Annotated in this window: 52 protein-coding genes and 4 tRNA genes (2 of these 56 running past the window's edge); 26 read left to right on the top strand and 30 right to left on the bottom strand. The window is 67.8% G+C overall.

From position 1 onward, the window contains the following. Nucleotides 1-2,160 carry the 5' portion of a BTAD domain-containing putative transcriptional regulator gene (locus ACGFJ2_RS22945; RefSeq protein WP_393471279.1) on the bottom strand. 909 nt of this gene lie to the left of the window's left edge, so 2,160 of the gene's 3,069 nt are visible here — the first part of the coding sequence; its start codon is at nucleotides 2,158-2,160; its stop codon lies beyond the left edge, outside the window. Nucleotides 2,161-2,319: 159 nt separating this feature from the next. Between ACGFJ2_RS22945 and ACGFJ2_RS22940 the strand changes: the two genes are divergently transcribed. After that, nucleotides 2,320-2,478 carry a hypothetical protein gene (locus tag ACGFJ2_RS22940; RefSeq protein WP_393471276.1) on the top strand — a complete coding sequence of 53 codons (159 nt, stop codon included), beginning with the start codon at nucleotides 2,320-2,322 and terminating at the stop codon, nucleotides 2,476-2,478. 699 nt (nucleotides 2,479-3,177) lie between these two features. Beyond that, nucleotides 3,178-4,137, top strand: a complete 960-nt coding sequence (locus ACGFJ2_RS22935; protein ID WP_393471273.1) for a hypothetical protein — start codon at nucleotides 3,178-3,180, stop codon at nucleotides 4,135-4,137. Between the two features lie 39 nt (nucleotides 4,138-4,176). Here the strand turns inward: ACGFJ2_RS22935 and ACGFJ2_RS22930 are convergent, their stop codons facing one another. From ACGFJ2_RS22930 to ACGFJ2_RS22905, 6 genes are all read right to left on the bottom strand, one after another. Beyond that, nucleotides 4,177-4,437, bottom strand: a complete 261-nt coding sequence (locus ACGFJ2_RS22930; RefSeq protein WP_393471270.1) for a Txe/YoeB family addiction module toxin — start codon at nucleotides 4,435-4,437, stop codon at nucleotides 4,177-4,179. After that, entirely contained in the window at nucleotides 4,434-4,700 is a 267-nt protein-coding gene (locus tag ACGFJ2_RS22925) for a type II toxin-antitoxin system Phd/YefM family antitoxin (protein ID WP_393471435.1), read from the bottom strand. Before ACGFJ2_RS22925 ends, ACGFJ2_RS22930 begins: the two co-directional genes overlap by 4 nt. A gap of 126 nt (nucleotides 4,701-4,826) precedes the next feature. Further along, nucleotides 4,827-4,900: transfer RNA gene (locus ACGFJ2_RS22920), tRNA-Phe, on the bottom strand. 4 nt (nucleotides 4,901-4,904) lie between these two features. Then, nucleotides 4,905-4,979 (bottom strand) — tRNA-Asp (locus ACGFJ2_RS22915). 87 nt (nucleotides 4,980-5,066) lie between these two features. Beyond that, nucleotides 5,067-5,139, bottom strand: a tRNA-Glu gene (locus ACGFJ2_RS22910). Continuing rightward, on the bottom strand, nucleotides 5,140-6,684 hold the full coding sequence (locus ACGFJ2_RS22905; protein WP_393471267.1) for a metallophosphoesterase: 1,545 nt from the start codon (nucleotides 6,682-6,684) through the stop codon (nucleotides 5,140-5,142). It lies immediately after the preceding tRNA gene. A 51-nt stretch (nucleotides 6,685-6,735) separates the two neighbouring features. Between ACGFJ2_RS22905 and ACGFJ2_RS22900 the strand changes: the two genes are divergently transcribed. Both ACGFJ2_RS22900 and ACGFJ2_RS22895 read left to right on the top strand, forming a co-directional pair. Beyond that, nucleotides 6,736-7,086: a metallopeptidase family protein gene (locus tag ACGFJ2_RS22900; RefSeq protein WP_393471264.1), complete on the top strand. Its 351-nt coding sequence runs from the start codon at nucleotides 6,736-6,738 to the stop codon at nucleotides 7,084-7,086. Nucleotides 7,087-7,195: 109 nt separating this feature from the next. Next, on the top strand, nucleotides 7,196-8,461 hold the full coding sequence (locus ACGFJ2_RS22895) for an MFS transporter (RefSeq protein ID WP_393471261.1): 1,266 nt from the start codon (nucleotides 7,196-7,198) through the stop codon (nucleotides 8,459-8,461). Here ACGFJ2_RS22895 and ACGFJ2_RS22890 read toward each other — a convergent pair whose 3' ends face one another. Then, entirely contained in the window at nucleotides 8,462-8,761 is a 300-nt protein-coding gene (locus ACGFJ2_RS22890; RefSeq protein ID WP_357939564.1) for a PspC domain-containing protein, read from the bottom strand. It abuts the gene before it with no gap. 91 nt (nucleotides 8,762-8,852) lie between these two features. Between ACGFJ2_RS22890 and ACGFJ2_RS22885 the strand changes: the two genes are divergently transcribed. Then, the gene (locus ACGFJ2_RS22885) at nucleotides 8,853-10,007 is read left to right on the top strand and encodes an acyl-CoA dehydrogenase family protein (protein WP_358192651.1); all 1,155 of its coding nucleotides are present in this window, start codon (nucleotides 8,853-8,855) and stop codon (nucleotides 10,005-10,007) included. 59 nt (nucleotides 10,008-10,066) lie between these two features. Further along, nucleotides 10,067-10,142 (top strand) — tRNA-Lys (locus tag ACGFJ2_RS22880). Between the two features lie 915 nt (nucleotides 10,143-11,057). Here the strand turns inward: ACGFJ2_RS22880 and ACGFJ2_RS22875 are convergent. Genes ACGFJ2_RS22875 through ACGFJ2_RS22860 form a run of 4 tightly spaced genes read right to left on the bottom strand, consistent with a single transcriptional unit; the run spans nucleotide 11,058 to nucleotide 14,401 of the window. Next, a complete protein-coding gene (locus ACGFJ2_RS22875) occupies nucleotides 11,058-12,113 on the bottom strand; it encodes an ATP-binding protein (protein WP_393471257.1) in 1,056 nt (351 codons plus the stop codon). After that, nucleotides 12,113-13,639, bottom strand: a complete 1,527-nt coding sequence (kaiC, locus tag ACGFJ2_RS22870) for a circadian clock protein KaiC (RefSeq protein WP_393471432.1) — start codon at nucleotides 13,637-13,639, stop codon at nucleotides 12,113-12,115. The genes ACGFJ2_RS22875 and kaiC overlap by 1 nt, the downstream gene beginning before the upstream one ends. Continuing rightward, on the bottom strand, nucleotides 13,639-13,944 hold the full coding sequence (locus ACGFJ2_RS22865; RefSeq protein WP_357653770.1) for a circadian clock KaiB family protein: 306 nt from the start codon (nucleotides 13,942-13,944) through the stop codon (nucleotides 13,639-13,641). The genes kaiC and ACGFJ2_RS22865 overlap by 1 nt, the downstream gene beginning before the upstream one ends. 58 nt (nucleotides 13,945-14,002) lie before the next feature. Further along, complete coding sequence (locus tag ACGFJ2_RS22860; RefSeq protein ID WP_393471254.1) at nucleotides 14,003-14,401, bottom strand: DUF5994 family protein; 399 nt, start codon at nucleotides 14,399-14,401, stop codon at nucleotides 14,003-14,005. Nucleotides 14,402-14,771: 370 nt separating this feature from the next. Here ACGFJ2_RS22860 and ACGFJ2_RS22855 point away from each other — a divergent pair, with 370 nt between their 5' ends. The 4 genes from ACGFJ2_RS22855 (at nucleotide 14,772) to ACGFJ2_RS22840 (ending at nucleotide 18,699) form a co-directional block, all read left to right on the top strand. Further along, the gene (locus ACGFJ2_RS22855) at nucleotides 14,772-14,972 is read left to right on the top strand and encodes a hypothetical protein (protein WP_357653769.1); all 201 of its coding nucleotides are present in this window, start codon (nucleotides 14,772-14,774) and stop codon (nucleotides 14,970-14,972) included. A 377-nt stretch (nucleotides 14,973-15,349) separates the two neighbouring features. Further along, nucleotides 15,350-15,526: a hypothetical protein gene (locus ACGFJ2_RS22850; RefSeq protein WP_357939546.1), complete on the top strand. Its 177-nt coding sequence runs from the start codon at nucleotides 15,350-15,352 to the stop codon at nucleotides 15,524-15,526. Between the two features lie 491 nt (nucleotides 15,527-16,017). Further along, a complete protein-coding gene (locus tag ACGFJ2_RS22845; RefSeq protein WP_393471250.1) occupies nucleotides 16,018-16,767 on the top strand; it encodes an RNA polymerase sigma factor in 750 nt (249 codons plus the stop codon). 339 nt (nucleotides 16,768-17,106) lie between these two features. Further along, a complete protein-coding gene (locus ACGFJ2_RS22840) occupies nucleotides 17,107-18,699 on the top strand; it encodes a sulfatase (RefSeq protein WP_393471247.1) in 1,593 nt (530 codons plus the stop codon). Nucleotides 18,700-18,847: 148 nt separating this feature from the next. On the opposite strand, the gene ACGFJ2_RS22835 is transcribed toward ACGFJ2_RS22840, so the two are convergent. Beyond that, the gene (locus ACGFJ2_RS22835) at nucleotides 18,848-19,519 is read right to left on the bottom strand and encodes a DNA alkylation repair protein (RefSeq protein WP_393471244.1); all 672 of its coding nucleotides are present in this window, start codon (nucleotides 19,517-19,519) and stop codon (nucleotides 18,848-18,850) included. A gap of 124 nt (nucleotides 19,520-19,643) precedes the next feature. Then, entirely contained in the window at nucleotides 19,644-20,303 is a 660-nt protein-coding gene (locus ACGFJ2_RS22830) for a DUF998 domain-containing protein (protein ID WP_358192773.1), read from the bottom strand. A 606-nt stretch (nucleotides 20,304-20,909) separates the two neighbouring features. Between ACGFJ2_RS22830 and ACGFJ2_RS22825 the strand changes: the two genes are divergently transcribed. Continuing rightward, nucleotides 20,910-21,143 (top strand): hypothetical protein, encoded by a 234-nt coding sequence (locus tag ACGFJ2_RS22825; RefSeq protein ID WP_358192782.1) that lies wholly within the window; start codon nucleotides 20,910-20,912, stop codon nucleotides 21,141-21,143. On the opposite strand, the gene ACGFJ2_RS22820 is transcribed toward ACGFJ2_RS22825, so the two are convergent. The 6 genes from ACGFJ2_RS22820 to ACGFJ2_RS22795 form a co-directional block, all read right to left on the bottom strand. Continuing rightward, entirely contained in the window at nucleotides 21,115-22,518 is a 1,404-nt protein-coding gene (locus ACGFJ2_RS22820) for a M1 family metallopeptidase (protein WP_393471240.1), read from the bottom strand. The two genes, ACGFJ2_RS22825 and ACGFJ2_RS22820, sit on opposite strands and share 29 nt — an antisense overlap. A gap of 120 nt (nucleotides 22,519-22,638) precedes the next feature. After that, nucleotides 22,639-25,167 carry an excinuclease ABC subunit UvrA gene (locus ACGFJ2_RS22815; RefSeq protein WP_393471237.1) on the bottom strand — a complete coding sequence of 843 codons (2,529 nt, stop codon included), beginning with the start codon at nucleotides 25,165-25,167 and terminating at the stop codon, nucleotides 22,639-22,641. Further along, on the bottom strand, nucleotides 25,164-25,697 hold the full coding sequence (locus ACGFJ2_RS22810) for a pyridoxamine 5'-phosphate oxidase family protein (RefSeq protein WP_393471233.1): 534 nt from the start codon (nucleotides 25,695-25,697) through the stop codon (nucleotides 25,164-25,166). The genes ACGFJ2_RS22815 and ACGFJ2_RS22810 overlap by 4 nt, the downstream gene beginning before the upstream one ends. A gap of 183 nt (nucleotides 25,698-25,880) precedes the next feature. Continuing rightward, nucleotides 25,881-26,786 (bottom strand): alpha/beta fold hydrolase, encoded by a 906-nt coding sequence (locus tag ACGFJ2_RS22805; protein WP_393471230.1) that lies wholly within the window; start codon nucleotides 26,784-26,786, stop codon nucleotides 25,881-25,883. 126 nt (nucleotides 26,787-26,912) lie between these two features. Next, the gene (locus ACGFJ2_RS22800) at nucleotides 26,913-28,226 is read right to left on the bottom strand and encodes a family 43 glycosylhydrolase (protein ID WP_393471227.1); all 1,314 of its coding nucleotides are present in this window, start codon (nucleotides 28,224-28,226) and stop codon (nucleotides 26,913-26,915) included. Between the two features lie 141 nt (nucleotides 28,227-28,367). Then, nucleotides 28,368-28,916, bottom strand: coding sequence for a hypothetical protein (locus tag ACGFJ2_RS22795; protein WP_393471224.1), 549 nt, complete (start codon nucleotides 28,914-28,916; stop codon nucleotides 28,368-28,370). Between the two features lie 241 nt (nucleotides 28,917-29,157). Here ACGFJ2_RS22795 and ACGFJ2_RS22790 point away from each other — a divergent pair, with 241 nt between their 5' ends. From ACGFJ2_RS22790 to ACGFJ2_RS22775, 4 genes are all read left to right on the top strand, one after another. Beyond that, nucleotides 29,158-29,769, top strand: a complete 612-nt coding sequence (locus tag ACGFJ2_RS22790; protein ID WP_357939520.1) for a PadR family transcriptional regulator — start codon at nucleotides 29,158-29,160, stop codon at nucleotides 29,767-29,769. Continuing rightward, nucleotides 29,766-31,529 carry a sulfatase gene (locus ACGFJ2_RS22785; protein ID WP_393471221.1) on the top strand — a complete coding sequence of 588 codons (1,764 nt, stop codon included), beginning with the start codon at nucleotides 29,766-29,768 and terminating at the stop codon, nucleotides 31,527-31,529. The genes ACGFJ2_RS22790 and ACGFJ2_RS22785 overlap by 4 nt, the downstream gene beginning before the upstream one ends. A 42-nt stretch (nucleotides 31,530-31,571) precedes the next feature. Continuing rightward, nucleotides 31,572-32,915, top strand: a complete 1,344-nt coding sequence (locus ACGFJ2_RS22780) for an MFS transporter (RefSeq protein ID WP_393471218.1) — start codon at nucleotides 31,572-31,574, stop codon at nucleotides 32,913-32,915. 65 nt (nucleotides 32,916-32,980) lie between these two features. Then, nucleotides 32,981-33,343: a fibronectin type III-like domain-contianing protein gene (locus ACGFJ2_RS22775; RefSeq protein ID WP_393471215.1), complete on the top strand. Its 363-nt coding sequence runs from the start codon at nucleotides 32,981-32,983 to the stop codon at nucleotides 33,341-33,343. A gap of 11 nt (nucleotides 33,344-33,354) precedes the next feature. Here the strand turns inward: ACGFJ2_RS22775 and mltG are convergent, their stop codons facing one another. From mltG to ACGFJ2_RS22760, 3 genes are all read right to left on the bottom strand, one after another. Continuing rightward, entirely contained in the window at nucleotides 33,355-34,299 is a 945-nt protein-coding gene (gene mltG / locus ACGFJ2_RS22770; RefSeq protein WP_357939512.1) for an endolytic transglycosylase MltG, read from the bottom strand. Continuing rightward, nucleotides 34,296-34,808 carry a SigE family RNA polymerase sigma factor gene (locus ACGFJ2_RS22765; protein ID WP_358532627.1) on the bottom strand — a complete coding sequence of 171 codons (513 nt, stop codon included), beginning with the start codon at nucleotides 34,806-34,808 and terminating at the stop codon, nucleotides 34,296-34,298. The genes mltG and ACGFJ2_RS22765 overlap by 4 nt, the downstream gene beginning before the upstream one ends. A gap of 132 nt (nucleotides 34,809-34,940) precedes the next feature. Then, on the bottom strand, nucleotides 34,941-38,063 hold the full coding sequence (locus tag ACGFJ2_RS22760) for a TIM-barrel domain-containing protein (protein ID WP_393471210.1): 3,123 nt from the start codon (nucleotides 38,061-38,063) through the stop codon (nucleotides 34,941-34,943). A 130-nt stretch (nucleotides 38,064-38,193) separates the two neighbouring features. Between ACGFJ2_RS22760 and ACGFJ2_RS22755 the strand changes: the two genes are divergently transcribed. From ACGFJ2_RS22755 to ACGFJ2_RS22740, 4 genes are all read left to right on the top strand, one after another. After that, complete coding sequence (locus ACGFJ2_RS22755) at nucleotides 38,194-38,406, top strand: hypothetical protein (protein WP_393471208.1); 213 nt, start codon at nucleotides 38,194-38,196, stop codon at nucleotides 38,404-38,406. A 287-nt stretch (nucleotides 38,407-38,693) separates the two neighbouring features. Continuing rightward, the gene (locus tag ACGFJ2_RS22750; protein ID WP_393471205.1) at nucleotides 38,694-39,539 is read left to right on the top strand and encodes a peptidoglycan-binding protein; all 846 of its coding nucleotides are present in this window, start codon (nucleotides 38,694-38,696) and stop codon (nucleotides 39,537-39,539) included. A gap of 67 nt (nucleotides 39,540-39,606) precedes the next feature. Beyond that, the gene (locus ACGFJ2_RS22745; RefSeq protein ID WP_357939504.1) at nucleotides 39,607-40,500 is read left to right on the top strand and encodes a peptidase inhibitor family I36 protein; all 894 of its coding nucleotides are present in this window, start codon (nucleotides 39,607-39,609) and stop codon (nucleotides 40,498-40,500) included. Between the two features lie 36 nt (nucleotides 40,501-40,536). After that, nucleotides 40,537-41,478 (top strand): SpoIID/LytB domain-containing protein, encoded by a 942-nt coding sequence (locus ACGFJ2_RS22740; RefSeq protein WP_357939502.1) that lies wholly within the window; start codon nucleotides 40,537-40,539, stop codon nucleotides 41,476-41,478. 47 nt (nucleotides 41,479-41,525) lie between these two features. Here the strand turns inward: ACGFJ2_RS22740 and ACGFJ2_RS22735 are convergent, their stop codons facing one another. The 6 genes from ACGFJ2_RS22735 to ACGFJ2_RS22710 form a co-directional block, all read right to left on the bottom strand. After that, nucleotides 41,526-42,497: an NBR1-Ig-like domain-containing protein gene (locus ACGFJ2_RS22735; RefSeq protein ID WP_357939500.1), complete on the bottom strand. Its 972-nt coding sequence runs from the start codon at nucleotides 42,495-42,497 to the stop codon at nucleotides 41,526-41,528. 586 nt (nucleotides 42,498-43,083) lie between these two features. Continuing rightward, nucleotides 43,084-45,009 (bottom strand): hypothetical protein, encoded by a 1,926-nt coding sequence (locus tag ACGFJ2_RS22730; RefSeq protein WP_393471202.1) that lies wholly within the window; start codon nucleotides 45,007-45,009, stop codon nucleotides 43,084-43,086. 90 nt (nucleotides 45,010-45,099) lie between these two features. Further along, nucleotides 45,100-45,696, bottom strand: coding sequence for a response regulator transcription factor (locus ACGFJ2_RS22725; RefSeq protein WP_357939496.1), 597 nt, complete (start codon nucleotides 45,694-45,696; stop codon nucleotides 45,100-45,102). Next, nucleotides 45,696-46,796: a sensor histidine kinase gene (locus tag ACGFJ2_RS22720; protein ID WP_393471199.1), complete on the bottom strand. Its 1,101-nt coding sequence runs from the start codon at nucleotides 46,794-46,796 to the stop codon at nucleotides 45,696-45,698. Before ACGFJ2_RS22720 ends, ACGFJ2_RS22725 begins: the two co-directional genes overlap by 1 nt. 4 nt (nucleotides 46,797-46,800) lie before the next feature. Next, the gene (locus ACGFJ2_RS22715; protein ID WP_357939492.1) at nucleotides 46,801-47,490 is read right to left on the bottom strand and encodes an ABC transporter permease; all 690 of its coding nucleotides are present in this window, start codon (nucleotides 47,488-47,490) and stop codon (nucleotides 46,801-46,803) included. Beyond that, nucleotides 47,487-48,200 (bottom strand): ABC transporter ATP-binding protein, encoded by a 714-nt coding sequence (locus ACGFJ2_RS22710; protein ID WP_393471195.1) that lies wholly within the window; start codon nucleotides 48,198-48,200, stop codon nucleotides 47,487-47,489. Before ACGFJ2_RS22710 ends, ACGFJ2_RS22715 begins: the two co-directional genes overlap by 4 nt. A gap of 130 nt (nucleotides 48,201-48,330) precedes the next feature. Between ACGFJ2_RS22710 and ACGFJ2_RS22705 the strand changes: the two genes are divergently transcribed. After that, nucleotides 48,331-49,041, top strand: coding sequence for an AraC family ligand binding domain-containing protein (locus tag ACGFJ2_RS22705; protein WP_393471192.1), 711 nt, complete (start codon nucleotides 48,331-48,333; stop codon nucleotides 49,039-49,041). Next, the gene (locus tag ACGFJ2_RS22700) at nucleotides 48,957-49,676 is read left to right on the top strand and encodes a pyridoxal phosphate-dependent decarboxylase family protein (RefSeq protein ID WP_393471429.1); all 720 of its coding nucleotides are present in this window, start codon (nucleotides 48,957-48,959) and stop codon (nucleotides 49,674-49,676) included. Before ACGFJ2_RS22705 ends, ACGFJ2_RS22700 begins: the two co-directional genes overlap by 85 nt. Here the strand turns inward: ACGFJ2_RS22700 and ACGFJ2_RS22695 are convergent. Further along, nucleotides 49,669-51,657 carry a zinc ribbon domain-containing protein gene (locus ACGFJ2_RS22695; protein ID WP_393471189.1) on the bottom strand — a complete coding sequence of 663 codons (1,989 nt, stop codon included), beginning with the start codon at nucleotides 51,655-51,657 and terminating at the stop codon, nucleotides 49,669-49,671. The genes ACGFJ2_RS22700 and ACGFJ2_RS22695 overlap by 8 nt on opposite strands. A gap of 281 nt (nucleotides 51,658-51,938) precedes the next feature. Between ACGFJ2_RS22695 and ACGFJ2_RS22690 the strand changes: the two genes are divergently transcribed. The 5 genes from ACGFJ2_RS22690 to ACGFJ2_RS22670 form a co-directional block, all read left to right on the top strand. After that, on the top strand, nucleotides 51,939-52,439 hold the full coding sequence (locus tag ACGFJ2_RS22690) for a pyridoxal-dependent decarboxylase (protein ID WP_393471426.1): 501 nt from the start codon (nucleotides 51,939-51,941) through the stop codon (nucleotides 52,437-52,439). 21 nt (nucleotides 52,440-52,460) lie between these two features. Next, nucleotides 52,461-52,658: a hypothetical protein gene (locus ACGFJ2_RS22685; protein WP_393471186.1), complete on the top strand. Its 198-nt coding sequence runs from the start codon at nucleotides 52,461-52,463 to the stop codon at nucleotides 52,656-52,658. Then, nucleotides 52,655-53,032 carry a helix-turn-helix domain-containing protein gene (locus ACGFJ2_RS22680; protein WP_357939483.1) on the top strand — a complete coding sequence of 126 codons (378 nt, stop codon included), beginning with the start codon at nucleotides 52,655-52,657 and terminating at the stop codon, nucleotides 53,030-53,032. Before ACGFJ2_RS22685 ends, ACGFJ2_RS22680 begins: the two co-directional genes overlap by 4 nt. 949 nt (nucleotides 53,033-53,981) lie before the next feature. Next, on the top strand, nucleotides 53,982-55,004 hold the full coding sequence (locus tag ACGFJ2_RS22675) for a LacI family DNA-binding transcriptional regulator (protein ID WP_393471183.1): 1,023 nt from the start codon (nucleotides 53,982-53,984) through the stop codon (nucleotides 55,002-55,004). A gap of 72 nt (nucleotides 55,005-55,076) precedes the next feature. Further along, on the top strand, nucleotides 55,077-56,327 hold the 5' portion of the coding sequence (locus ACGFJ2_RS22670; protein WP_393471180.1) for an FAD-dependent oxidoreductase. The gene runs 354 nt beyond the window's last position; only the first 1,251 of its 1,605 coding nucleotides appear in the window; the start codon lies at nucleotides 55,077-55,079; its stop codon lies off the right edge, out of view.

Genomic DNA, 56,327 nt, shown 5'->3' with positions numbered 1-56,327 from the left:
CTCCAGCCGGGTCGCGGCGGCGATGACGGCATCATGTACGCGGGTGGCCTGGTCGAAGAAGCCGTGGATCCGTAGGTAGGCCGTCAGATAGTAGGCCAGCTCACCCGCGAGGGCGGGTCTGTCCAGCGCGGCGGCGAGCTCGACCACCGCCACCATGTTCCCGCGCTCCTCCATCAGCCACCCGGAGTCGCACTCCCCTGCCGCCGGGCGGGACTCGCCGGCGTTCGGCGTGGGCGCGCAGGGCAGGGGAAGGTCGCCGACGGCCGCCGTCACCCGGTCGAGGCTCTCCCTGACGAGCCGGAGCAGGGCCGCGCGCCGCTGCGTCTCGCTGTCCTCCGCCTCGGCCTGTTCCCGTGCGAACGCCCGTAAGAGATCGTGCAGCCGATATCGCAGGCCGCCTGCGGCACAGGCTTCGGGCCCGTTCACCAGACCGGCGACCACCAGGGCTTCCAGCGCGCGATCCGCCACATCCCCGGACTCCCCGAGCAGCGCCGCCGCCGCCCACTCGGGCACGCTTTCCAGGCCGCACAGGCCGAGCAGCCGGAACGTCCGCCGCGCCACGTCGGTGAGGGCGTCGTAACTCACGGCGAAGTTGGCCCGCACCGTCTGCTGGCCCAGAGCCAGCTCGTCGAGGCGCCGGCGAGTGTCCTCCAGGCGGGCCGCGAAGTCGGACAACGGCCAGGCGGGCCGGGCGGACAGCCTCGCCCCCGCGATGCGGATGGCCAGTGGCAGGCGGCCGCAGGCCTGCAGAATCGACGCCGCCGCCTGCGGCTCCGCGCGCACGCGGGCCTGTCCGGCCGTACGTTCGAGCATCTCCACCGCTTCGTCCTCGCCGGGTACGTCCAGGGAGATCGCCTGAGCGCCGGGAAGGGCGAGCTGCGCGCGGGAGGTCACCAGGACCGCGCCCCGCGCCGTGCCCGGCAGCAGGGGCGACACCTGCGCCTCGTCCGCCGCGTCGTCGAGGATGATGAGGATCTCGCGGTCCGCGAGGCGGGACCGGTACAGGGTGGCGCGCTCTTCGAGCGTGTCGGGGAGCGCGCTCCCGTCCACTCCGAGCGCTCTCAACAGCTCCCCGAGGATGCGCCAGGGATCGCGTGGAGCGGGCGAGGCCGCGCCGAGGCGTACGTAGAGCTGGCCGTCGGGGAAGGCGGGCCGGAGCAGATGCGCGAGGCGGATCGCGAGGGTGCTCTTACCGAGTCCGGGGGCGCCGGACAGAGTCACGATCATGGGTGCGGAGGCTGCGGGGTTCCTGCCGCGCACAATCGAGGTAATCGTTTTCAACTCTGCGCTCCTGCCCACGAAATCAGCGAGGTCCGCGGGGAGCTGGCAGATGTGGTGCCACGTTGTGAGGTCGGGAACCGCTTTTGTCCCCGAAACAGGTGCGGCCGGTGCCTCATGGTCCTCCAGGAGGCTTGCGTGGAGCCGGCGTAACTCGGCGCCCGGCTCGACGCCCAGTTCCTCCACCAGGAGCGTCCGTACGCGCCGGTAGGCGTCCAACGCCTCACCCCGCCGCCCGGCCCGGTGCAGGGCGAGCATGAGCTGGCCCCAGAAACGCTCGCGCAGCGGCTGCGCGTCCGCGATCTTCCGCAGCTCACCGATCAGCTGGTCATGCTGCCCGAGGGCCAGCCGGACGTCGATCCAGTCGGAACGCGCCTGGTACAGCTCCTCCTCCAGCTCGGCGATCCGGGGCGTCACCACGTCACCGAGCACGAGGTCCTCGGCGGGCCGGCCCCGCCAGAGCGCCACCGCCCGCCCGAAGGCCCTCTCGGCGACGGCCAGCTCACCCCGCTGGACGGCCAGCCGCCCCTCGCGCGCCGCGTCAATGAAGATCAGCGCGTCGAGCTGATCGCGTTCGACGCGCAGCAGGTAGCCGGACCCTTCGGTCCTGACGATCTGGTCCCCACCGGGAATCGCCCGTCGTAGCTGCCATACGTGGGTCTGGATGTTGGCCACCGCCGTGGCCGGCGGCTCATCCCACAGAGCGGCCACCAGCCCGTCGCGGGAGATCACCGTGTTGGCGTTGAGCAGCAGCGTGGCCAGTACGGCCCGAGGCTTGCCACGAAGATGGATCGGGGTCTGCGGCGTCCCTTCCGGGTAGACCTGAACGGAGCCCAGAACGGCGAAGTGGTACACCATGAAGTGCCCAATCCCTAGCGACACCTAGGAAAGATCCCTAGCGTAAGAATCGTCCATTGATACCATGTGGATCAAGCTCGATCTCGCCGCCCAGACTGGCTCGAAAAGCCGCACTATGGGACAATTAGGACATTCAGCCGGTTTTAGCCTTCCCCCAGCAGTAGAACGATGGAGGGGATCGGCATGGAGATCAGGCCGCAGGCGGCTGTCATCCCGAAGGAGACCGACCACCTGGAGCAGGGTAAATACGGCCCTGTCTACCCGCGGACCCCGGCGTGCTACGGGTTCACCATCATCGCGAAGGTCAAACCCGGCCGGCTTACGAGGCCCTGCCCGGCGTGACGGCGATCTGGCGCCAGAACTGCCACGCACTGCCCACCGAGACCGAACCCTTCGGCTACCGCGACGGCATCAGCCATCCCGCCATCGAGGGCAGCGCTGGGAGCGCTGGCCGCCGTACTGCTGAGCGGCCTGGCGGCGGCGGTCCCCATCGCGGCGGTGCTGAGCCGTCGCCGGGCGCATAAAATCCCTAGCAGGTAAAGGCGCATCCCCCAGTGATCAGCGGGGAACGACTTGAGCCCGCACGCCGGGAAGATCATCGAAAGCGGCCGACGAGTCCATCGTGACGATGGTTCTCGCCGTGGTCGCGGCGATCAGCAGGTCATACGCTCCCCTCGCCTTCCCCTCCCCGCTCAGCCTCATCGAGAACCGCTGCGAAGCTTCGTGAAGCCTCAGTGGCAGTCATCACCTTCATGTAATCAGATTATCTGATCGCCACCTGGTTGGAAGGCGCGGCACCCTCTGAGGCGAAACCCCGTTGCGGTATGCCATGAAATTACCGATTGTCGGAAGTTTGCGCCTTGGGAGGCGGCAATGACACGAGCAAACGCGGGTGGCGATGCCAACAAGTTACAGTGGCGCAAATCGGAGATGCCTTAGCTCAGCAAAATTCGCTATTCAACAAGGAGAGCCGCGGGTCCGCTACCCTGACCCGGGTTGATCACTTTCGGAGGTGCCGTGATGCGGGAACCCACGGCCCTGGTGGCGGCGGCGCTGCGCTTAGGCGCGGTCCTGGCCGCGTCCGGCCCGGTGATCCTGACGGCCTTCGGGGTCGGCAGGCAGAGCGTCGGCTGGTTCTGTTCCGCGACGAGCTCGGCTCCCTTTCCGATGGAAGGTCCGTACACGCTGGAGTACGTACCGGGAGAGCTGCTGTTCTGGGGCGTTCTCCTGCTGCCGGTCATCGTGATCAGCCTTCTCTTGCGCGGGTCACGCCGGGCCGCCCTCACCGCCGTCGCCACGGTCGGCTTCGTCCTCGCGTTCGGGCTCATCATCGCGCTTCTGCTGCCGGGCCCCGACCCATGCACCGGGCAGGAACGTGCGGTCGTCCTGCCCTGGCCTTTGATCGTCTGTTATCCGGTGGCCGCTTGCGCGCTGCTCCTGGCGGCCCGGTCACCTCTGCCCCGGAGACAACAGGGGGTCATCCTGTGGGCGGGCGCCGTCGGCGCGGCGGCATGGGCGGCGATGTTCCACCGCTACATGGTCACATACGACATGTGGGGGCTTGACGTCATCTACCGCGCGATTCCGGAGTCGCCCTGGGACGGCCTCGCGTGGTGGTCCGGCGAGGCCGATAGGATCGGCTTCCCGGTCGTTCTCGTCGCATTGGCGGCGACCGCGAGAGCCACCGTTTCCACCCGATGGGGACGCTTTGCCGGTATCGCGGCCGCGGCGGCCCTTCTCCTCTTCCCGCTGCTCGACGTCGCGACGTACAGCGACGACTTGGAGATACCGTTCGCCGAGTCGATACGATGGCCGCTGCTTCTCGCGGCCGCCCTCGTCGCGTCGGCCGCTTTGCGCCCCTCAGTGAGGATCTCCTGGACCGGGACCGTCCATGTGGCGCTAAGCATGATTGGCGGCCGGGCGAAGCAACTCGCTGTCGCAGCAGTGATCGCGATCGCCGGCATCTGGCTGATCGTCTCATCCTTCACGCCGACGCGGTAAAGCGAAGCGTCCGAGGAGAATTCTACTGGCGGACGGACGCTACTTCTCATAGTTATAGCGGCAGGCGGCGATCATGATGGCGTCGTCGCTGACGCGGCAGACGAGCCGGTGCTCTGAGGTGATGCGCCGGGACCAGTAACCGGACCACTCATACTTCAGCGGCTCTGGCTTGCCGATGCCTTCATTCTCGTTCCGGCCTATGTCGGCGATCAGCTGGTTGATCCTTTTGAGGACGCGTCGATCTTCTCGCCGCCAGTAGCAGTAGTCCTCCCAGGCGAATTCGTCGAAAAGGATCTTCACGAGGTGGTGTCCTCATCGGCCAGCTCGCGGACGGTGCCGCCTCCGGCCTCCAGACGGGCGACCACCTCCGACAGCCGCCTGCGGTTGACGGGAGAGGCCATGAGGTAGAGCGTCTCGCGCATCGATTCGTATTCGCGCTGCGACACCATCACGACGCCTTCTCCGCCGGGGCGGGTGATGAGGACTTCTTCCTGGTCGTTGATGACGGCGTCGAGGGTGGCGGCGTAGTTGGCCCGCGATTCGGACATGGTCATCACCTTCATGCCATCGGTGTACGTGATGATGTACATCAAGGTCGGTGGATCCGCACATGGCGACGTTGCTGTCAGGAGAAATCAAAAAGCCCCGAACGATAATCCGTTCGGGGCGTTCTTGCTGTCCAAAGAAGGTGGTCAGGGGCAGGGTCGAACTGCCGACCTTCCGCTTTTCAGGCGGACGCTCGTACCAACTGAGCTACCTGACCCGAGCGGTCCTGACGGGACTTGAACCCGCGACCTCCACCTTGACAGGGTGGCGAGCACTCCAAACTGCTCTACAGGACCTTGCGCCTTGCTTTGCGACTCGCTTAGCTTACCAGCTCCCGGTTGGCTTTCGACCAACCGTTTTGCGGTGCGCCAGGCGCTTCGCCGTGCCCCCAACGGGATTCGAACCCGTGCCGCCGCCTTGAAAGGGCGGTGTCCTAGGCCGCTAGACGATGGGGGCTCAGGAACTTTCCCTGTCGTCTTCCGTTGGAGACCTCTGAAGCATAGGGGACGATTGCCCTTGATGCCAAAGTGGCGGACCAGCGGCCGGCGACGTCGTGCCAGTGATCGATCCCGTTGGCGACGGGGCGGTCGTTGGCTCTGGAGAAATCATACGTCCCGGGTCACGCTCCACGTGACGCTGGATGTACACCGACTGCTCGCCGAGGCCGCCGAGCGTGATGTCGTCCCAGGCCTGCAGGCGTCTGGTCTCCTTGTCGAAGTACATGACCGAGGCCTGTACGGGGGTCGGCTGGGGGTGTTCGAGGGCGCGCAGGCCGGCGCCGCCCGTGGAGCCCTGGACCAGGAGGCGGGTGCCCGAGGGCAGCACGGTCGTCGACCGTTCGTGGGTGTGGCCCGCGAGGATGATCGGTGTGGCGCCGGAGAAGCCACGGCCGACCTCCGGGTCGTGGACGGCGACCACGTCCGGTTTCCCCATCCGCGGCACACGCGAGCGGCCGAACTGGGCCAGAACGGCCGGGTCCGAGTCCACGGCGACGGTCTTGTCGGGGGTGAAGCGGGGGTCGCCGAGGCCGTAGATGTTCAGGCCTGCCACCTTCTGGGTCTTGTCGTCCAGGACTACGGCGTTCTTCTGCTTGGCGACCGCTTTCTGGGTGATCATCGAGTCGTGGTTGCCGCGGACGTAGACGTACGGGACGCCCAGGGTGCCGATCTCATCGACGAACTTGTTCTCGGTCTTCGTGCCATGGTCGGAGATATCGCCGGTGTCGATGATCATGTCGACCTTGAACTGGTCCTTCAGGGAGCGGATGACGTTCCAGGCGATCGGGTTGATGTGGATGTCCGAGACGTGGAGGACGCGGATGGATCTGGGGTCCGCGTCGTACAACGGCAGCGTCGACACCGTGTCGTACAGCTTGGAGACGTTCGTGACCAGCTTGGTGAGTTGCGACCGGTACGACTCGAACTTCGTCACGATCGACTCCGCGCTGCCCACCAGCGACGGCGCGGCGGCGACCAGCCCCGAGTATCTGGGCTCCACGAGCGAATTGGGGCGGAACGTGAGCGCAGCCAGCGCGCTGGTGCCGGCGAGTGCCACCGAGGTGACCAGCAGGCCCAGCAGCGCCACTCTGGGGCGCCTGAACACCAGCAGGCTCGCGATCAGCGCCCCCGCCCCCGCGCACAGCAGCGAGCGGATCAGCAGCGCGCGGACACCGTCGAGCAGGTCGCGTTCGATGATCTCCGGTAGCCGGTCCGCCAGGCGTGGGTCCTCGATGATCGTCTTGGCGCGTTCCTGGTCGATGTTCTCGAGGGAGATGCGGAGCCGGAGCGGCGCGTCATGGGTGCGGAACGTGAGCGTGCCCAGCGGGCTGGCGTCCACGATCGTCTCGCCGTTCCAGGCGGGTCGGAGCGACATACCCGTCTCTACCGGACCGACCTGAGCCCTGACGGTGCCGCTGAGGAAGATGCCGAGCCAGGCGCCCACGGCGGCCACGATGAGCACGGCCACGACCCTGGACACCCGCGACTGGAGGACTGTCTTCAATCTGTCAGCGAACTTCATACAGTTTCTTGCTTACCCAACCTGCGAGGCAGAATGGCAAGCGTGATTGAGGTTTCGCGGGAGAGGTTCGAGGAGCTCGTAGCCGAGGCGTTGGACGTGATTCCCCCAGGTCTGACCCGGGTGATGAGCAATGTCGTCGTCACGGTGGTCGACGATGCGCCCGAACCCAACCTCCTGGGCCTGTACACCGGAATCCCCCTCACAGAGCGCGGCGACTGGTACTCCGCAGTCTTGCCCGACCGCATTGAGATCTACCGCAATCCGATATGTCAGATTTGCGATACCGAGGCCGACGTGATCGACGAAGTGCGCATAACGGTCGTGCACGAGGTCGGGCACCACTTCGGCATCGATGACGCGCGGCTCCATGAACTAGGCTGGTAACCGTTCGCAATGGGTTGGCTGCTTTGGGTTGCGGCCTGTCAAATGATCGGGCACCTTAGGTGACATAGCGAACACTCTGAGTCAGGCACAGCGGAGTCCAATGGGGGCCATGCGGACGCGACGGCTGCTGGGACGGCATCGCCGTGCCCTCCCGCGCCAAGTCACATACGGCGAGGTCATCGCCATCAGGGAGTTCCGCGCGCTCTGGTACGGCCAGAGCCTGTCCCTGCTCGGTGACCAACTCGCCCAGGTGGCGCTGGCCGTGCTCGTCTACGACCGCACGCGATCCCCGCTCGCGACCGCGGCCGTCTACGCGCTGACCTACCTGCCGACGATCCTCGGCGGCCCGCTGCTGGCCGGCCTCGCCGACCGGTTCGCGCGCAGGGGCGTCATGATCACGTGCGACCTGATCCGCGCGGCGCTGGTGAGCGTGATGGCACTGCCGGGGGTGCCGTTCCCCGTGCTGTGCGGGCTGGTGTTCCTCGTGGTGCTGCTCAGCGCGCCCTTCTCGGCCGCGCGCGCGGCGCTGCTGCCCGAAGTGCTCGAAGGTGACCGATACCTCGTCGGGTCCGCACTGCAGAACATGACGAACCAGGGCATCCAAATGCTGGGCTTCGCGGCCGGCGGCGCGATGATCGCCGCCATCGGCCCCTATCGCGCGCTCGCGGTCGACGCGGCCACGTTCCTGGGCTCCGCGCTGATCCTGGTCGCGCGCGTCCATCGGCGCCCCGGGGCCGCCCACCACAGCGGCAGGCCGTCGATGTGGGCCATGGTCAGGGCGGGATCCCGGCTCGTCTTCGGCGATCGGAAGCTCCGCACTCTCGTGCTCTTCGCCTGGCTCTGCGGCTTCTACATCCTGCCGGAGGGCCTGGCCGTCCCCTACGCGGCGAAGCTCAGCACCGGCACCCTGTCGGTCCCGGTGGTCACCGGGCTGTTGATGGCGGCGATGCCGATGGGGACCGCGGTGGGGGCGTTCTTCTTCAGTAGGTTCGTCACGCCGCCGCGGCGATTGCGCATGATGGGGTGGCTGGCCATCTTGAGCTGTCTGCCGCTGGTCGTGACCGCGTTGCAGCCGCCGTTGGCCGTGGTGCTGGGGGCGTGGTTCCTGTCGGGGGTGGGTGGGGCGTACCAGCTTGCGGCCAATGCCGCCTTCGTCCAGTGCGTACCGGCCGACCAACGCGGCCAGGCGTTCGGCCTGGTGCAGTCGGGGCTTCTGGCCGTACAAGGGATCGGGATCCTGATCGGCGGATTCGCCGCCGAGAAACTCGGACCGGAGCCGGTGGTCGCGCTGGCCGGCGTCACGGGTGTGACGGCCGCGGCCGTGCTCGCCATACTCTGGTCCGAGTCCCGGGTCGAGACCCCCGCCCCCGCCTGATCACTGCTGCGGCTTCTGCTCGCCGCGGTAGTAGTCGGTACTGTCCTGCCAGGTGGACTTGGCCTGCTGCTTGCCGAGGAGGTCCTGGGCGATCGAGGTGTTACGGTCCTCGTCCGGCATGAGCAGCCAGCCGACGGCGTACACGCCGACTCCGAGCCCACCGAACAGCGTGACGACCGCCAGGCCGATCCTGATCAGGTTGGCGTCGATGCCCAGGTACTCCCCGAGGCCCGAGCAGACACCCGCGATGACGCGGCCGTTGTTGGTCCGACGAAGCTGCTTGACGTTGTATTCGCTCATGTCTCAAGACTGCCCGGCGACCCGGCGTTCGCACATCAGGATTCCCCCTGGTAGAACCCTGGTAGGCCCTTACGTGACGGAAGGACGCTCGATGGACGACCTGCTGCGCCTGGACGACCGGCTCAACGGCGAGCAGCGGCTGATCCGCGACACCGTCAGGTCCTTCGTCGACGACCGCGTCCTGCCGTACGTCGGCGACTGGTTCGAGCAGGGCACCTTCCCCGCACGCGAGCTCGCGCCCGCACTCGGCTCGCTCGGCCTGCTCGGCATGCACCTCGAGGGCTACGGCTGCGCCGGCACGGACGCCATCTCGTACGGTGTGGCCTGCCGCGAGCTCGAAGCCGGAGACTCGGGTCTGCGGTCCTTCGTGTCGGTTCAGGGGTCGCTGGCCATGTTCCCCATCTGGCGTTATGGGTCTTCCGAGCAGAAAGAGCAATGGCTGCCCCGGATGGCCGCCGGTGAGGCGATCGGCTGTTTCGGCCTGACCGAGCCCGACCACGGCTCCGATCCCGCCAACATGCGCACGTACGCCAAGCGAGACGGCTCCGACTGGATCCTGAACGGCTCCAAGATGTGGATCACCAACGGCTCCATCGCCGACGTCGCCGTCGTGTGGGCACAGACGGACGAAGGCATCCGCGGCTTCGTCGTACCGACCGATACGCCGGGCTTCTCCGCCCCTGAGATCCACAAGAAGATGTCCCTTAGGGCCTCGGTCACCTCGTCCCTGTACTTCGACGACGTACGCCTGCCCGCCTCGGCCGTACTCCCGGAAGTCTCCGGCCTGAAAGGCCCGCTCTCCTGCCTCTCAGAGGCCCGCTTCGGCATCATCTGGGGCGTAGTGGGCGCCGCCCGCGCCTGCCTGGAGGCGGCGGTCTCGTACGCGAAGACGCGCGTGCAGTTCGACAAGCCGATCGGCGCCTTCCAGCTGACCCAGGAAAAGCTGGCGTGGATGTACGTCGGAACGGCACAGGCGGGCCTGACGGCCCTGCACCTGGGCGAGCTGAAGGACGCGGGGAAGCTGGAGCCCCGGCAGATCAGCTTCGGCAAACTGGCCAACGTACGGGCGGCGCTGGACATCGCCCGTCAGGCCAGGACGATCTTGGGCGGGAACGGGATCACGCTGGAGTACCCTGTGATCAGGCACATGAACAACCTGGAGAGCGTGCTCACCTACGAAGGCACCCAGGAGATCCACACGCTGGTGCTGGGGGAAGCGCTGACGGGGCTCCCGGCTTACCGGTGAGGGGGCTTAAGGGCGTCGCGTGGGGGGCGGTAATCTCTGTACCCTTGTGCTGTTGCTAGGGGGCGTTAGCTCAATTGGCAGAGCTGCGGACTTTTAATCCGTAGGTTCCGGGTTCGAGCCCCGGGCGCCCTACCAGGAAAAACACTTATCTTCGATCTTGTTGGACGAGGTCGTACAGCCACCTTTTACAGCCAAGAGGCCGGAACCCCGCTGGTGTCTTAGTATGCGCTGTGGACTTGATCCGGGCGATCTCCTGGGTGGTGGTTCGGGGACGACGCGGATGGGTTCGCCGTTGTCGTGGATGGTGATGTGGGTGTCGTCCACGGTCACGTCCAGGTTTTTGCGGGCGTGGATCCGGCCGACCTGGATCTTCTGGCCGACGATCTGGAAGTGGCCGCGGCTGCAGACCACTCACTGGACGGTGACGGGTTCGGTCGGCGAGGTGGGTGGTGGTCCGGCGGGCGGGCGTTGCGCAGGGTGACGCATTCGGCGAGCGGGAGCGGGCAGGGCACGGCGCGCAGCAGGAGGCGCTGTTCGTCCATGACGCGGGCGGTGATGCCGTCCAGGCGCACGGTGACGCGGCGGGGCCCGTTTTTCAGGCCAGACCTACAGGAAGGCCAAGAGAACACCAAGCCGGAAGCCCTGCCGGGCAGCCCGATCCGGGTTTCGCCTGCTATCACATCAAGACTTGATCAAGGCGCTTTCCCCGCAGATACCAGCATTACACGGGCGGCCGACGTATCGAACTCCTCGCGGCCCGGGAGCTGTGCGCCTGCCGAAAACGCCATCCATGCAGATGAGCATGCCGTAAGTGGCATTCATTCCAGAGCAGGCAGACTGCACCCACCGCTCCATGACCGAGTTCATACGAGACATGCGAACGCCGGTGAGCACCATCTGGATATCGGGCGTCGGTGAGGATCTGCTCCATGAGGGCCGGGAACGAGGACGATATCAAGGTCATCCGACGTGTCCGCCTTGGCGGGCTGATCCACGAATACGCGCAGGTTGCATAGGGTGGCCGAGTTCTTGGCACCCACAGGCGAACGCTCAGAACGGCGGTGCCTGGGGTAGACGCAGGCAAAAGCAAGCGCCTCCTTGTTCGCCTGGTTCGAAGTAGGTGTCGCCACCGTTGGCCTGGGCCAGGCTTTGGACGATCCACAGACCCAACCCCGAGCCCTCGGTCTCCCGCTGGGTGCGCGATTCACGGCTGAACCGCTCGAACAGGCTCGGCCGGAACTCTTCGGACACGCCGGGCCCGTTGTCGCACACCCGGATCTCCACGCCGTCGGGCTGCTCGGCTACCCGTACCTCGAACGGCGGGGCTCCGTATCGGAAGGCGTTCTCCAGATAGTTGATCAACATCTCTGACAACTCGCTACGATCCACCAGAGCCCGGACTTGGGGATCGCACGACACGTACACGTCCTTGGGCCGATCGGCGAACTCGGCCAGCCGTTCGAGGATCACCTCCAGCACCGGCACCGGCTCCACAGAGACCCGCACGGCGTTCGCATCGATCTTCGCCACGGTGAGCAGCTTCTTGACCAGTGCCTGGAGATTCGCCGTGCGAACCGCGATGCGGTCGAGGACGTCGGCACGCTCCTCGTCGGAAAAGCTCTCCTCGGGCTCACGCAGCATGTCCACCAACAGGCCGATCCCCGCCAGCGGGTTGCGGACTTCATGGGCGACCACGGCGATCACCCTGCTGTGGCGTTCGAGTTCTGCTTCGAGCTGCTGTTCGGCCTCGCGCCGGAGAGTGACGTCGCGCAACGCGGCGACGTACAGGTGTTCTCCTGCCACCGTCGCGGTGGTGGCGCGCATCTCGACCACTCGCGTCTGGCCGCCGGGCAGCATCAGGTCGATCTCGGTCGATTCGCCGTTGACGACCGGGTAACCGAACGGGGTGCCGATGAGTTCGTCCGACGGCCGGCCGAGCAGTTCCTCGGCGGCGGGGTTGCAGATCCGGATCACACCGTCCTCGTCGACCCCGACGATCCCGTCCGCCAGCGCCGCCATGACCATACGTCCGGCGTCGCGCCCGGGATCGGAGAGGCGCACCGGTTCGGTGTTCGGCCTCTCCGCGCTGTCGCGGGGCTCACCCATCAGCTCTCATCCTGGTCCCCGGCCGTTGCGCGGTCTGGGTCGGTCGGCCACTCCGGGTGGCGTGGCAGTACGACGGCGTCGGAGAGCATGTGGAAGGCTTCGGTATAGGGGTCACCGATGTGCATACCGGCACCGTCGATGGCGACCTGCCGGATGGTGTGGTCATGTGCCGAGCCGCGCGTCTGCAGGACGGCGATGGCACGCCGGACCACACCCGCTCCTTCGATGTAGGGCAGTAGGATCGTCACGTCGGCGATGCTGGCGACGTCCATGATCGGCGCTGTGAACATCGACGTTCCCCCGCCGGTCGGTGCGGAGGTGAACAGGGTCGTGATCTCGTGCTGCCGCACGACCCCGCCCAGTGCGATGACGAAATCCAGCAGTGTCCGCGGCGTCGCTCTCCGCTCAAGGGCGGAGAGACCGTCGATGATGAGCCGAGCCGGGGCAAAGTCCGCGGTGTCCCTCCTGATACGCAGGAAATGATCCTCCACTGAGGCCACTTCCGGGTACGTGGCAGTTACTCGGAGCAGTCCCGACGCCTCCATGACGTCCAAGTCCAGACCCCAGCCAGCGGCGTTGCGGCCGAGTTGCCCGCGAGTCTCGTCGAAGGCATGGAAAAGGCAGCGTTCGCCCGCCCGGAACGCGGCATCGGCGAACTGCAGAGCCGCCAGGGTCTTTCCGCCGCCGTACGACCCGATGAGCAGGACGACCGCGTCCCGGAAGACACCACCGCCCACCATGGCGTCCAGCTCGATGTTCCCGGTAGAGACCCGCTCCTGCGATGCCCGGTCACGTGGCACGAGGAACGCGACCGGGATGATGACCAGTCCGTCATTCGGGTCGATGGTGAACAACCACTCCCCGGTGCGGTGAGTGGTGCCGCGGAACTTGACAATCTCGATCGTCCGGTGTCGTCTTTCGTCCCGCATGACGTTCCGCATGATCATGACGTTATCGAATACGAACTCCTCTATGCCTTGCCGGGTAATGTGGTTGTATTCTGCGTCGCGTTCGGCGGTCAGGACCGATGTGACCTCGAGCGACTCCAAGACCCGGGCGAGCCGATACAACTCACGGCGAATGAGTTCCCGATCGTCGAAACGCATGAAGACCGCGCCGAGCGAATCCAAGGAGACCCGTTTGGCGCCGATCTGACGCACGGCGCGATCGACGCGGGCCATCAGCGCGCCCAGGTCGTACGTCCCCACGGTGGGCGTCTGCTCACCGGCCTCCGGCGAGGCGTCGACGAACGTCCACTTTCCCTCGGCCTCCCAGCGTGCGATGTCGAAGCCCAGGGAGCCGACGTTGCGGCGGAGGTTCTCAGGTGTCTCGTCGAAGGCGACGAACACGCCGGGGTCACCGAAACCGGCGATGCCCCGGGCGAGGAACTCCAGGCAGAACAGCGTCTTCCCGGTGCCGGTCGTGCCGGCCACGAGGGTGGACCGACCGGCAGGAAGCCCCCCGAGGGCGATGTCGTCGAAGCCATTGATACCGGTCGGTGTCCGCCCGACCGTGGCACTGCCCATCATTGCGCCTGCCCTTCTGGGGACGATCTGCCCACCTCAGGAAGGCCGAGCAAAGCTGCAGCCCGAGCCTGATCGGACAGATCTCCGATAACCCGGAAACGTGGGAGCGGCTTGGTCCTGATCACGATTGGGATGGCCAGAATCCGCTCCTCCTCCGCGAGATCCGGTTGTTCGGCGGCATCGATGACCTCGATCTCATGGCAGCCGGGAAGATAGGTGTCACATAGGGCCCGCAGATTCGCCACCGCGGCCAGCGACCGCGGTGTCTGCCCTACCACGTACAACCTGAACGAGTAGGTCGCCATCGGCGTCAACACCGCCGTGCCGTCAGGAACTCGTGTTCCGACCCGGCCGGACTCCCATTCATGACGCCCCCTCGCCGCGCCGACCCGTGACGGCCGACACGCTCATCACGGCCCTGGCCGCTTGCGCCTGGTGCCTATGCGGCCGGTCGCCCCCCACCGGCGCCAGTCGGCCCCCATCAACCCCGGTATACCCCCGCTGACCGCCCGCTATCTGCCCGTCGATGTCGACCGGCGGCTTGGAGCACCCGCCGTTCATGCTCGCGCCGGTCGCTGCGAACGCGGCCCTCGCCGCCGTGGCCTGTGGCGGTATCACCTCCGGCTTTCCCTTGAGGCTCAGGGTGACCAGTCGGCCGTCCATGGATCGGAACCGTCCCACCCTGACCGCCCGGCCGGGAGCCGCGATCCGGTGCGGGATGTCGTCCCAGGCGTCCACGTGGAGCCCGACTCGGAGGGGCATCTCCCGAGGCGCTGGTCGACGGCTGCGATGAGGGCCGGGAGCTCGGCCGCCGCGTCGGTCGAGCGGAGCCACGATGTCCTGTCCACTGGCCCAACGTGGCCACGCGCAGTTGCGAGGGTCAGCCGTACGGCGGATGCTTGAACCGGAGGTCTGGGAGGGACGCGAGCCCTACGGCTGAGCCTCGGACCTGCGCGCGGCCAGGAGGGCCCCTTGGACGGGCATTGTCCCACTGGGGAGATCGCCCGCAGGACCGCACAGAGCCCAGGCTTGAGCCGCTGCCTGAATCCGGTTCTGGTGAAAGGGGCCAACAGTGCCTGACAACTGCGTACTGATCATTCGATTTCACTCACTAAGCGGTGAAGATATCTCCATGATCAGTAGAGATTTCGACGGAGAGCAGGGAGCGCTCGAGGTGATCGCTCGCGCTCTTGACGAGCAGCGCAGCCTGGTTTTGACCCGCGCTAGGTACGACCGGGAGACCGAGACGAACGGCGTGGTCATCAACCTGGCCAACGTGGTTTTGGTGCGGGTGTCGAAGACAGACAGCGCTGAGGCGGGGCAGTACCTGTAGCGGGGAAGCCGGCCCCGCGATTGACACCACTCCTGGCACCTTTGCGGCCGTCCTGGAATCGGCAACTCGATTGACGAGGAATCGGGTTCGGTCGGCTGTAGTGTTGTATGAAGGTCGTGCACTCTCATGTGCAACGGCCTGGAAGGGGCGGCCCCGGCGCGAACACGCCGGGGTCGTTTTCGCGTCCAGCGAGCCCATGTTCACCGTGACGCCGGTCGGCACGGCAACGCGGTCCAGGCCCGTGATGCGCCACGCCGCGCTGCGGCCTGGAGGCCGGTCACGGCGCGGGCGCCGCGCGGGCATCGCCGTAGTCACACCGCGCCACACCCAGCCAACTCACCGACCGCCGACACGCCGCCGCCTGCCAGGATGCCGCCATGACCGACGAGGAGCAGCTAGCCCAGCTTGACGACCTCATCGCCCATGAGCAGATCATCCGAAGCATTCAGCTCACCATGCAACTGTTCGAGTGCAGCATGCGGGACGCGACTGAGTTCTACCAGGAGCAGCGTAAAGGGCCCGCCTCCGGCGGGGGCGCTCCGGCTCCGGGATGATCGCCGCGTAGACCGGATGGCCGTAGATGGCCGAGGTGGAAGCCTGATCATCCCGCCCGCCATCGACCCGGGACAAGCCGAGCAGACCAGGGCCACGGGGCCCTGGCCCGCTTCCCCTTCGCGAGGGTCGACGGCAGACGGGATGATCGGGCGGGGTGTACGCAGGTGCGCAATCCATGCCACCCTGCGCCTATGCTCACCGTCCGCCAACTCCTCGACTACCTCACCGGCCTGCCCGACGAAACCCCCGTCGTGGTCAACGTCAATGCCGGGGATTGGTACCTCCGCGTAGAAGATCTCAACGTGACCACCGCCCAAGACGCGACCGGTCCGCGGGTGAAAAGGCGCGCGAGCTCTCAACCGCGCGTGGAGCCCACCTGTTCGCCCGCCGCGCGGAGACGTTCCTGGCCGGCCTCGGCTGACAGAGGTGGGGCGAGAAGTTCGGATCGCGAGGAAGAAAGTTTCCACTGGCCGTCGATGCCGTCGCCGCCATGATTTTGGTCAGCTCAGAACCGGTCGCCGACATGGAGCCTTTCGTCCGTGCGGCTCAACAGGGTGACCCTGAGGGGCTCGCCCGCCTTCTTCAGCATGAGTACCCCGGGATGCGGGCGGTGGCGGTCGGGGTCCTGGGCGCGGGACCGGATGCCGACGACGCCTGCCAGGACGCCGCGGTCACCGCGCTCTCACGCATCGGCAACCTGCGTGATCCGTCCAAGGTCCGCCCATGGCTGCACGCCATCGTCCGCAACAACTGCCGGATGATCCTGCGCAACCGCCTGCCCGGCCTGGTCGAGTCGGCCGGCGCCGACCTGATCGCCTCGTTCCTCGACGACCCGGTCGCGGCCATCGAACGCAGCGCCCTGCGTGACTTGGTCTGGCACGGTCTACGGCAGCTGACGCCCGCGACACTGCCGGTGGCGATGCTCCGCTACTTCACTGTCCGCAACTCCTACGCGGAGATCGCCACGCTGTGCGGGATCCCGGTCGGCACCGTACGCAGCCGGCTGAGTGACGCCCGCTGGCAACTGGCCACAGTTCTTCCGCTGGTCGGCCATCATCGGCACCTGGATCAGGGCGCGATCAACACCGAGCGCGCCCGCCGCGATCCTCTCCGCGGTCGCGAACCGCGTACCGCTTCCGTCGGTCCACCGGCGCTGGGCCGAGGACCTGGTCATGTATTGGCTCACCGGTGTGACGGGCACACCCAGGATTACGATCTGGGAAGCCGACGCCATCTATGAGCTGGGCCGTTCGGCCTGCGGAACTCCCCGTCGGGGCATCGCCATGGTCTTGGCATTGAATTCTGTCCGACAAGGCCCGATATAAAAGCCGACGACTTTCAATCCGTAGATTCCGGGTTCGAGTCCCGGACGCCCTAACCGTCAAAAGCCCTCTTGGCCAGGGGTTTCACAGAACCGCATTTTCGATGCGGGGCAGATTCGGGTCATCTTTGCCTGGTTTTACTTCGGCGCGCTTGCCAGGAAGTTTTCAGGATCGATCGGTTGATCCATCGCATCGAGGGCTATTAACGTGCATTTCACCCTCAGTTTTCCCGAGTTGTCAAGAAGGCGGTCACGACGATGACCCGACGTACCCGCAGAGCCTTGGCGGTGGCCTTAGCGCTCGTCCTCAGCCTGAGCCTGGTTTCCCAGGCAGGTACGGGGACGGCCGCGGCCGCCAAGCCCCAGCGGCCGAACATCATCTTCTTCCTGGTGGACGACATGTCCGCCGACTTGCTGCCGTACATGGACACCGTGCGCGGCCTGGCCGACGACGGCACCACGTTCACCAACTACTACGTGTCGAACTCGTTGTGCTGCCCGTCGCGCGCCTCGATGTTCACCGGCCAGTTCCCGCACAACACCGGCGTGGCCACCAACCTGAACTCCGACCGCGGCGGCTACAAGGCGTTCGCGCCGCACGAGCCCAGAACGTACGCCGCTTCGCTGGAAAAGGCCGGATACCGTACCGGCTATCTCGGCAAGTACATCAACGAGTACCCAGTGACGGGCACCGACTATCACGTGCCGACAGGCTGGGACGAGTGGCACGTGGCGGCCGGCTCCGGCTACGGCGAGTTCAAGTACCAGCTCACCAACTATGTGAAGGGGGAGACGCCCGGCCTGGACTCCTCCGACGGCACGTACTTGGTGGACCTGCTCGGCAAGCGGGCTACGGACTTCATCGCACGTTCCCGCGAGCGCGCCCCGGGCAAGCCGTTCTTCCTGCAGGTCGCGCCGTTCGCGCCGCACGCCAGGCTCAACGTCAAGCCGGGCGAAAAGGAGCCGCGCTTCCCGCCCGCCCGCCGCGACCGGCCCAAGACCCAGTTCCCGGCCGGGGAGTTCCCGAACGGCGACTGCGGCGGGCCCGACTGCGACGACATCGATGTGAGCAAGCTGCCCGCGTTCGACGAGGACACCGCCGACAAGCCCTCCTGGGTACGCCGCGAGCCGCTCGCTCCCGCGCTGGTCAAGCAGTTGCGTACGGACTTCCGCGACCGGATCCGCATGGTGCAGTCGGTGGACGACATGGTGGCCCGCGTCCTGGGCACGCTGACGGCCGCCGAGAAGCGCGACACGTACGTGGTGTTCACCAGCGACAATGGCTTCCACCTCGGCCAGCACCGCCTGGTACGCGGCAAGAGCACCGCCTACGACCACGATGTGCGCGTGCCGCTGCTGGTCAAGCGTCCTACAGCGGGACGGCACGGCGACCTCGTGACCAGCGCCATCGCCCAGAACGTCGACCTGTTCGCGACCTTCCTCGACATGGCCGGCATCGGCGCCGCCACCCGCGACAGCCGTGACGGCCGCAGCCTGCTGCCGCTCATCCAGGGCGACAAGGTCGAGGACTGGCGTAAGTCGGCCCTGATCGAGCACGTCAAACCCAACCCGGCCGCACCCGGAGAGCCGGAGCCGGACCCCGACGCCGAACCCCTCCAGGCGGGCAACTCCCAGCCCCCCAGTTACGCGGCCGTACGTACTGCCGGGGACCTGTACGTCGAATACGAGGGCGCGTCGAAGCCCGAGTACTACGACACGGTGTCGGACCCGAAGCAGGAGTCCAACGACCCCGACAACGCCAGGACCGCCGACCTGGCCAAGGTCCTCGACGCACTGGCGAAGTGCGGCCAGGCGGGCGCCCCGGACTGTTGGACCGCGGCCCGCCTCTGACCTGGGCAAACCCGGCCAGGGGCAGCGCGACATCCGCCGCCCCTGGCCGGGCGCCTCTGGGCGTCAGCGAAGCGTCTGTGTTCCGATGACGGACAGCACCTGCAGGTTCTCGTGGGGGCTGCGTGTGAACGAGGCGTGTAAGCCCTCCCTACTTGTCGTGCTGCCGGCCCACCATCTCGTTGATCCAGATGGGCGCGAACGGAGACGTACAGCCTGGGGAAGTGGGGTAGTCCTTGAGCACTTCCAGGCGCGCACCGATGTCGATCGCACGGGCGCGGTGCTCGGCGTGCTCGATCCCGATCTGAGCCAGGCAGTTGTTCATCGCCCACTGCAGGCGATCCGGGGCGTCTTTCATCTCCGCCTCGATGACATCGAGCAGTCCCGCGAGGTCGAGTCCCTCGGGTTGCTTCGTCACGCGTTCGGCGGTCAGCGCCCAGCCGGCGCTCGCGGCCACCGGGTCCGGATCGGCGAACCAGGCCAGGCGCAGCTCTTCGGCGTGCGGGTTCTTCTTCACCACGTAGTTCACGAGCCAGTCGTGCACCTTGGGTGTGCGCGCCTTGCGCAGCATGCCGTCCAGTTCGTCACGCTCGAATGCTTTCGGGCGGCAGATCAGGATCGCCAGCAGTTTCGCCGCGGTGTCATCCGTCTCCCAGAGCCGGCACGCGAGTTCCTGCTGCGTCTTCAGCCGCTTGGCGAGCGCGCGCAGCTTGCCGAGGTTCACACCGTGATCGTCACCGTGCCTCTCGTTCACCTCGCGTGCCTTCGGGTCCTCCAACCCGGCCAGCTCGGCCATCACCTGGCCCAGCGTCGTCTCGGCCACCTCAGCCTCCTGTCCGTCACGTGCGAGATTCAGCCTAGACGGGAGGCGGCTTCGTACCGTACATGCTGGTTCGGCGGCAGCCACCGACACGGGATCCCGCATCTTCGCGCCCTGACCCTTGCCTTCACTCCGAGCAGCCGGTAGTCAGCCGTTGCGCCGCCAGGAGCGATGTCCATGCCAGGACGAGCGCGATGGCGAGGGCGAAGGCGACATTGGCCACCCGTGAGCCCTGCGACGCGAAGATCGAGATCCAGGCTGCCAGGAAGAGCGCGCCGGTCACCGTACTGAAGGCGGCCCAGCCGCGGCGGCCGGCCGCCGCGAACCGTCGGCCGAACGCGAAACACGCGGCGATCAGCGCGACAAAGGCGACCCCGGAGACGAGGAAGTGCACCATCCCGTGCGTGCTCATGCTCGTGGGCGGGCCGAGGGGCGTCCCAGGCGGGAAGCCATCGGCGGGGTCGGCGGAGAAGAAGGCGGCGGCGACCATCCCGGCGCCGAAGACACCGACCAGCCGAGGCCCCCAGATACCTCCCCAGCCCGCCGGACCGCGTGTCCGGTGCAGGCCGACCGCTCCCGCCACGAACAGCAAGCCGCTGACCGCGAAGTTGGCGATCTGAATCCATCCCTGGTCACCGTTGCTCAGCATGCTGGCCGGGTACCGGCTGATGTCGAACCCGTCCCTGGTGAGCATCTGCAGCAGCACCACGACGATGTAGAGCGGGCCGGCGACGATGCCGCAGCCCAGCAGCGTCCGCGTCGCCCCGCCAGTGAGGTCGTCGGTCATCGGTACTTCTCTGAGAACGGGACGATTCACCGCGCGGCGGGTCATCTGTCGCCGTCCCCGGCGGCGACCGGCTGGTTGCCGATCTCTCGGTGGGTGGCGTTGATCTGGTTGACGATGTCGATCATTCCTCTTCTTCCTCCTCGTCGTTCGAGCCTGGTCGTTCCTCCGCGGGCGGCGTCTCGTCAAGCGGGGGCGTCTCGTCAAGCGGGTGGCGGCGCTCGCGAGTTCGGTGCCAGCGCGTCCAGGCGCCGGGGTGCCGACCGCGCCGCCGAGCACGTCGAGTGCGTGAACGGGGCCAACAATTTCACTCAGTACTTATATAAGTCAAGTCTTATTATGGTTGATACGGGCCTCGGCGGGAGCGTTCCGCCCGTACGGTGGGGCAGGCATGCGGCTTAACGCTCCGTTACCGTCCGCGCTGCGCGCCGGCCCGGTGTACTGGGTCGTGTCGCCGCTGAGGGCGACACCCATCGGGGTCTGCCGCAGGGTCTCGCCGAGTTCAGTGACGATCTCCGCGGGCGTATCGTTCAACCGCTCGGCGCGGTCCAGGCCGCGTTCCTGCTAAGCACCGCTTTCGGACCGTGGCTCCTCGGCCTGGGGTACGACGTGCTGGGCTCGTACGACCCGGTCATCCCTGTGCTGATGGGCATCCTCGTCATCGGCGCGATCCTCATCGGGTCCCTGGGCCCCTACGCCTATCCCGCCGTCAACGGTTTCGACCAGCTCGCCGCGCGAGACGAGCTGGCCGCAGCGCAGGTACTGAGCGAGATCGCGGAGGGCAAGGACTGTTCAGAGGCTCAGCAGAACGTCGTCACCACGTCACGGGCTTGCTCGGGGTGAACAGCCAGACGTTGAAGAAGTCGGTCAGGTCCCGGCCGGAGATCTTCTCCGCGAGCGTGATGAACTCATCAGTGTCGGCTAGGCCGTAGCGATGATCGGCCGCCCACGTCCGCAGCAGCCGGAAGAAGGGTTCGTCGCCGATCTTCACGCGCAGCGCCTGGAGCGTCATGCCGCCACGGTTGTAGACGGCGGTGTCGAACATGGTGTCGCGCTGCGGGTCGGCCACCTTCGACAGCCAGAACGACTCCGGCCTGGTGGCGTACTGCCGGTCGAACCACGCCTGGACGGTCTCGCCGCCGGTGTGCTCAGTCCAGTAGCGCTGGGCGAAGGTGGCAAAGCCCTCGTTGAGCCAGATGTGCTGCCAGGTCCGCACCGAAACGCTGTCGCCGAACCACTGATGGGACAGCTCGTGCGCGACCGTGGTCTCGCTGCGGACGGCGGAGTACAGCGGCTTGGTCTGATTCTCCAGTGAGAAGCCGACGATCGGGACGTTGTCCACGATCGCGCCCGTCTCCTCGAACGGGTAGCGCCCGAACAGTTCGCTCCAGTAGTCGGTGATGTCGGCGGTCTGCTGGAAGACGACCTCGGTACCAGGCACGGTCGGATCGGTGGCGACCCATTCGCGCAGGCCGTCCGGGGTCCTGCCCTTCTGCACGTCGAACCGGCCGATCGTAGCTGTGACCAGGTACGACGCCATCGGACGCAGCTCGTTCCACAGGAAGGTCGTCGTGTCACCGTGGGTGACCTGCGCCGCCAGCACACCGTTGGCCGCGGCGGTGAGCCCCTTCGGGACGGTCACCGAGATGGAGTAGGTCGCCTTGTCGCTCGGGTGGTCATTGGAGGGGAACCAGGTGCTGGCCGCGTTCGGCTCGCAGGCGACCAGCACACCGTCCTCCGTGGCGATCCACCCGTACGGCAGGCCGAACACGATCGGGCCGCCGAGCGGCTGCGGGATGCCGTCGTAGGTGACGCCTACGTCGAACACGCTCTGACGCCGCAGGCCCGACCCGGGCGTAACGATCAGCTCCTGGCCGTCGCGCACGTACGCGGCCTGGCGGCCGTTGACCGTGACCGACCTCACCGTGAGCTGCTGGAAGTCCAGATCGAAGCTGGACAGGTCCTGGGTGGCTCGAGCCAGCATGTGCACCGTCCCCCTGAGCACCTTGGTGGCAGGGTCGTAGCCCAGGTTGAGGGAGTAGTGCTGGGCGTCGTACCCGCCGTTTCCCTCCAGGGGGAAGTAGGGGTCACCGAGACCGGGCGCACCTGGCCGGAAGTCGGGCGGCGCGGCCGCGGCAGCGGATGGGGCGGCTGCGAAGGTCATGGCCGCCGCCATGCTGAGAGCGGCGGTCCAGCGAGCGATCTGGGCAAGCACCATCGCAAGCCTCCGTGGGGTAGGTCATTAGCCCGAGAGTGAAGGAAAAACCGGAACTTGTCCGGACCCAAAATTCGGCACCCGCGTCGACGACCATCGCTACCACGGCCCACGACCCCACGCTCACGAACAAGGCGCCGAAACGACTTCTCGCATCTCCAGGAGCGGCAGGCCCGCCGCGTACCGGCGGAAGAAGCCGGCTGTCGGGGTGTCCGCCGTCGCGACGGCGTCCGGGGTGCCCTCCGCGACCACCGCACCCCCGTCCGGACCGGCTCCCGGCCCCAGGTCGATCACCCAGTCCGCGGACGCGGCGACCGGGATGTCATGTTCGGCCACGACTACGGTGTTGCCCGAGTCGAGCAACACATCGAGCGCATCCACCACACGCTGGATGTCGGACGGGTGCAGGCCTGAGACGGGCTCGTCGAGAACGACGAGGCCGGCTTTGCGGCTCGCGGCACCGCGCTGGATCGCGGACGCCAGTTTCAGCCGCTGTGCCTCGCCGCCGGACAACTCGGTGGCGCTCTGGCCGAGTTGGAGATAGCCGAGTCCGACCTGGTTCAAGGATTCCAGCGTCTCCGTGAGCTGCCGGGGCTCGCGGAACCGCGCCACGGCCTCGGCGACGGTCAGCTCCAGTACCTGGTCGATGGCCAGCCCCTGATACCTGATTTCCAAGGCCTCCGGCTTGTAGCGCCGCCCTTCGCACGCGTCGCAGACGACCCACACATCCGGCAGAAAGTGCATGTCAACCAGCTTGCGGCCATAACCGGTGCAGGTCTCGCAGCGGCCGCCACCCGCGGTGTTGAAGCTGAACCAGGAGGCACTGACCCCGTGCTCGCGCGCCATGTCGGTTTCGGCGAACAGCTTGCGGACGATGTCGAATGCCTTGCTATACGTAGCGGGGTTCGACCGCGGCGTCCGCCCGAGCGGTTCCTGATCGACGACGGCGACCCAGCCGAATCCCTCGAAGCCGGTCACCTCCCGCACCGTGTCGGTCACGGCCCCGTTGAGGGCGGCCTCCACGCTCGTCCCGAGCACGCCTAGCAGGCTGCTCTTGCCGCTGCCGCTCACCCCGGTCAGGCAGGTGAGCCGACCGGCGGGGAAACGCACCAGGTCCGCGGTCACGTTGTGCACACGCAGGCCGTGCAGCTCCACCCAGCCGGTGTCGTCCCCGGCCGGGCGGCGGGTCCGGCGCAGCCGCGGCCCTTCACCGGCCAGATAGCGCCCGGTCAGCGACTTCGGGTGGGCGGCCGCGTCGGCGGGCGGCCCCGACACCAGAACCTCACCGCCGAGACGGCCCGCGCCCGGCCCCATATCGATCACCCAGTCGGCCCGGGCGATCAGCTCAGGGTCGTGCTCGACAAGGAGCACCGTGTTGCCGGCCGCGCGCACTTCCAGGGCGATGTCGAGCAGGTGTGCCTTGTCCGCCGGATGCAGCCCGGCCCCGGGCTCGTCCAGGACGAAGATGATGCCGCTCAGCTCAGTGCTGAGCTGCGCGGCGAGCCGGGTCCGCTGCAACTCACCCCCGGACAGCGTCGCCGCGCTCCGGGCCGGCTGGAGATGGGCCAGGCCGAGCCGGTCAAGGATGCCGAGCCTGCGGCCCAGGTCCTGCAGCAGCGGCTCACCCACCTCGCGCTGGCGGGAGCCCAGGTCGTCCGCCACGCGCCTCACCCACCTGTGAACCTCCCGTACTTCCACCTCGAGCAGGTCGGGATAGGTCAGCCCGCCGAGCCGCACGGCCAGGGCCACCTGGTCGTACCCGCTGCCACCGCAGGTGCCACAGGGCCGCTTGCGCATGTACGGCAGGTAGCGCTGCTTGGCACTGGAGGTCTGGGCGTTCATGAACACCCGCTCCACCTCGGCGAGCGCCCCCCGCAGCGGCTCGCTCAAGGTGTAGGTCACCTGGGCCGTCTCATTCTTGTTCGTCATGTCAACGGTCGCCTCGATCTTCTCGTCACCCGTGCCGTACAGCACGCAGTGACGGAACTCCTCAGGCAGCGACTGCCACGGCCGGCCGAGGTCCACGCCCCGCTTGTCGGCAAGCGCCGGTACGAACGCGTGCTCTCCCGACCGCCACTTCGCGTACCAGGGCGAGGCCCCCTCGAACAGCGGCAGCTCCGGGTGGGTGATGACCAGGTCCTCCTGCGCCTGCCAGCGCCCGCCCACCCCATGGCAGTCCGCGCAGCTCCCTTCCGGCGTGTTGCGGTCGAAGTGAGCGGTCGTCAAATGCCCGTCCACACTCTCCGCCGCCGGGTCCGCGCCGATCCCGGGAAGGCGCGAGTACAACAGCCCCAGGTGCCCGTCGATGCCGGTGATCGTCGCGACCGTGGAGCGGGGGTTGCGGTTCAGGCGACGCTGATCGACCGCGAGCGTCGCGCCGAGTCCCAGGATGCGGTCGACCTTCGGTCGATTGCGCTGGGTGATGTACTGCCGTACGAACGGCGAAAGCCCCTCCAGATACCGCAGCTGGGCCTCATTGTGCAGAGTGTCGATGGCCAACGAGGTCTTGCCACTGCCGCTCACTCCCGTGAACGCGACGATCCGCCCTTTGGGGATGCTCACCGACACGTCCCGCAGGTTGTTGGTACGAGCCCCCACCACGTCGATGGTCTCGCGCCCCATACCCTCGACGCCCCGTACGAATGCCGTCAACTTTCGTTCACCCGCGCAGTGACCTTGGCGACGTCGGGAGCGTAGGCGGTCATCCAGTGCGGATGCAGCCGGTAGTAGACCACTTCGTTGTCCCAGTCGAAGAAGTCGCCGCCATAGAAGTCCTTGAAGTAGGCGAGCAGGTCCGGCCAGTCCTCGGCCGGCTCGCCACCGAAGGGGTTGAGGATCTCCACCGTGCCGTGCGTGAACACGCCCAGGTCCTCACCGCGCATGTGCGCGGCGCTGACGGCGGGGCGGGCGGCCAGATGGCGGGCCTTGGCGGCCTTGCGCGCCGTGCCGAAGTGCCACTTGCCGTGCAGGAAGTGCCCGTCCACTCCGCTGATCCGCGGCTCGCCCTTGGCCGTCACGGTGGACAGGGCCAGGGTGCACATCCCGGTGAGGACGCCGGTGAGCTGCTCCGCGGTCAGCGTGCGCTCGGTACTGATGATCGAGCGGAGATGCGAGGTGGAAACGGAGAGAGAAGAATCCAGTAGGACCTGCAGCTCTTTGAGCTCTTCTCGGGTTTCGCGCATTGCTGTCCTCATCTATGTCGGGCGCGGCCCACGTCCTCCATCAGCGCCGGCCGGCGAAGCCATGCTCGTCCCAAAAGCCGACATCTTGTGTCATGTTTTTCATCGCTTGCGCGGACATCACCTGGATCGACGAGTAGCAACCTGGTTCCGCGGCACCGTTGCGGGAATCCGGTGGATCTGGGCTCAGGCGCTGTCTTCCGCGGCCGAGGTGACGCGCTGGATGGCCTGGACGGCGACGTCAGGCTGGTCGACGTAGATGTAGTGGCCGCTGCCGGTGGCCGTGCTCAGCTTGCTGCGGCTGGACAGCGCGAGCCACTTGCGCTGTCCCGCGGACCACGCCTGCTCCAGGCGCGGCCCGTATGTGGGGATGGCCGCGAGGTACCGCTTGCCGTGCTGGATCACCTCCACCGGGATGTTTCCGGCGGAGCGCGCCTTTCCATCGGTGATGACGAGCTTCTCCGGGTTCTGTCCCTGGAATATCGCGAGGTTCTGCGCGCGTACCTCGGCTGCCGGGCCCTTGGCGGACTCGGGGATCGCCTTCGTGATGTCGTGCACCATCGTGGGTGGCGTGGCGTCCATCAGGACCAGCCCTTTGACTCTGTCCTGATGGTCGGGGGCGTATCTGGCGGCGATCAGTCCGCCCAGCGAGTGCCCCGCCAGGACGACCGGGCCGTCACCGGCGACCCGGTCGAGCACGCCGGTGAGGATCTTCCCGGTGCCGGCGAAGTCCTGCGGGCCGTCCGGCTGGTCGCTGGCGCCCGCGCCGAGCCGGTCGTAGCTGCAGACCTGGTTCTTCTCGCTCAGCGTCTTCTGGAGAGCGGCCATCTTGTCCAGCCCGTCACCTCCTCCGTGCATCAGCACGATGACGGGCTTGCCCTTCGCCGGGTCGCCCGAACAGGACACGTTCACCGACCGGCCGTCAACATTGATCTTCTTGGTTCCGGAGATCCGGCCGGTGTCGGCTTTGTGGGTCACGGGGGCGAGTGGGTCCCAGTTGTCCATCGAGTCCTCGTCGCAGCCGGTGACCCCCGCCCCGATCACGGTGACGCACAGTGCGGCCACAACGGCTGCCTTGAGCTTGCGGGGCATGATGTCCTCCAGTGCGAAATCGGAAGTGGCCGCGGTGCCGTGCCACGCCGTAACGTTATGGAGTCGACGGGTGCGGAATCGTCACCGCACGGAGGACATTCGCCGGTAGCTCGCTCGGGGGACAGGTCAGTGGTTCCGGCGCTGGACGTACAGGCGGTTGCCCTTCGGTCCCGTCCATTCCACCCGCACGATCCCGGGCACCGCCGTGTCGCCGACGCGTGACGGGTCGGCCCAGTAGCCGAACCTGGGGTTGCGGAAGAACGTCGCCCACAGCTTGCCGTTGTGGTCCACGAAGAAGTTGTTGTGGCCGGCGCCGACACCCACGGTCCACCGCTTCGAGTACGGTCCCTCGAAGGTGTCCGAGACGGCGACTACCGCGTCGTAGTGGTACTGCGCGCGACCGGTGCCGGGTGGGTCGTAGGCGTACCGGGTGCTGCCGTCGGCGTTGGTCGAGGTCCGGTTCCAGGCGGCCTGGAGCAGGAAGTACTTGCCCCCGTACTTGAACACGTACGCGCCTTCGAGATACGGCTCGGGCGAGTAGGGCGTCTGCTGGAACTGCGGGAGGTTGGTGGTCGGGACGATGTCCTCCATGTCGTCCCGGAACTTCGCGTACAGGTGGTTGTGCAGCACCAGCCAGGCGTCGTCGCCCTCGGAGTAGAGGCTGCCGTCGATGTGGTGGTAGGCGCCGGGCAGGATGAAGCTCGGCCCGCCGGTGACGGGGTCGCCGAAGGGCTTGTCGTGGTTGCCCTGGACCAGCCGGTACGGGCCTTCGGGCCCGCCCTCGCTCACGAGCATGAACGAGCCGACCTTGTGCGCGTGGTCACCCATGCAGGCGACGATGTACCACTTGCCGCGGAAGTAGTGCACCTCCGGCGCCCAGACATCGCCGCGCTTGCCGAACTGGTCGTCGGTCCAGTACTCCTGCCACGGAGCGACCACCATGCGGCCTGGCCGGTTCTCGTCGACGAACTCGGGCGACCAGACCTTGCCCTTCTCGGCGCCGGGGCGGATGCCGGTGGTGTCGGCCAGCTTCCACGGCCCGCGCAGGGACGGGGACACCCACATGAAGATGCCGTCGTTCCACGGGGCGGCGGCCGCGACCCCGGGCGCCCGGGTGGTGCCGGTGGCGACGTAGATCGGACGACCCTTCACCACGAAACAGTTGACGTACGTGTCCCGCATCCAGACCCGGCCGAGCTCCTTGTCACGGGGGCGGAGTTCCAGCGGGAGGATGAGGGAGTTGTCCTCGCGCGGCCACAGGTCGAGCCGGGTGTCGGCGAGGCCGTAGGGCTCGAGGTCGGGCCAGTTCGACGGGTATCGCTTCATCGAGGTGCTCGCCTGCGCGGCGGTCGCGGGCAGTGCCGCCGTTCCCAGAAGGCCGGCGGCTCCCGCCAGCAGGGAGCGTCGGCCGACGGTCAATCCGTTGGTGGAATCAGTCATCAGTTAGGTCCTCCGCATCAGCGCGGTCCGTTCGGTGCGCAGCTTGCGGGTGAGTTTTCCCAGATGGCGATATATCGTCAATAACCCGGAAAAATTAATCGGTGATCGCGCAGGTAGGTCACAGCACCCGGTCGAGCAGCCTCAGGGGGATTCGCACAGCCTGTTGAGCTCCGCGGCGTCTGTGTTGATATCCGCGATCACCTGGTTGGGATCGCCGCCGGTCATGCCGGTCAGGCGAAAGTTCAGTTCCTGGAATTCGCGGGCCAGCAGAGTGATCTTCGCCCCCACCACTCCTTCCGCGTGGAAGGCCGCACCCATCAGGTCGCTGTACGTCTGCTGAGCCGCGGCCGTCTGACTGCTGCGGACGGTCCCGGCGTTCCGGCGGTATGCGGTCAGCGCCGCCGCCGCCTCGTCGCAGCCGCCGGGCCGGACCGCTGACAGCGGTGAAGAGGAAACCGGGGCCTCTCGCGTGGGGCTCGGTGGTTCGGGCGTGCTGGACTCGGGCGATGGTTTCGGGGTCCGTCGTGCGTGCCGGGTTTTGACCGGTTCTGGTGACGATGACTCCGGGGCCGGGGTGGGGGCCACGGTATCGGGCTGGGCCTGGGGTTGGGGTTGCTGCGGCGGGGTCGGCGGCGCCAGGTACGCGGCCAGCGCGACCACGGCGGCGATCGCGGCCGCCAGAGCGCTCACTGCCGTCCAGTTCAGGCGCGAGCCTGCTCCTCCGCCCGCCGTCGGCGGCTGCGTTGATCCGCTCCCCGTCATGTCCTCATCGTGGCCGAGCCGCCGAGCTCGGTCCAGAAGATCTCCTGCTCTGGCCTGATCAGGCGAAATCTTGCGCAAGAAGACTCTCGACAGAGCATGACACTTATGCCATGGTATCACCATTCCATTTGTGGCACGGTTAACTTCGTTACGACGACGGGCACATTTGATGAAGCTTGAGATCCTTCTCCTCGGAGCGCTGCTCAACCGTCCCAGCACGGGCTATGAGCTGAAGAAGTTCTTCGACACGCACGGCCGGTTCGCGCGCTCGAACACGACCATGAGCCAGGCCTACCGGACGCTGGCCTCGATGGAGGAGCGCGGCTGGGTCGAGCACACGATCGAGGAGCGCCCCGGGGCGAGCAACGCCAAGCGCTACCACGTGACCGAAGAGGGTTACACCGTCTTCATCGACTGGCTGACGCGCCCGTACAACCCGCCCACCCGTTTCGGAGATCCCGACCTGCACGCACGTCTCGGCTACGCCGGCTTCATGACGGTCGAGCAGGTGATAGCCCTGCTCGACATCGAGATCAACACCCGGGTGGCGGAGGTGGCGCGTTACCGCCACCGTGACCGCACCCGGTTCGACGAGCCTCCGCCCGGCTACGACGTCCAGCTCGGCGCCCAGATGGACGAGTGGCTGCATCGGCGCGGCGCCGAGGCGATGGACCACCACATCGCCTCCCTCATCGAACTGCGCCGGCGCCTGCTCGACGGGGAGCCGCTCAATCAGGACTCCCCGCCCACCATCGTGTGGACGGAGGAGACGTCGCGATGAGGGCGATCATCGTCATGTTCGACAGCCTGAACCGGCACATGCTCTCGCCGTACGCCGACACGTTCATCGACGCGCCGAACTTCGCCCGGCTGGCGGCACGGGCGGTGACGTTCGACCGCTTCTATGCCGGTTCGATGCCGTGCATGCCCGCGCGGCGCGAGATGCACACCGGACGGTACAACTTCCTGCACCGCAGCTGGGGCCCGCTGGAGCCGTTCGACGACTCCATGCCGGAGCTGCTCAAGCAGGCAGGGGTGCACACGCACCTGGCCTCCGACCACCCGCACTACTGGGAGGACGGCGGCGCGACCTACCACACCCGCTACAGCACATGGGAGTTCTTCCGCGGCCAGGAGGGCGACCCGTGGAAGGGCGTGGTCGGTGACCCCCCGAAGGGCCCGGGCGACGCGATGAAGCGGCAGGACGCGGTCAACCGCACGTACATGCCGACCGAGGCGGAGCACTCGCAGACCCGGACCGTGGACGCGGGCCTGCACTTTCTCGAGACCAACGTGGACGCCGACCGGTGGTTGCTGCAGATCGAGATGTTCGATCCGCACGAGCCGTTCTTCACCCACCAGCGTTACAAGGACCTCTACCCGCACGACTACGACGGCCCGGAGTTCGACTGGCCGCCGTACCAGAAGGTCCTCGAACCCGGTGACCAGGTCGAACACGCCCGCAACGAGTACGCCGCCCTGGTCTCGATGTGCGACCGCTCGCTCGGCCGGGTCCTGGACTTCATGGACGAGCACGCCATGTGGGACGACACGCTCCTGCTGGTCAACACCGACCACGGCTTCCTGCTCGGCGAGCACGGCTGGTGGGCCAAGTCGGTGATGCCGTGGTTCAACGAGCTGGTGCACCTGCCGATGTTCCTGTGGGACCCACGCACCGGCGGCCGGGACCAGCGCAGGGACGCGCTCGCGCAGACCATCGACATCGCACCGACCGTGCTGCGCTACTTCGGCATCGAGCCGACCCCTGACATGCAAGGCGCGGACCTCGCCCAGGACGAGCCCCTCCGTGAGGGCGCGCTGTTCGGCATCCACGGCGGGCACGTCAACGTCACCGACGGCCGCTACGTCTACATGCGCGCCGCCAAGGAGCAGGCCAACGGCCCGCTCGAAGAGTTCACCCTCATGCCCACCCACATGCGCGCCCGCTTCTCGACGCAGGAGCTCAAGGAGTGGGAGCCGGCCGAGCCGTTCACCTTCACCAAGGGTGTACGCACCATGCGGATACCGGCCTCGCCCTCGTGGATGAACCCGTGGCAGCACGGCACGCTCCTGTTCGACCTCCAGGAGGATCCGGTGCAGGAAACGCCGATCGTCGACGACGACGTGGAGCTGCGGATGGTCGAGCTGCTGCGCCGCCTCATGCTCGACAATGACGCGCCGCCCAGCCAGTACGAGCGCCTGGGCATCCCGCGTGACGGTGACATCGAGCCCAAGCACCTCCTGGTCCGCGAACAGCGCGAGCGCGCGACGGCCGTCGCCGCGCCCCTTCCCGCGATGGAGACCCTGCACGCCCCGGCTTTGCTCCGCGCCCCGCTCCTGGAGCTCCTGCGGATCACGGGGGCCAAGGACGTCCTCGCGCAGGAGGCGCCCGCGCTGGTGCAGTCGGAGCTGCTGTCAGCCCCCATCTCCATGACCCTGCTGGACCTCGCCCGTTACGGCTACATACCCGCCGCGGTACTGCGCCGCATCGACGAGCAATTCGCCCTTCTCACGGCACCACCCGGCGTCTCAGCCCCCTGAGACGGCGTTTGCTTTATCGCACCACTGCAGACAGGACTCCCCATGGATGCCAGCGCCTCCACCACGTCCGTCCAGCCAGGAGCGGCTCAGGCCGCCAATGTCCCCCACCGCTGGCGCAATCTCGCCGTCGTCTCCGGCGTGAGCGTCGTCGACGGCACCGAAGCCGGCCTCATCAACACCGTCTTCCCCACGCTGGCGGTCGCGCTGCGGCTCAACAGCGGACACCTCGGCCTCATCGCCGCCCTTGGCAAGATCGCAAGCGTACCCGCCGGACCATTCTGGATCTGGCTGTCCGGCCGGATCGGCCGGCGCGCCACCCTGGCCGCCACGACGGTGACCGGCGGCCTGTTCGGCATCGCCGCCGGCTTCTCGCAGAACTTCGTCCAGCTCCTGATCTGCTGCACCCTCATGTCCGCCGCCGTGATCGGCGGCTCTCCCATCGCCATGGCCGTCATCGCCGACTCCTTCCCCGACGAGCAGCGCGCCCGGGCCAACGGCATCTTCTTCAGCTCGATCCAGCTCGCCGGCATCGTCCTCGGCCCCATCATGGCCGCCTTCGTCGCGATGCCGGACGGCTGGCGCTGGGCCCTGTGGACGCTCGGCGGCGTCTGCATCGTCGCCGGATTCGTCGTCCTGGCATTCTTCAAGGATCCCGGCATCGGAGCCGCCGAGCAGCAACTCGCCGACCTCACGCGTGAGGACCGAGCGAAGGCGAAGGTCACTTTCGTCTCCGTCATCGGACTGTTCCGCATCCCCACCTACGCCGTGATGATGCTGAGCCGGCTCCTGTCCGGGCATCTGCTGATTCTCATCTTCGGCGTCCAGTTCCTCGTCACCGAGCGCGGCATCCCCAACTCCACCGCCATCCTGGTGGCGCTGCCGTTCGGCATCGGCTACAGCGTCGCCACGCTGGGCGCCGGATTCATCCTCCCCCGCCTCGACCGGCTCATGCCGAGCAGAGGCCGGGTCGTGATGCTGCAATTCGCGCAGATCGCGTTCGGCGTCATCGCCTTCTTCGGCACTCAGTTCCGGTACGAGACGATCACCGTCTACGCGGTCTTCTGGGCGCTGCTCGGCGCCTGCCAAGGGCTGAACCCGCCGGTCAACCGGCCCATCGTGGCCGCCGTCGTACTGCCCGAGCTGCGCGGACAGGCGTTCGCGATCTGGCTGACGGTGTTCGAGACGATCGGGTGGGCGCTGTTCTCGCTCCTGGCCGGCGCGCTCGCGGCGGCGATCGGCATCCAGGGCGTGTTCTTCTGGGTCCTGGTCGTGCTGATGATCGTCAACGGTCTCCTGCTCTCGGTCCTGTACTTCACCTATCCACGAGACGTCGGCCGGGTCAGCGAGACGCTCGACGTCCGTCGCCGGCAGACGCTCTCGGACTGACGCTTAGAAGGGCGCCGTCGCCTCCTGAGGCGGCGTACATCACCTTCGCCTACTCCGAACTGTCCGTGCACGTACCCGACCCGACCCGGCCCGAGGCGCGCGTCGAGGTCACCGTCACCAACACCGGCGCGCGTGAGGGCGCCGAGGTCGTCCAGGTGTACGTCAGCGACCCCGTCTCTGACGTGGACCGTCCCGTACGCGAGCTGCGCGGCTTCCGCAAAGTGCGCTTGGCGCCCGGGGAGAGCGCCCGCGTGGTGATCGAGCTCGACGCCCGCGCCTTCAGCTACTGGAGCACCCGGCACGGGCGATGGGTGGCAGAGCCGGGCGAATACGGCGTACACGTCGGCCTAGGCCTTTGGTTGCCGACTACTTCCGCCGCCCAAGCCGGGCCTGGCCTGGCTGGAAGAGGCCGCCATCGTCTCCGCTGACGTGACGCTCCTCACCCGGTGTTCTTTCTGTATTCCTCGACCAGCTTGTCGTACTCGGATGGGGAGCCGGCGAACTTCGTGACGCCCGTCTTCGGATCGATCGTCACGAAGTACAGCCACGGCCCGGAGTCCGGCTTCAGGGCAGCCGCGATGGCGTCGGTCCCCGGGTTGCAGATGGGACCGGGCGGCAGGCCGAGGCGCGCGTAGGTGTTGTATGGCGACCGGCTCTTGAGATCCTCGTTCGATGCCGTGGCGCCGAACTTGTTCAGGCCGTACAGGACCGTGCTGTCCATCCGCAGCTTCATCTCGGGTGCGTGCTTCAGCCGGTTGTAGATCACCCGTGCGATCTTGGGCATGGCGCGCTTGTCGAGCGACTCGGCCTGGACGATACTGGCGATGGTCAGGATCTCCAGTGGCGTACGGCCGACCCGCCTGGCACCGTCCACCAGGTTGCTCTCCTCGGCGGCGCGATTGAAGCGTGTCACCATCGCGGCGAGGATCTCGGCGGGGCGCGACGTGGGCGAGACCTCGTAGGTTCCGGGGAAGGCGAATCCTTCCAGCTCGCCCTTGGCGTAGGCCGGAAGACCGAGCGCCCTGCCGTCCTTGGCGGCCCGCTCGAACTCCACCAGCGGTCTGCCGGTGGCGGTCGACAACTGCTTCAAGATCTGTGAGAGCCGTAGTCCTTCCCTCACAGTCAGGGTGATCTGTCCCTGTTTGGTGTCCACAAGCGTCTCTCCAGAGCCCTGCCCGGCGACGTCCTTGGAGACGGAGGACAGCCCCTGGACCACGAGCGTGGATCCGACCGCCATCACGGTTACGGCCGCCGCTGCCGCCAGGGCGAGGCCGCGCCGACGGGGTCGACCTCGGTTGACCTGGAGGAACCGGCCCGGTGGAGGCGGCTGCTCCTCATGGGCCATGTCGGAGAGGGTCTCTCGCAGCAGATCCTCGATGTTCATCCGAACTCCCTCACGGTGCTCAGTTCAGGTGCGGCCTTCTTCAGGCGCTCCAACGATCGGTAAATCTGGCTGCGCACCGACCCGACCCTGACGCCGAGCAGCCGCGCGATCTCGGTCTCGGACAGGTCTTCGAAGTAGCGCAGCACGAGCATGGTCCGCTGCCGGGGTGTCAGCCGGGCAAGAGCCGCGCGCATCACCAGGCGAAGATCAACCATCTCGGCGTGCCCATCGCCGATCTGCTCGGGCAGCCATCCGGTGGACACTTCCGCGACGCGGGAACGGCGCCGCCACCAGCTCACCTGCTCGTGGTACATGACCCGGCGGACGTAGCCCTCGATGGCCGCGGTGTCGCGCAGGCCGCGCCACTTCGCGGCGGTCTTCGCCAGCGCCGACTGGACCAAGTCCTCGGCGGCGTGCCGGTCACCGGTCAGCAGGTACGCGGTACGGAACAGCGCTCCTGATCGATCGATGACGAACTCCCGGAAGTCCGCCGCAAATCCTGGATCCACCTGTCCTCCTCGCGATGTCGCCAAGCAAGGACGCGGACAGGGGGCCGATCTATGCCGCCATGGCCGAACTGATCCGCGTCAAGGCGCTCAGTCGCCGAGGTGTGAGGCCCCGCCCCGACGGGGCCTCGGGTGTCAGCCGGAGGTGAAGCTGAGCCGCGTCGTGTGTTCGGGGAGCTTGACGGTCAGGGTGCGGGTGGCGCTGTCATAGCGGTACGCGTCGGCGGGCAAGTCCTTGGGAGGTGCGGCGTTCAGGAAGTTGAGCGTCCATTGGCGCGCCTTGCCGCTGATCTTCACGGCGCGCCGCCCTCCTGACTCCGAGTATCGGATCGTGGTCTTGTCGTACAGCGTGTACGAGCCGGAGGCCCCCGAGGCGATGTTCAGGGTGAGTTTGTCCAGGGGGTTCTGGACGTCGTTGGCGACGTCAGCGGTCCTGATCGGCAGGATGCCCCCGGCCTTGACGAACACGGGCATGGTATCGAGGCCGGTGGTGATGTTCCGGGTGGTGCCACCGGTGTAGGTCTGGCCGGTGAAGTAGTCGGTCCACTGTCCGGGCGGGAACCACACCGAGGTCGTGGCCGTGGCGCCGGGCGTGGTCACGGGCGCGACCAGGAGGTCGGGGCCGTAGAAGTACTGGCCGGCGGCGGTGGCGTACGCGTTCTCCTCTTCGGGATATTCCAGGTATGTCGGGCGGACGATCGGGACGCCGGTGGCGTTGGCCTCCTGGGCCAGCGTGTAGGTGTAGGGGACCAGGTTCTCCCTCAGGTTGAGGAACTTCTTCGCCGAGTCCTTCGCCGCGGTCCCGTACTGCCAGGGCAGCCGGTCGCCGTGGTTGCTGTGCAGGCGGTCGATGGGCTGGAAGGTGCCGAACTGGACCCACCGGGCGTACAGGTCGTCGGGCAGCTTGCTGGTCCGCCTGGTCTGCCCGTTGTCGAGGTAGGTCTCCGAGCCCTGCAGGCCCGTGGTGTCGTTGTGGCCGCCGATGTCGTGGCTGATGGACGACATGCCGGTGGCGGCGGATTCGCCGGGCGTGTAGCCGACCTCCGCCCGGAGGGTTCCCCAGGTGGAGGACGTGTCTCCGGTGAAGTGGACAGTGCTGCGCTTGTCGGCCCACGGGCCGGTGGGCAGGCCCGAGCGGCCGGCGTACGAGCCTGTCTGGAGGGAGCCGAAGGCGCGGGAGAGCACGAAGCCGCCGTTGGCCGCGGCGTACTGCTGGTGGATCCAGGCGTCAGGGGTCACGCCGGGCAGCGAGGACTGCGAGGCGTCGCAGCACCAGTCGAGCCACCAGAAGTCGTTGCCCTGCTGATCCATGGTCTTGTGCAGATCCATGTACGCCTTGAGCTGGTCGGGGTCGCCCCAGTCGAAGGTGTAGCAGTTCGCGCCCGCGGCCCCTGCGCAGCCGCCCTTGCGGAGTTTGCCCTTGGCCGTGGCCTGTGCCTGGGTGAACTGCGGGTCGTCGCCGACGATGCTGGGATGGACGTTGAGCGTGTTGTGCAGGCCCTGGGCGGCCGACCAGTCGAAGAACGCCTTCGGGTCGGGGAACTTCGCGCGGTCGATCTGCCAGCCGCTCCAGGTGTTGGGCGATTTGAAGTCGGTGTCGGTGACCAGGACGTCCAGCGGGACGCCCTCGGAGCGGAACCTGGGCAGGATCGTGTTCTGGTAGTCGGCCGCGGTGCGGTCGATGTACTCGGAGTACCACACGCCGTACGCCCAGCGGGGTAGCAGCGCCGGCGGCCCGGTCAGGGTGGACAGGTCCGACAGGGCGCGCTTGTAGTCGTGACCGTAACCGAAGAAGTAACCGTCCTGGTACGCCCTGCCGCCGGGCCGCTGGGTGACCTTCCCGGTGGCGGGGTCGTACAGGGCGGAGGGTGTGTCGTCGAGCAGGTACCAGCCGTCCTTGTGCAGCAGGCCCGGAGTGGTCGGCGGGGTGCCGTTGTCACCGTTCACGTTGTCGAGGCTGCGGCGGTAGCCGCCGAGCGGGAGGTGGGGCGGCGGGGCGGCCGTGCCGCTGGGGGTCACCGCGAGCGTGTCCGCGTTGACGCGGCAACCGGAGGCGCTGGGGCAGGTGAGGGTGATGTCGTTCGTGCCGGACTTGAGGGCGATCGGGAGGGCGGCCGTCGCCCAGGTGTCCCAGTCGGCCGTGATCGGGAAGGTCATCTGCTGCGTGGCGCCACCTGTGGTGACGGTGGCCGTTCGCGTCTGGTGCAGGCCGTCGCCGCCGACGCCGTTGGCGTAGCGGATGTGCAGCGTGTACGTGCCGTCGGCGGGCACGCCCACCAGGCGGGTGGCCAGGCCGGCGCCCTGGTTGAGTTCGGCGACGAAACCTCTGCCCGAGTAGCCGGCGTGGTCCTGCACCACCTTGGCCGTACCGGCGAGCCCGCCCGCCTCGGCCTCGCAGCTCGTGCCGTACGCGCAGGGAACGGTGGCTCTGGCCGATGGTGGCGGATATGCGGCGCCCGGTGGCAGCAGCGCGAGGCTGTCGATGTTGACGTTGCCGGAGTCGGCGGCTGTACGGGTCAGCGTGATCATGTGCCGTCCCGCGGCGAGCTGCACTCCCGGGGTGGCGATGGCCCAGGTGTCCCAGTTCGCGGTCACAGGCAGGGTCACCGTCTGACCGGTGCCCCCGTCCACCGACAGGGTGAGCGTGCGCGGCGTGTGCTGGCCGTCGCCGCCGACGGCGTTGGAGTAGCGGATGGCGAACTGGTACTGCCCTGACGTGGTCGCGTTCACGTCCGCGGACAGCTCGTTGCCCGTGCCCTCGAAGCCGGCCAGGAAACCCGCGCCGGTGAAGCCGGAGTGGTCGGTGGCGACAGCCAGCCCGCCGTACGAGAGGTCCTCGGCCTCGCAGAGGGCTCCGGCGGGGCAGGTCAGTTGTTGCCATGGGGCGGCGGTCGTGGTCTTCAGGCTGACCGAGAGGTTCTGCGGGGTGAACGGGCCCGAACCGACCTGGTAGCGCAGGGTGAGCGCGCTCGTCCTGATGGTGAGCCAGCCGTTCGACGTACTCGATGTGAAGGGCGTTGCCGGAAAGGCGCCGCGCCCGACGGCGTTGAAGGTCGGAGTGTCGAGGAATTTGGCGTCGCCCGCGTACTCGGTCCTTATCAGGGTTGGGGACAGCACTTCGAAACGGGCGTTTCCTGAGGTCACCGCTTTGATCCGGTTGCTGTCTGGCATCGCCTCCGCCGGAGCGGGGGCGATGCCTGACATGGCCACCACGGTGATCGCGACGGCTACGAGGCGCAGGAAGGGGCTTGGTCGCACTGGGCGGCTCCTTAGTCACGTTCGATCGGACAGCGGACCGAATTTGACTGCTTTGCCGCAACTATTGACCAGACTGATCGACTTGACAAGATCGGGGGGACATATTGATCGGATCCGGTCAGTGAGGTATGTGAATCGGTCAGTAGAGGTGCGGATCTCGGCGCGGTGGCCGGAGACGATCTTGTGTCCAGCCGTACGTCCTGCCGTGATCAAGGCGTGGAAGGCTCCTCCCGTCCATCCTGTCGAGAACACCACCGATCTCGTCCGCTGGATGATCCGCGTCCGGGACGACCTGCCAGAGGCGGCTTACACGCTCAAACGCGCGCCGCACAACTGGCACTAGCGCCCCATCTCCCACTCACTGCGCGCCGTCGGCAACTGTGTGTAGCCGCAGCCGATGTTGCCGCGCCCCCGGAGCGGGCCGTTCTGCCGTCAGTGCCCGGCCGACGTCATAGTGCACGACGTGCCTGGTCAGGCACTGTAAGCGCCACCGGAACACCTGTCAGATGGCGTACGGCCAGGGCTGTCAGATCGCGTGTGGACAGGCTGACAACACCGATCTCCTTGTGGACACGTTGGGTAACCGGCGAAGTTTATCCCGCCGCCCAGCAAACCACCCCAGGAGTAACGATGAAGTTGGCCTCATGCGCCGCTGCCCTCTTGTCGGCCGCCCTGCTCACATCACTGGCCGAAGGGTCCGTGATGTCGGCGGCCGAGGCGGCCGGCATGAGGGCCCTTCCGAGCGTGAACATGGAAGCCACCGTCAAGGCGGCCCTGATCGACCCGAGGCGGCCTGACACCACGCAGACCCCGGGTGCCAAAGCCAGTGTGCTCCTCGTTGAGCAGGCGCTGCGCGACCGGAGCCTGCTCGACGCGAAGTGGGTGGACGGTTACTTCGGCTCCACGACGGTCACCGCCTATGCGAAGTACCAGAAGTCGCTCGGCCTTACCGGTCTCGACGCCAACGGCCTGCCGGGCAAGGGGTCGCTCGCCAAGCTCGGAGCCGGCCGCTTCACCGTCACCGCCACCGTCGACCCGGGCGCCCGGGTGTCCTACGGCGCCGCCGTCATCAACACCCGTACCCGGAACATGCTGGCCGAGGCGAAGCGCCTGCTCGGCCGCGATCTCGCGCTGGACCAGGGTTCCTACAACCCCGGCGGCGACCCGACCTCCGTGGGCACCCACGATGGCGGCGGCGTCATCGACGTCTCCGTAAAGGGGATGACCGCCGCCACCCGCACCGCGGTCTGCCGCGTGTTGCGCCGGGTCGGCTTCGCGGCCTGGGTGCGCAGCCCCCAGCAGGGCGACTGGCCGTGGCACATCCACGCCGCCGCCATCAACGACACCAGTCTTTCCAGCCAGGCACAGCACCAGATCGGTGACTACTACCTGGGCCAGAACGGGCTCGCCAACCGCGGGCCGGACGACGGGCCGAAGGTGACCATCCGCACCTGGGAGGAGTACCAGCGCCGCTGAGTCCTCCGAAGCCAAGCTCCGCTGACCATCCGAGACCTTGAAGCACCGCAGACAAAGGAGAAACAGCATGAGAACTTTCACCAGGATCCTCACCGCGACGACCGCCGCGATGGCACTGAGCGGAACGGTGCTGGCCACCGCGACGCCCGCCTCGGCAGCCGGCCGCGACGGCGTCTGTGACAGCGGCGAGTTCTGCTACTACTTCAACAGCAACAACCAGGGCTCGGTCTCCGACTTCACCGGATCGGTCTCCGACTACGACACCACGCAGCCCACCTGCTACGACTTCAAGGGCCCCGGCGAGGGCAAGGGCAAGTGCATCAAGAACGCCGCCGCCTCCGTCTGGAACCGCAGCAGCAAGAAGGTCCGCGTCTACTTCAACACCGGCAATACCGGCACTTATCAGGACTTCGCCGCCGGCGCCAAGGGCAACCTGAACGCCAGCCTCAAGAACCAGAACGCCTCGCACGAGTTCAACCCGTCGTCAACAGCGCGCACCAACATGTCGTTCGCGCTGTACGCGTCCTCCGGCGGCGGGATCACCTGCGGCTTCGACGGTTACACCTCCACCTCCGGCCGGCATGAGGGCATCGACATCGCCCGCGGCATCGGCGCGGATGTTCACAACCTGGTGGCGGGCACGATCACCAATGTCCAGTTCGGATCCACCGGCCGGGCTGGACTGTCCACGATCGCCGTCTACAACGCCGCGGCGAACAAGACGGTGATCTACCTGCACTCCGCTCCGCGGTCCTCCCTGCGTGTGGGCCAGTCGGTCAGCCGCGGCCAGATCATCGCTGACGAGTCGTGGCACGGGGTTTCGAGCAGTGCGTCCGCGCACACCCACGTCGAGATGCGCCCCGGACGGCAGACGCGGGCGTCCAAGAGCGTCGGCGACCCGACCCTGGAGAACCCGAACCCGACCTCGTTCTGGAACTCCCAGGGCTACAACGTCCGATAACGACCCGCGACCCGCTGACATGAGAGGAAGACACCTGTGCCTTCACGAACTGTACGGCTGATCTCGGGGCTCACCACCGCGGTGGCACTCGGCGGAACCATGCTGACCACCGCGACGCCCGCCTCGGCGGCCAGCCGCGACGGAGTCTGCGACAGCGGCGAGTTCTGCTACTACTTCAACAGCAACAACCAGGGATCGGTCTCCGACTTCACCACTTCGATCCCCGACTACTCCACCACGCAGCCCAGCTGCTACGACTTCAAGGGCCCCGGCGCGGGCAAGGGCAAGTGCATCAAGAACGCCGCCGCCTCCGCCTGGAACCGCAGCAGCAAGAAGGTCCGCGTCTACTTCAACACCGGCCTCACCGGCTCCTACCAGGACTTCGCCCCAGGCGCCAAGGCCAACCTCAACTCCACTCTCAAGAACCAGAACGCCTCCCACGAGTTCCTGGGTAGCTCCCTACCGCCGACCCAATGCAAGACCGACGGCACGGACAGCAAGCTGCCCACGACGATCCTCGTGTACCGCGAGTCCCTCAATCGCGTGGAGCGGGTGGACTTCAAGACCTACGTCAAGAACGTCCTGCCCAACGAGTGGGTGACGAGCTGGCCGAGCGAGTCCCTCAAGGCCGGCGCGATGGCCGTGAAGAACTTCGGCTGGTACTGGGCGCTGCACTCCGCCAGCAAGACGCCGAGCGGCCAGTGCTTCGACGTCTATGACCACACCTCGAGCCAGGTGTACAAGCCCGGCTCCGCGAAGGCGGTGACGAACGCCGCGGTGGACGCGACTTGGGGCACCCGGCTGACTCGCAGCGGGAAGATCTTCCGGGCCCAGTACTGCTCAACGACGACGGCGTGCGGTAACTGGGTCAACGGCGACTGGATGTCGCAGTACGGCTCCCGCGACAAGGCCAGAGCGGGCTGGAGCTACTCCAGGATCCTCAAGAACTACTACACCGGGATCGTCATCGGCTCCTGACCCCTCCGAAGACCATAGTTCCCCGCCGTATCCTGCGCGGCGGGGAACTATGGCGCGTCGACGATGATCTGGAAGTTGACCGGCCGGCTTCCGGGGAAAAGGACCGTTCCCGAGGCGTCCACCATCTTGAATCGCACGTAGCACAGGCCCGGCTTGCTCGGCGTGGTGACGACGGTCTGGATGTCGACCAGCTCGCCGGGTTGGGTGTCCTTGATCGGCACGTGGGAAATGGTCTGGCACTGATCGGCCTGCTGCGTGACGTCGAGGCGACGCAGCGAATAGCCCTTCCACGGCACGGTCCCGGAGTTCTTGAGTCGCCATGTCTTGGTCACGGTCTTACCGGTGCCGACGCGCGAGCAGTCGGGGAGCGTGACGTCCTCGATGAACGTCACCGCGTCCCCCTTGTGCAGCGGCGCGGCCAAGGGCGGGCTGGTCGAACGCACCGGGCAATCGGCCGGGGACAGCGCGGCCATCGCCGAGGTGCCGGACAGGGCCGGGCCGGGTTGTACGTCGGGCGTGGCGCCGCGATTGATGGTGGCCACGATGACGGCCACCGACCCCACGGTGACGACCGCCGCCGCGAACGCGGCCGGGCGGATCCACCGTGATCGCCCTTGTCCCTCCGGCGTATGGACCTCGCCCACGATCTCGCCGGTCGACCATCCGTGGGCGAGCCGCACGGTATGGGGTTCCGCGGCTTCGCCGGGCAGATGATCCGCTGAGGTGTCCGTGCGAATCGAAAGCTCCCCGGTGCTCCCCGACCTGACCGCCAAGTTCGCTCGCTCCCAGCGTTCGCGGTACGCGGCCGGGTCCGCGCCGCACACCTTGAGGAACTCGACGGTGGTCTCCCAACTCGGGAGCCGGTTACCCTTCGTAGCCTCGTGCAGCGTTGTGTGAGAAATCGCCCCTGACCGACCGGACATTTCCCGAAAAGACGGGTTGCCGACCGAGGTGCGCAGTTCCCGCAAGGTCACCGCGAAGTCCTCGATCGCCTCCGTCCGTACCCGCGTGTCGTCCACCGTGTGAAGCTAACAGCACCCATGGTGTTCATCAACCGAAACGGACAATCCCAGTGAGACGGTGCTTGAGAAGGCAACCGATAACCCGAGAACCATTCGCACCATTCATCGTTCCGCTCGAATACGGTGCGCAGCATGGTCGCCACCCAAGGTGGCGGGCCCACCGTCCGGCGCGAAGGCCGGACTCGCCACGCCATCGCCGTACCCGTCGGACGAAGCGACCGTCAATGGCCCCGTCAGACGCTGAGAATGTATGAACCGGCTTTCCCGTCTTTCCGAGAATCCGAGTCAATGAAGCCATAACCCGTGTGTTCACCCCCGAGGGCATGGTTCGTGGGCGATCTAGGCCACCCCTGAACTGGCACGAGTGAGATCCAAGTGACGACAGACGGACACTCTGTAATCCTTCGATTTACATATTCGGACACCGCAAAGCCGCGCCGACTTGACATCTGCTGTAACCACACAGTCGACAGTCGGCAATTTCTCATCCGGCGGGGTAATCCCTCAAGTCAACCGGCCCGCCCATCAAGTCAGCGAGCACGGAGAGTCACTGCCGGCTACGATCTCCAGAGCGTCCGCGCCATCAGCGGACCCGCGGCATGTACCCCTCCACAGGCGGATAGCCGTCCTCCAGCCAAGCGCACATCCGCCAGTTGGCCGCCCACAGCCGCTCCCGATCCGACGTGAACAGCGCGTAGGTCTCGGCGAAGAACTCCTTGGTCGACGTCCGCCCGTACGGCGTGCACGACTGGTATCCGACCTGTGCGGCATAGGCGGCGAACCGCGCCAACAGCAGCCCGGGCGCCGCCAACCCCGCGATATACGTATGCCGCAGCAGCAGCACCGTAGTCACCTTGACGACATCGCGCTGCCCCTCAGGAAGCAACGCGTCCAGCGTCCGGGCGGCGGCCAGCGTGGGGTCCGCCTGCGCGACGGCCGCCGCCTGCGCCTTGGCGAAGGTCGCTATGACATCCCTGACGTTGGGGGGTACGGTCTCCCGGAGTGCCGCCCAGGTCTCGTTCGCGACGGGGACGAAGTCGTCGTTCGCGTCGGTGTAGGCCCCGTAGGCGGTGGTCCAGGTGTTGAAGGCTTGGATGAGCCGATTGTCGGCGTTCGCCAAGGAGGCGCGCAGCCGCTGGTCGAGCAGGTCGTACGCCTGCCGCGGCTTGTCCCTGAGCCGAGCCAGCGACAGTGAGGCCTGCTCGTGGGGGCACATGGTGACCACATGGCCGATCTCGTGCAACAGGGTCCAGTCGCCGCCCGGCCCGCAGTCGCCCGGCGGGCCGGACGCCGCGCGAGTCATGTCGTCGAAGGCGAGGTCGAAGTAATGGACGTGCGGCGTCGGTTCGACAGGCTTCGGACCGATCAGGTCCAGACCACCCGTGCTCACATGGGCCTCGCCGCCGTGCCGGCCGGCCGCTATGGGATCCACGGGCATGTCGCGGATCAGTGAGGTGCCCTTGAGCGCCTCGAGGTCGCCGGCCGGAATGCGCTCGAACGCCGACGCGACCTGGCCGAGCTCGGCCAGGCTCCACGCCTTCGCCGGACGATTGTCGGCAGGCAGCCGGTCGCCCACGCCGCCGAGCGCGAACCGCCTCTGCAGCGCGTCCTTGCCCTCCTTGATCGAAACCGGCCGTGGGTACCACGCCGGTAGCGGCCGGTCCACCACGTCGCCCAGCCGTTCGGCACGCACCACGCGGTTGTCATCGGTGATCAGCTCGTAGCGGGCGGATCCGTTCGGGAGGGGGATCGTCAGCGGCCAGACGGTTCCCGGCAGTTCGAGCGGCTGACCGTCGGGCCGGGTGAGGCGGGTGGTGACACGCATGATCATGTACTGGACGGCATCGCGTTCGTGCACGGGCACGAAGGTGAGGTTGGTGGTGTACTTGGCATCGCGGATCGCGGCGCCGGTGTCCCCGAAGTCCCGGGGCAGCGGTTCCGCTGGGGGGACGAGCCTGAGCATGGTCGGTGCCGGACCGTTACCGTCGCCGAGCAGCAGGTTCATCACTCGGCGCAGCAGGAGGAGGAAGGACTCGTTCTGCTGCAGGTCCTGGCGGGTGAGCGCGCGTAACCGTACGACGCCGTCGGTGCCGGGGCGTACCGTGACGGCGCAGCGGCGCAGGCCGGCCAGGATGCGGTCACGGACCCGCAGGTCAGTGGCCTTCAGCTCGGCCCACTTCTGCTCCAGCAGGCGCAGGTACGCGCCGAAGACGCCCTCCCAGACATCCCCCAGGGCCGCACCGTCCTCGGCGGCCAGAGCCACCCCGGCCAGCTGAGCCGAAGTGACCGGACAGGCCTCCGGCCACTTGGCCAGGAAGACGGCGAAGCCGACGGCGTCCTTGTCCTGCTCGTAGGCAGCGCGCCCGGCGGCGAGGAGCTTGATGACGTCCGTGAGGCGGATTGTCCGCGTCGGGCGATCGATGAGACGACCGTCCGTTTCGTTAAACGACGTCCTGATCTCGTCAAGTTTGATGAGTACCTTGCGCGTGGGCGTCACCGCTGCATCCATGGACGGCTCCCTCCATTGGAACGCTCCCTTGAACGGTAACCGGGGAGATTCCCGATTCCCTACGCTGTGTCCGCTGAATGACAGACCGCGTCAGAGGAGCCCACGTTCCATGGCCACCACGACCGCCGCCGCCCTGGTCTCGACGCCGAGCTTGGCGAAGACGTGCTTGAGGTGCGTCTTGACCGTGGTCTCGCTGATCAGCAGGGTTCTCGCGATCTCCTTGTTGGCCGCGCCCCGTGCCACCAGGCGCAGCACCTCCAGCTCGCGCGGGCTCGGCGCCTGCGTCGCGGGCCCGCGGATGAGCGCGGAGGCGATCGACGGCGCCAGGACCGCGCCGCCCGCGGCGGCCGTACGGACCGCCCGGTGCAGTTCCTCGCGCGGCGCGTCCTTCAGCAGGTAGCCCGCCACCCCGGCGGCCATGGCCCGGGTCACGTCGGCGTCGGTGTCGTACGTGGTCAGCACGATCACCTTGATCTCCGGGTGGTCCACGCGCAATCGCTCGATCGCGCCCACGCCGTCCAGGCCGGGCATGCGCAGGTCCATGAGGATGACGTGCGGCCGTGCCTGCCTGGCCATGGCCAGCGCTTCGTACCCGTCGCCCGCCTCGGCCACCACCTCGATGTCGTCCACGTGGTCGAACATGCCGCGCAGCCCGTCGCGGACCACCGGATGGTCATCCACGATCATCAGCTTGAGGGGATACGCAGGCACAGTGCCGTCCCCTCTCCCGGCGCCGTCTCCACCGTCAGCGTTCCGCCCACGCCGCGGGCGCGCTCGCGCATTGCCGCCAGCCCGTAACCGGAGCCGCGCGCGGCCGGGTCGAAGCCCCTACCGTCATCGAACACGTCCAGCATCACCTCGTCGTCCATGTACGTCAGCGTGATCGCCACCCGGCCCGCCCGCGCGTGCTTGGCCGCGTTGGACAGCCCCTCCTGCGCCGCGCGCAGCAGCGTGGCGCCCACCTCGCCGGGCAGTGGCCGGGGCGGGCCCTCCACCGTCACGGTGGCGCTCACCCCGGACGTACGTGACCACCGCTCGGCGACCTGCGCCAGGGCGGCGTCGAGGCGCGCGTCCTGTAGGGGGCCCGGCCGGAGCGCGTCCACCGAGCGGCGGGCCTCTTGGAGGTTGTCGCGGGCCAGCTCCTTGGCCAGCGCGATCCTCCTGCGTACGGCGGGCAGGTCGGGTGTGCCCGATCCGGGCATGGCCTGCTCGGCCGCCTCAAGCTGGGTGATGATCCCGCTCAGCCCTTGGGCGATGGTGTCGTGAATCTCTCTGGCCAGTCTGGCCCGCTCCTCCAGCACGCCGAGCGTCTTGGTCTGCTCGCTCTGGCGCAAGACGTAGGTCAGGAACATGCCGATCGCCACCACCAGGCCGCAACTCCCGGCGAGCCGCCACAGGGCGTCGGGGTCGTCCAGGTAGCCCCTGGCCGCGAACGTGCACAGGATCGTCGCCACGGCTCCCGCGTACGACCAGGGGATGGGCAGCATCACGTACGGCTGGGGCATCAGCCCGAAGATCACCACATCGAAGGAGCGGTCGGTGAGCACCAGCGCGACGTAGAGAGCGCAGAGCACGGCCAGGTGGAGCGCCATGGGGCGGAGCCGGCCGAGCAGCTGCGGCCGGCGGACGACGAAGAACCAGTGCCAACCGGCCAGCGACGCGAGCACCACCAGAGTCACGGGGGCCGGGCTCTTGTTCTCGCCGATCGACAGGATCAGCCCCAGCGCCAGGCAGGCGTAGAACAACAGGTGGAAGGCGCGCACCCAGCGCGCCTCCCAAACGTTCACGCCGTCACTCCCATCGGAACAGCGCCGCGGCCACCGCCGTACCCGCCACGATTATCCCGGCAAGGATCATCATCGGGAAGAGTACGGTGGCGCCGGTCCAGGCGGCGTTCAGCAGGTCCACGCCCGGGGTCAGCGGCAGGAAGTCGCCGATCACGCGGAGCGAGTCGGGCAGGGCCTTGCGGGGCACGGCCGCGCCGGCCAGGAAGACCATCGGGAACATGACCATCATGCCGATCAGGCTCGCGCCCCTGGTGTTGCGGACGATCGCGGCGATCACGAAGCCGAGCGCGCAGACCGTCACCGAGCACAGCACGAAGGCGACGGCCAGCAGGGGTACGTTCGTGGGCGGCTTCGCGCCGAACCCCACGATCGCGGCCACCACCAGCAGCGCCGAGCCGACCAGAGCCGCGGCGACCTGCGCCACCAGCTGGGCGCCGAGCAGCAGGACCGGGGAGATCGGCGTGGTCGCCAGCCGCTTGAGCACCTTGCGCTCGCGGTAGGCGGCCACGATGCCGGGCATGGCGCCCATGCCGCCGATGGCCGCGATCATCGCCATGTAGCCGGGAACCGCGCCGCTGTCACCGCGCTTGAGCACCAGGAGCATCAGCGGAAAGGCCATCATGAAGAACACCGAGGCGGGATCGCGCAGCAGCAGCCTCAGTTCGGTCGTGGTGAGCGCGGTGAACGCCTTCATTGGTCCGCTCCTTCCAGGGCGAAGTACGCCTCTTCCAGGCTGGAGGTGCCGGTCCGGGCGATGATCTCGGCCGGGGTGCCCATGGCCCGGATCCGGCCGCGGGCGAAGACGGCCAGGCGGTCGCACAGGGCCTCGGTCTCGTCGAAGTAGTGGCTGACCAGCACCACGGTGGTGCCGGAGGTCTTCAGCTCCCGCACCAGCCGCCAGGTCTCCCGGCGGGCAATGGGGTCCAGGCCGGTGGTCAGCTCGTCCAGCACGACCACCTCGGGGTCGCCGACCAGGGCCAGGGCGAGCATCAGCCGCTGCTTCTGCCCGCCGGACAGGTCGCCGTACGCCTTGCGCGCCAAGGGGGTCAGTCCCCAGCGCTCCATGACCACCCGCCAGTCGGCGGGCTGGTGGTAGAAGGAGGCGAAGGCGTGCAGCGCCTCGGCGACCTTGATCCGCTCCGGCAGTGCGCTCTCCTGAAGCTGGGCGCCGACGCGCTGGGCCAGGGCCCGGCGTCGGCGCGCGGGGTCCTCGCCCAGGACGCGCACGCTGCCTCCATCGGCGCGCCGCAGCCCGAGGAGGCATTCGACGGTAGTGGTCTTGCCCGCCCCGTTGTGACCGGCGATGCCGAAGGTCTCGCCGGCGTGGACCGTGAACGTGACGCCGTCCACGGCGGTGGTGTCCCCGTACGTCTTGCGCAGGTCTGTCACCTCGATGGCTTCCATGCCTCAAGACTCCCGTCGGGGCGGGTCGCGCAACATCGCCCATCACGCCGCCCCGGCATCCTCCATCCGGGTGATGCGCGTCGGTTCCTGAGCGGCGCGTTTCACCCGCTCTCGCGCTATGAAGGGATATGTGGAATCTGCCCACTACTGGCGTTACCACGGGCTCGGTGGCCTGGATCTGATGCGCGCGCAGTTCGTCCAGCACCGGTTCGCCCGGCACAGCCACGAGACGTACGCGATGGGAACGCTGGAGGCCGGTCAGGAGGAGATCCGGTTCTCCGACGGCGTGCAGTACGCGGGGACGGACGAGGTCGTGGTGATCGAACCGGGCGTCGTCCACACGGGCGGGCCCCACACGACCGACGGATGGACGTACCGGGTGCTGTATCCGAGCGTCGAGCAGGTGCGGGAGGTCGCCGACGAGATCGGCGTGCCCGGCGGGACCCCGTCGTTCGAGCGGCGGGTGATCACCGACCCGCGGATGGCCCGGCGAGTGGCGGCCGCCCATCGCGCGGCGGAGTCCGGCGCGTCACTGGCCGCGGACTCACAGCTCCACACGCTGCTGACCTTAATGCTCCGCGCGTACGGCACGCGGTGGACTTCCTGGCCGACTGGGTCCGCGATCTGGACTCGGCGCCCGCGAGCGACTACCGGCAGGCCGGGCAACTGGTCACCACGTTGGGGCGCCCGCCCGGCGACGGACCCGGCGACTTCGCCGCACTCCTGGAGCTCTTCCGCCAAGCCGCCGGGCAAGGCGTGGACACGGCCGGTCCGGGCTATCTCGCCTACTTCCCGGCAGGCGGGCTGGTCACAGCGGCGCTGGCCGAACTGCTGGCCCTGACCGTCAACCACTTCACCGGCGTGGCCCAGGTCGCGCCCGCGCTGGTCGCCATGGAGCACGGGGTGCTGACCTGGTTCTGCGACCGGTTCGGGCTGCCGGAGGGCTCGGGCGGGCTGGTCACGACGGGCGCGTCGGTGGCGACCCTCTCGGCACTACTCGCCGCCCGCCATGCCCACGCCCACGGGGACGGCGGCAGCGTCAACGGCAACGCCCACGGCGACGGCGTGTTGTATGTGACCGAGCACACGCACTATTGCGTCGCCAAGGCCGCCCGCATCGCTGGCCTGCCCGCCGAGCGGATCCGTATCGTGCCGGCCACCGCGGACCTGCGCATGGACGTCTCGTCGGCGGCCACGATGATCGCCGCCGACCGCGCCGCAGGGCTGCGTCCGTTCCTGCTGGTCGGCACCGCGGGGTCCACCAGCTCCGGCACCATCGACCCGCTTGTGCAGCTGGGCGAGCTGGCTCGCGAGGAAGGGCTGTGGTTCCACGTGGACGCCGCCTACGGGGGCGGGTTTCAGCTCACCGAACGGGGCCGGGACCGGCTCGCCGGGATCGAGGCGGCCGACTCGATCGCGCTGGATCCGCACAAGAGCGTCTTGAATTCTCTGTGGTTCCCTGAAGGAATCAGGTAACTCGGATGGGCGTGGCCTGGCCTGGGCTGTTCCCGTGCTCGATGAACGTGAGCACGGGGGTGGCTTTGGCGTGGTGGAAGCCGGTCCGATGGTGAGAATTCCTGACATGCCCTGTCCGGTACGGCTGGTGCCGTCCCGGCTTGGGTGCATGGCCCGCCGGACGCTGTCCACCGCCGGTGAGCGGTGGGGCGGGCACCGTGCGCCGGTCGGGCACACGGCTGGACGTCATCGAGTTGTTTCGTGGGCTGGCCGGGGCGCGGGTGGGCCGTTTCGGGGTGGGGCGCCTCTTGGCTCTGTCACGTGCTGCCGGGCGGGGATGCAGATCGGTTCGGGTACGGCGGGCGCGGCGGGCCGCCCGGGTGGGTTTGCGTGTTGGTCGGGCGCGGGCGACGTTGCCTTCCACGATGGCGTGGATGGTGCGCACCCCGGTGGAACGGTGGGTGCGAGTGGTGTGTTGGCCGAGCAGGCCACGGGAGACGATCCGCTCGGCCGCTGCCCAGTCCCGGTCACAGGACAGGCCGCAGGCCGGGCAGTAAGCCCACCTCCAGCCCCGCTCGGCGAGCCGGTCCGGAGCCGGGCAATGCTTGAGCACCGACGTGCCCTCCCCGCACCGGGGGCAGTACCGGGAGGTGCCACGCGCCGCGACCGTGACCACCGCGATGGCGTGCTTGGCCGCCAGATGCCGGATCGCCTCGATGATCCGCCCGCGCACCTGCCCCGACAGCCGCGCGTTCGCGCTGCCTCGGCGTCCGCGCGCCTCCAGGGTGGCCAGGTCCTCCACATAGATGACCGTCGCTCCTGCGGCGGCGGCCTGATCGACCGCCCATCGCGCTGCCGACCAGGTCAGTGCCTTGTTCAGATTGCGGATGCGGGCGCACAGCCGCTCATGCTCGACACCGATGCGCTGCCAGGCCGTACTCAACGCGAGGTAGCGGGGATCAGCAGGCGTGATCGCGGCTAGGAGCTTTTCCAGGTGCCGGTGCTTGGCGGCCAGGTGTTCACGCTCGCCGCGCAGCCGGTGCAGCTTGGCCGACACACCGCTCGCATCGTAGATTAGCGGCCGCCCATCACTGATCACCCGGCCATCGGCCAGACGCCCCGCCACTCCGGTCAGCAGCCCGTTGAGGCCCCAGTCGAAGCCGCACCCGACCCGATGACCGGTAGCGGGCGCGAAGCCGACCGGGATCTGGAACGGCAGATCGACCCGCACTCGCCCCTTGACCACCCGCACGGTAGGGGCGCACAACGCCGCCTCCGCCGGGACGGTCGGCGGCAACGCGAACGGCAGCACATGCCACGCCCAGTCCCGAGAAGACGCGGGGAATTCGACCAGGGGAAGCCGCACCCGCAGGCGGGCACTGCGAGGGCCGGTGCGCTCCAGGGTGAGCAGTTGCCGGTCAGCCGCCGCCAGCACCACCTGCGCCGCAACGTTCGGCGGCTCCTCCAGTTCGGTCAGATCGGCCGGGAACGCGCCATGCTCGTCGAGGTAGGCGCGAACCTGCCGGGTCCGGTTCCGGATGTCGGCCGCGCTCACCCCGTCCGGCAGCAACGCGCGCAGCGCCTCCCACTCGGCGCCGGTGTGTGCACCTGGGTCGTGCGGCCAGGTGGCCACGATCGCCGCCACCAGACGGCGCCGGTGCAACGCCAGCCGCAACAAGCGGGCGGCCTGCTCCTGCGCGCACCGCAGCACTCGATCGCACACACGTACGCCCGAGGGCGGGCTCACGACCCAGCCGAGCCTGCGCAGCGCCATCCAGCCCTTCGACGGCAACACCCGCCCATCCAGCCCCACCCCGGACCCCAAAGCGTCCAGATCAGCCGCATTCCACCGGGCCACCACCAGACGGGCGGTCACCTCGCGTGCCAGAGCGGTCAGCCAGGCCACCCGCCGCACCACCAGCGCCTGCGCGACGACCTCACCGCTCGCCTCCACCACCGCCGCGTAAGCGGTGCAGGAGGCTGTCGCGGTGAGCCTACTCACCCACCGCCCCCATCGCCCCCATCAGGTCATCGGCCACCAGGCGGCATCGACGCGTACACCTCACGACCCGCAGCCCAACCTGCACCCGCCCACCCCTCGCCACCACGATTTGTGATCGCAACGCTACCAAGAGTTGACAGCTTTGGGTAGAACACTTGAGCGATACACGTCCACCGGATACCGATCCGTGCCGCGGATCACGCTGTACCGGCACAGCGCGGACTACGGCCCCAGAACAGAACCTGAGGTTTCCATAGCGAACACGAAGAACGGTTCATACCCTGTTCCTGCCGTATGGCACGGGCCTGCTCCTGGTGCGCGACCCGGCCGTACTGCATGCCGCCCACGCGGCCGACGCCCGGTACCTACAGGACCTCAGCCCGGTGGACGACCTGCCCGACTTCGGCCACCTCGGGGTGGAGCTGACCCGGGAGTTCCGCGGGCTGCGGCTGTGGCTGCCCTTGCACCTGCACGGCGTACGGGCCTTCGAACGGGAGCTGGACGAGAAGCTCGACCTCGCCGCCCACGTCCACCGACAGCTCGCCCAGGACCCCCGCTTGGAGGTGCCGTGGCAGCCAGACCTGACAGTGGTGCTCTTCCGGCTGCGCGGGACGGACGAGGACAACAGACGGCTCCTGGCCGAGATCAATTCCAGCCGACGCGTGTACCTGAGCAGCACCACCATCGACGGCCGGTTCTTCCTGCGCCTGTGCGTGCTCAGCTTCCGCACCCACGCGGACCGCGTCGAGGAGGCACTGGGAATCATCCGATCAGCCTGCTGACGCAAGGCGACGCTGTGGTGGGTGTCGCACGCCTACCATCCGGAGGTGGCGGTGCGATTGATCTGCTGGTTTCCACCGAACACCGGGAAGGTCGTCGTGGCCTTGTTCGCCGGCGACAAGGCCAAGCTGGGCGATCTGTTCTACGACAGCGTGGCCGCACGCGCGGACGGGCTGATCGATCAGTGGAAACGGGAGACAGCGTTTGAGGAGAAGCCATGACCGAGCCTGACAACACCTTCGTCCGCGGCAATGAACACCTGGACCGACTGCTCGCCGATCCCGAACTCGCCGCTGACGTGGCCCAGGCGCACGAGGCGGCCGAGGAAATGGACCGCGCCTATGCCATGAACCTAGCGATGATCCGCAAAGCCGGACAGATGACCCAGGTCGAAGTGGCCAAGAGACTCGGTGTGGGACAGGCTGTGGTGTCCCGGCTGGAGAATCGCAGCGACATGCTGCTGTCCACTCTGTTCGACTACCTCACGGCAACAGGAGCCGAAGGCGCCAGCATCGTCGTGACCGTCCACGGACGCCGCATCGAACTGGACCTGGCGCAACTGCGCGCCGCCTCCTCCGACCAGCGATCAGCGTGATCCGTCCGCTCCGCGCCTGAGGTTACGAGCACTGACTGGCTGTCTCCACGGGTCGGTCAGAGCATTCCAAGCAGGTGAACACGTACATCGATCCTGCGTCACCGATCATGATGCCTGCGGGTTCCTGGAGTTCGGAGACCTGGTGGGGGCGCAGCAGGTGCTGTTCTTCCAGTGGTACCCATCTCTTGTCCGACCCCCCATCGTGCTCCCAGCTCGCGATGGTGAGCAGGTGCGACATCTCGTGTCCGCGGTCGCACTCCATCGAGATCGGGTCCTGAATCCAGTCAACCCACCCGCCGACCTTGGTTCCCGGGGCCGTGGACAGGTGGTCCTGGTAGCTCCATTCCTCGGGATTGTGCGAAGAGTCGCTCCATTCGGCGACCTTCTTGTCCAGCTCCCGGCGGGCCACAGCAGAGGACCGCCCATGGAACTATCCGTGATGGCCGGAGCTCCACGGCGCGGGTGCAGCCGGACCGTGGTCTTCACCTGGTCAGCCAGGTCCGGAAAGATCGCCGCCACATCCACTGGCGCAGGCGGGGTCGACAGTCGCACGCCTTCTCACTCCGATCATCAGGAAGTCCGTGGACGCAAACCGTAGAGCAGCGCTCCGACAGAACGGAACGTGTGTGCTCTCCAGGACTGATCACTGGGCCATGAGGAGGGGCGACCGCACTCGTTCACTCCCCGGTTCGGCTTTCTACCCGTTCGCCGCACAGTAGCCGGGACCGCCCGTCTGCTGAGCGGCCAAGGGCGTCGAGGTTGGACTGGTCACGGTCCCGGAAGGCCAGGTCAGATACCGTCGGCGGGTTTTGGCGGCGTTACTGGGTGTCGTCACACCCGCGAAGCCCAGAGCCGCTGATAATACGGATTACTTCAGCTATTACCCCTTGACATCCTCTAATGTCCGGTTTCACAATGACCGAACTAATGCGCATTAGCAGGACGATGGGTGATACGCACAGTGACTGGTTCAGGGCGGCGTCTGACGCAGCAGGACATCGCGCGCATGACTGGCGTGAGCCAGACGACGGTGTCACTGGTGCTCAACGGGCGGGCCGACGGCGAGGTGCGGATCTCGCCCGAGACCCGCGACCGAGTACTCCAGGTAATCAGGGAGACCGGATACGTTGCCGATCCGGCGGCGCGCGGGCTGGCCGAGCGGCGCAACCGCATCTACGGCGTGTTCACCTACGAGGCCGTCTTCCCGGCGGAAGGTGCTGATTTCTACCATCCGTTCCTGGTCGGCATCGAGGAGTGTGCCGAGGAGGCGGGCTGTGACCTGCTGCTGTTCACCAGTGCCAAGGTGGAGCAGGGTGAGCGGCGGCGGATCTTCAGTGGGGAGAGCCGGATTCGGCTGGCTGACGGATGCGTTCTGCTCGGCCGGACGATCGACCGGGACGACCTGTCTCGGCTGCTGACCGAGGGCATCCCGTTCGTTTCGGTCGGCCGTCGCGATGACGCCGGTGGGCCGGTGCCGTACGTCGGGGCCGACTACCCGCCCGCGATGCGCGCGCTGGTCGAGCGGGCGGCGGCGCTCGGGCATCGCCGGATGGCCTATGTCGGAGTGGGGGCGGGTGCGGAGTCCTTCGCCGATCGGCTGCGCGGTTTCACCGCAGGTGTGGCCGCGACCGGTGTCGAAGGGTTGCACCTGACCACCGCGGACGGGCTGTTCGACTCCGGTGCGAGCGTGGTGTTCGCCGAGGAGCTGGCCGACGGCGTGGCCATCGTCGAGAGCGCCCGAGCCCGTGGCCTGGACGTGCCGCGCGACCTGTCCATTCTCGCGCTGGGCGCGTCCACCAGGCCGGTGTCGACCGACATCGACTTCGCCGGGTTCCGCATTCCCCGGCGGGAGATGGGGCGCAGGGCCGTCGAGTTGCTTACCGGGGTGCTGGAACGCGGTGGTGTTCCGCAGGAACTGCTGGCGTGCGAGCTGGTCGAGGGATCGACGTTGGCACCCGCACCCCGGACATGACCCTGGCCTCCGGACATGACCCTGGCCCCCGTACCTGACACAGACCGTACTTGAGGAGAGGTAAAACCCCACGTGGTTGAGATATCGGTAGACGCGCTCGTCGTCGGCGGTGGGCTGGGCGGCGTGGCCGCCGCGCTGGCCCTGTTGCGGGCCGGGCGCTCGGTGGTGCTCACCGAGGAGTACGACTGGCTGGGCGGACAGCTCACCAGCCAGGCCGTACCCCCGGACGAGCACACCTGGGTGGAGCGGTTCGGCGTCACGGCGAGCTACCGCGCGCTGCGCGACGGCATCCGGCGTTACTACCGCGACCACTATCCGCTGACCGAGCGGGCGCGGGCGTGGCGGGAGCTGAACCCGGGCGCCGGGCACGTCAGCAAGTTGTGCCACGAGCCGCGGGTCGCCGTCGCGGTCATCGACGAGATGCTGGCCCCCTACCGGGGGTCGGGCAGGTTACGCGTACTGCAGCCGTACCGGCCGGTCGGGGCCGAGGTGGACGGCGACCGCGTCACGGCCGTGCGGCTCGCGCATCGCGACAGCGGCGACGAGATCACGGCGGTGGCGGCGTACGTGCTGGACGCCACCGAGACCGGCGAGCTGCTGCCGCTGGCCGGGGCCGAGTACGTGACCGGGTTCGAGTCGCGCGACGAGACCGGTGAGCCGAGCGCCCCGGCGACGGCCCAGCCGATGAACATGCAGGCCGTGTCCGTGTGCTTCGCGATCGACCACGTGGACGGCGACCACACCGTGGACAGGCCCGCCTCGTACGACTTCTGGCGCGCCTACCAGCCGCCCTTCTGGGGCGACCGGCTGCTGTCGTGGCGCTGCCCGAGCCCGCGGACGCTGGAGATCCTGGAGCGTTCCTTCACCCCGAACCCGGGTGACGACCCCCGCCTGGTGGAGGCCGACCAGCGGGTCAATCCGGGCGACGGCAACCTGTGGACGTTCCGCCGGATCGCCGCCCGCGACAACTTCCGGCCCGGCGCGTACGACAGCGACATCACGCTGGTCAACTGGCCGATGATCGACTACCTGGAAGGGCCGATCATCGACGTGCCGGACGCCGATCGGCACCTGGCGGCGGCCCGCGAGCTGTCGATGTCGGTGATGTACTGGCTGCAGACCGAGGCCCCTCGCCACGACGGCGGCACCGGCTACCCGGGCCTGCGGCTGCGCGGCGACGTCACCGGCAGCGCCGACGGGCTCGCCCAGGCCCCCTACATCCGCGAGTCCCGGCGCATCCGGGCCCTGACCACCGTCACCGAACAGGACCTGTCCGTGGCGGTACGCGGCGACAAGGGCGCCGCCTCCTATCACGACTCGGTG

The organism is Nonomuraea sp. NPDC049028 (genome assembly GCF_043197735.1).
Taxonomy (GTDB): Bacteria; Actinomycetota; Actinomycetes; order Streptosporangiales; family Streptosporangiaceae; genus Nonomuraea.
This window is presented reverse-complemented; position numbering and strand designations above follow the sequence as displayed.

What these genes read in the sequence shown, in the direction of transcription:
- ACGFJ2_RS22940 (WP_393471276.1), top strand. Translation starts at nt 2,320, where the DNA reads ATGGAGATCAGGCCGCAGGCGGCTGTCATCCCGAAGGAGACCGACCAC.
- ACGFJ2_RS22830 (WP_358192773.1), bottom strand. Translation starts at nt 20,303, where the DNA reads ATGACCGACGACCTCACTGGCGGGGCGACGCGGACGCTGCTGGGCTGC.
- ACGFJ2_RS22865 (WP_357653770.1), bottom strand. Translation starts at nt 13,944, where the DNA reads ATGGCGACCTACTCGTTCAGGTTGTACGTGGTAGGGCAGACACCGCGG.
- ACGFJ2_RS22885 (WP_358192651.1), top strand. Translation starts at nt 8,853, where the DNA reads ATGGACGACCTGCTGCGCCTGGACGACCGGCTCAACGGCGAGCAGCGG.
- ACGFJ2_RS22860 (WP_393471254.1), bottom strand. Translation starts at nt 14,401, where the DNA reads ATGCCCCTCCGAGTCGGGCTCCACGTGGACGCCTGGGACGACATCCCG.
- ACGFJ2_RS22780 (WP_393471218.1), top strand. Translation starts at nt 31,572, where the DNA reads ATGGATGCCAGCGCCTCCACCACGTCCGTCCAGCCAGGAGCGGCTCAG.
- ACGFJ2_RS22715 (WP_357939492.1), bottom strand. Translation starts at nt 47,490, where the DNA reads ATGAAGGCGTTCACCGCGCTCACCACGACCGAACTGAGGCTGCTGCTG.
- ACGFJ2_RS22845 (WP_393471250.1), top strand. Translation starts at nt 16,018, where the DNA reads ATGATTTTGGTCAGCTCAGAACCGGTCGCCGACATGGAGCCTTTCGTC.
- mltG (WP_357939512.1), bottom strand. Translation starts at nt 34,299, where the DNA reads ATGAACATCGAGGATCTGCTGCGAGAGACCCTCTCCGACATGGCCCAT.
- ACGFJ2_RS22875 (WP_393471257.1), bottom strand. Translation starts at nt 12,113, where the DNA reads ATGGGTGAGCCCCGCGACAGCGCGGAGAGGCCGAACACCGAACCGGTG.
- ACGFJ2_RS22805 (WP_393471230.1), bottom strand. Translation starts at nt 26,786, where the DNA reads ATGCCCCGCAAGCTCAAGGCAGCCGTTGTGGCCGCACTGTGCGTCACC.
- ACGFJ2_RS22800 (WP_393471227.1), bottom strand. Translation starts at nt 28,226, where the DNA reads ATGACTGATTCCACCAACGGATTGACCGTCGGCCGACGCTCCCTGCTG.
- ACGFJ2_RS22925 (WP_393471435.1), bottom strand. Translation starts at nt 4,700, where the DNA reads ATGAAGGTGATGACCATGTCCGAATCGCGGGCCAACTACGCCGCCACC.
- ACGFJ2_RS22810 (WP_393471233.1), bottom strand. Translation starts at nt 25,697, where the DNA reads ATGCGCGAAACCCGAGAAGAGCTCAAAGAGCTGCAGGTCCTACTGGAT.
- ACGFJ2_RS22900 (WP_393471264.1), top strand. Translation starts at nt 6,736, where the DNA reads ATGGCAAGCGTGATTGAGGTTTCGCGGGAGAGGTTCGAGGAGCTCGTA.
- ACGFJ2_RS22730 (WP_393471202.1), bottom strand. Translation starts at nt 45,009, where the DNA reads ATGGATGCAGCGGTGACGCCCACGCGCAAGGTACTCATCAAACTTGAC.
- ACGFJ2_RS22840 (WP_393471247.1), top strand. Translation starts at nt 17,107, where the DNA reads ATGACCCGACGTACCCGCAGAGCCTTGGCGGTGGCCTTAGCGCTCGTC.
- ACGFJ2_RS22820 (WP_393471240.1), bottom strand. Translation starts at nt 22,518, where the DNA reads ATGGTGCTTGCCCAGATCGCTCGCTGGACCGCCGCTCTCAGCATGGCG.
- kaiC (WP_393471432.1), bottom strand. Translation starts at nt 13,639, where the DNA reads ATGGGCAGTGCCACGGTCGGGCGGACACCGACCGGTATCAATGGCTTC.
- ACGFJ2_RS22790 (WP_357939520.1), top strand. Translation starts at nt 29,158, where the DNA reads ATGAAGCTTGAGATCCTTCTCCTCGGAGCGCTGCTCAACCGTCCCAGC.
- ACGFJ2_RS22890 (WP_357939564.1), bottom strand. Translation starts at nt 8,761, where the DNA reads ATGAGCGAATACAACGTCAAGCAGCTTCGTCGGACCAACAACGGCCGC.
- ACGFJ2_RS22680 (WP_357939483.1), top strand. Translation starts at nt 52,655, where the DNA reads ATGACCGAGCCTGACAACACCTTCGTCCGCGGCAATGAACACCTGGAC.
- ACGFJ2_RS22745 (WP_357939504.1), top strand. Translation starts at nt 39,607, where the DNA reads ATGAGAACTTTCACCAGGATCCTCACCGCGACGACCGCCGCGATGGCA.
- ACGFJ2_RS22895 (WP_393471261.1), top strand. Translation starts at nt 7,196, where the DNA reads ATGCGGACGCGACGGCTGCTGGGACGGCATCGCCGTGCCCTCCCGCGC.
- ACGFJ2_RS22855 (WP_357653769.1), top strand. Translation starts at nt 14,772, where the DNA reads ATGATCAGTAGAGATTTCGACGGAGAGCAGGGAGCGCTCGAGGTGATC.
- ACGFJ2_RS22750 (WP_393471205.1), top strand. Translation starts at nt 38,694, where the DNA reads ATGAAGTTGGCCTCATGCGCCGCTGCCCTCTTGTCGGCCGCCCTGCTC.
- ACGFJ2_RS22785 (WP_393471221.1), top strand. Translation starts at nt 29,766, where the DNA reads ATGAGGGCGATCATCGTCATGTTCGACAGCCTGAACCGGCACATGCTC.
- ACGFJ2_RS22725 (WP_357939496.1), bottom strand. Translation starts at nt 45,696, where the DNA reads ATGATCGTGGATGACCATCCGGTGGTCCGCGACGGGCTGCGCGGCATG.
- ACGFJ2_RS22850 (WP_357939546.1), top strand. Translation starts at nt 15,350, where the DNA reads ATGACCGACGAGGAGCAGCTAGCCCAGCTTGACGACCTCATCGCCCAT.
- ACGFJ2_RS22710 (WP_393471195.1), bottom strand. Translation starts at nt 48,200, where the DNA reads ATGGAAGCCATCGAGGTGACAGACCTGCGCAAGACGTACGGGGACACC.